Source organism: Mesorhizobium cantuariense, assembly GCF_042647205.1.
GTDB lineage: Bacteria > Pseudomonadota > Alphaproteobacteria > Rhizobiales > Rhizobiaceae > Mesorhizobium > Mesorhizobium cantuariense.
Genome location: NZ_JBHRVD010000001.1, coordinates 3,286,909 through 3,343,333, shown reverse-complemented (window position 1 = coordinate 3,343,333; position 56,425 = coordinate 3,286,909). Strand labels below are relative to the sequence as shown.

General features: G+C 62.4%; 50 protein-coding genes and 1 pseudogene (2 of these 51 running past the window's edge). 29 read left to right on the top strand and 22 right to left on the bottom strand.

The annotated features are described in order from the left end of the window. Both clpA and ACFOJ9_RS16050 read left to right on the top strand, forming a co-directional pair. Window positions 1-2,327, top strand: the 3' portion of a protein-coding gene (gene clpA, locus ACFOJ9_RS16055) for an ATP-dependent Clp protease ATP-binding subunit ClpA (RefSeq protein ID WP_378979786.1). The gene continues 142 nt to the left of window position 1, outside the view; the window shows 2,327 of its 2,469 coding nt (coding positions 143-2,469); its start codon lies beyond the left edge, outside the window; its stop codon occupies window positions 2,325-2,327. A gap of 61 nt (window positions 2,328-2,388) precedes the next feature. Continuing rightward, complete coding sequence (locus ACFOJ9_RS16050) at window positions 2,389-3,027, top strand: chloramphenicol phosphotransferase CPT family protein (RefSeq protein ID WP_378979784.1); 639 nt, start codon at window positions 2,389-2,391, stop codon at window positions 3,025-3,027. 42 nt (window positions 3,028-3,069) lie between these two features. Here ACFOJ9_RS16050 and ACFOJ9_RS16045 read toward each other — a convergent pair whose 3' ends face one another. The 5 genes from ACFOJ9_RS16045 to ACFOJ9_RS16025 form a co-directional block, all read right to left on the bottom strand. After that, window positions 3,070-4,212, bottom strand: coding sequence for a phosphatase PAP2 family protein (locus tag ACFOJ9_RS16045; protein WP_378979782.1), 1,143 nt, complete (start codon window positions 4,210-4,212; stop codon window positions 3,070-3,072). 142 nt (window positions 4,213-4,354) lie between these two features. Next, window positions 4,355-4,786, bottom strand: a complete 432-nt coding sequence (locus tag ACFOJ9_RS16040) for an HIT family protein (protein WP_378979780.1) — start codon at window positions 4,784-4,786, stop codon at window positions 4,355-4,357. A 99-nt stretch (window positions 4,787-4,885) separates the two neighbouring features. Next, window positions 4,886-6,100 carry a GNAT family N-acetyltransferase gene (locus ACFOJ9_RS16035; protein ID WP_378979779.1) on the bottom strand — a complete coding sequence of 405 codons (1,215 nt, stop codon included), beginning with the start codon at window positions 6,098-6,100 and terminating at the stop codon, window positions 4,886-4,888. Window positions 6,101-6,156: 56 nt separating this feature from the next. Continuing rightward, window positions 6,157-6,885 carry a glycerophosphodiester phosphodiesterase gene (locus ACFOJ9_RS16030; protein ID WP_378979777.1) on the bottom strand — a complete coding sequence of 243 codons (729 nt, stop codon included), beginning with the start codon at window positions 6,883-6,885 and terminating at the stop codon, window positions 6,157-6,159. 14 nt (window positions 6,886-6,899) lie between these two features. Further along, window positions 6,900-7,364, bottom strand: a complete 465-nt coding sequence (locus ACFOJ9_RS16025; protein ID WP_378979775.1) for a RidA family protein — start codon at window positions 7,362-7,364, stop codon at window positions 6,900-6,902. Between the two features lie 138 nt (window positions 7,365-7,502). On the opposite strand from ACFOJ9_RS16025, the gene ACFOJ9_RS16020 reads away from it, so the two are divergent. The 5 genes from ACFOJ9_RS16020 to tsf all read left to right on the top strand — a co-directional run bounded on the left by ACFOJ9_RS16020 (window position 7,503) and on the right by tsf (window position 12,106). Beyond that, complete coding sequence (locus ACFOJ9_RS16020; RefSeq protein WP_378979774.1) at window positions 7,503-8,330, top strand: cell envelope integrity EipB family protein; 828 nt, start codon at window positions 7,503-7,505, stop codon at window positions 8,328-8,330. A 118-nt stretch (window positions 8,331-8,448) separates the two neighbouring features. Then, the gene (locus ACFOJ9_RS16015; protein ID WP_378979772.1) at window positions 8,449-9,747 is read left to right on the top strand and encodes a hypothetical protein; all 1,299 of its coding nucleotides are present in this window, start codon (window positions 8,449-8,451) and stop codon (window positions 9,745-9,747) included. Between the two features lie 58 nt (window positions 9,748-9,805). Beyond that, window positions 9,806-10,084 (top strand): DUF4031 domain-containing protein, encoded by a 279-nt coding sequence (locus tag ACFOJ9_RS16010; RefSeq protein WP_378979770.1) that lies wholly within the window; start codon window positions 9,806-9,808, stop codon window positions 10,082-10,084. 203 nt (window positions 10,085-10,287) lie between these two features. After that, window positions 10,288-11,076 (top strand): 30S ribosomal protein S2, encoded by a 789-nt coding sequence (gene rpsB, locus ACFOJ9_RS16005; RefSeq protein WP_378979768.1) that lies wholly within the window; start codon window positions 10,288-10,290, stop codon window positions 11,074-11,076. A gap of 109 nt (window positions 11,077-11,185) precedes the next feature. Then, window positions 11,186-12,106 carry a translation elongation factor Ts gene (gene tsf / locus ACFOJ9_RS16000; protein ID WP_378979766.1) on the top strand — a complete coding sequence of 307 codons (921 nt, stop codon included), beginning with the start codon at window positions 11,186-11,188 and terminating at the stop codon, window positions 12,104-12,106. Between the two features lie 21 nt (window positions 12,107-12,127). On the opposite strand, the gene ACFOJ9_RS15995 is transcribed toward tsf, so the two are convergent. Further along, entirely contained in the window at window positions 12,128-13,054 is a 927-nt protein-coding gene (locus ACFOJ9_RS15995) for a LysR family transcriptional regulator (RefSeq protein WP_378979765.1), read from the bottom strand. Between the two features lie 116 nt (window positions 13,055-13,170). Between ACFOJ9_RS15995 and ACFOJ9_RS15990 the strand changes: the two genes are divergently transcribed. The 13 genes from ACFOJ9_RS15990 to lpxB all read left to right on the top strand — a co-directional run bounded on the left by ACFOJ9_RS15990 (window position 13,171) and on the right by lpxB (window position 26,287). After that, window positions 13,171-13,698 (top strand): nuclear transport factor 2 family protein, encoded by a 528-nt coding sequence (locus tag ACFOJ9_RS15990; RefSeq protein ID WP_378979763.1) that lies wholly within the window; start codon window positions 13,171-13,173, stop codon window positions 13,696-13,698. Between the two features lie 38 nt (window positions 13,699-13,736). Then, on the top strand, window positions 13,737-14,846 hold the full coding sequence (locus ACFOJ9_RS15985) for an aldo/keto reductase (protein ID WP_378979761.1): 1,110 nt from the start codon (window positions 13,737-13,739) through the stop codon (window positions 14,844-14,846). A 152-nt stretch (window positions 14,847-14,998) separates the two neighbouring features. Further along, complete coding sequence (gene pyrH, locus ACFOJ9_RS15980) at window positions 14,999-15,721, top strand: UMP kinase (protein WP_082525466.1); 723 nt, start codon at window positions 14,999-15,001, stop codon at window positions 15,719-15,721. Between the two features lie 102 nt (window positions 15,722-15,823). Then, complete coding sequence (gene frr, locus ACFOJ9_RS15975) at window positions 15,824-16,378, top strand: ribosome recycling factor (RefSeq protein WP_013531759.1); 555 nt, start codon at window positions 15,824-15,826, stop codon at window positions 16,376-16,378. Between the two features lie 34 nt (window positions 16,379-16,412). Further along, window positions 16,413-17,147, top strand: a complete 735-nt coding sequence (locus ACFOJ9_RS15970; protein ID WP_378979758.1) for an isoprenyl transferase — start codon at window positions 16,413-16,415, stop codon at window positions 17,145-17,147. Further along, complete coding sequence (locus ACFOJ9_RS15965) at window positions 17,144-17,959, top strand: phosphatidate cytidylyltransferase (protein ID WP_378979756.1); 816 nt, start codon at window positions 17,144-17,146, stop codon at window positions 17,957-17,959. The genes ACFOJ9_RS15970 and ACFOJ9_RS15965 overlap by 4 nt, the downstream gene beginning before the upstream one ends. Before the next feature lie 103 nt (window positions 17,960-18,062). After that, entirely contained in the window at window positions 18,063-19,205 is a 1,143-nt protein-coding gene (gene rseP, locus ACFOJ9_RS15960) for an RIP metalloprotease RseP (protein WP_378979754.1), read from the top strand. Between the two features lie 217 nt (window positions 19,206-19,422). Continuing rightward, window positions 19,423-21,795, top strand: coding sequence for an outer membrane protein assembly factor BamA (gene bamA / locus ACFOJ9_RS15955; protein ID WP_378979752.1), 2,373 nt, complete (start codon window positions 19,423-19,425; stop codon window positions 21,793-21,795). 75 nt (window positions 21,796-21,870) lie between these two features. Continuing rightward, window positions 21,871-22,929 carry a UDP-3-O-(3-hydroxymyristoyl)glucosamine N-acyltransferase gene (lpxD, locus tag ACFOJ9_RS15950; RefSeq protein WP_352871145.1) on the top strand — a complete coding sequence of 353 codons (1,059 nt, stop codon included), beginning with the start codon at window positions 21,871-21,873 and terminating at the stop codon, window positions 22,927-22,929. Then, entirely contained in the window at window positions 22,922-23,389 is a 468-nt protein-coding gene (fabZ, locus tag ACFOJ9_RS15945) for a 3-hydroxyacyl-ACP dehydratase FabZ (protein WP_027036657.1), read from the top strand. Before lpxD ends, fabZ begins: the two co-directional genes overlap by 8 nt. 13 nt (window positions 23,390-23,402) lie before the next feature. Continuing rightward, on the top strand, window positions 23,403-24,236 hold the full coding sequence (gene lpxA / locus ACFOJ9_RS15940; protein WP_378979750.1) for an acyl-ACP--UDP-N-acetylglucosamine O-acyltransferase: 834 nt from the start codon (window positions 23,403-23,405) through the stop codon (window positions 24,234-24,236). Beyond that, window positions 24,223-25,119 carry an LpxI family protein gene (locus ACFOJ9_RS15935; protein WP_378979748.1) on the top strand — a complete coding sequence of 299 codons (897 nt, stop codon included), beginning with the start codon at window positions 24,223-24,225 and terminating at the stop codon, window positions 25,117-25,119. The genes lpxA and ACFOJ9_RS15935 overlap by 14 nt, the downstream gene beginning before the upstream one ends. Next, a complete protein-coding gene (lpxB, locus tag ACFOJ9_RS15930; protein ID WP_378979746.1) occupies window positions 25,109-26,287 on the top strand; it encodes a lipid-A-disaccharide synthase in 1,179 nt (392 codons plus the stop codon). The genes ACFOJ9_RS15935 and lpxB overlap by 11 nt, the downstream gene beginning before the upstream one ends. 89 nt (window positions 26,288-26,376) lie before the next feature. On the opposite strand, the gene gltA is transcribed toward lpxB, so the two are convergent. Continuing rightward, window positions 26,377-27,705, bottom strand: a complete 1,329-nt coding sequence (gltA, locus tag ACFOJ9_RS15925) for a citrate synthase (RefSeq protein WP_378979745.1) — start codon at window positions 27,703-27,705, stop codon at window positions 26,377-26,379. A gap of 185 nt (window positions 27,706-27,890) precedes the next feature. Beyond that, complete coding sequence (gene gltX, locus ACFOJ9_RS15920) at window positions 27,891-29,315, bottom strand: glutamate--tRNA ligase (protein WP_378979744.1); 1,425 nt, start codon at window positions 29,313-29,315, stop codon at window positions 27,891-27,893. A 102-nt stretch (window positions 29,316-29,417) separates the two neighbouring features. On the opposite strand from gltX, the gene ACFOJ9_RS15915 reads away from it, so the two are divergent. Further along, window positions 29,418-31,883: a ComEC/Rec2 family competence protein gene (locus tag ACFOJ9_RS15915; RefSeq protein ID WP_378979742.1), complete on the top strand. Its 2,466-nt coding sequence runs from the start codon at window positions 29,418-29,420 to the stop codon at window positions 31,881-31,883. Here ACFOJ9_RS15915 and lexA read toward each other — a convergent pair. The 4 genes from lexA to ACFOJ9_RS15895 form a co-directional block, all read right to left on the bottom strand. Continuing rightward, the gene (gene lexA / locus ACFOJ9_RS15910; protein WP_378979740.1) at window positions 31,877-32,614 is read right to left on the bottom strand and encodes a transcriptional repressor LexA; all 738 of its coding nucleotides are present in this window, start codon (window positions 32,612-32,614) and stop codon (window positions 31,877-31,879) included. The two genes, ACFOJ9_RS15915 and lexA, sit on opposite strands and share 7 nt — an antisense overlap. Window positions 32,615-33,061: 447 nt before the next feature. Then, the gene (gene kynU / locus ACFOJ9_RS15905; protein ID WP_378979738.1) at window positions 33,062-34,309 is read right to left on the bottom strand and encodes a kynureninase; all 1,248 of its coding nucleotides are present in this window, start codon (window positions 34,307-34,309) and stop codon (window positions 33,062-33,064) included. A gap of 66 nt (window positions 34,310-34,375) precedes the next feature. Further along, the gene (gene kynA, locus ACFOJ9_RS15900) at window positions 34,376-35,212 is read right to left on the bottom strand and encodes a tryptophan 2,3-dioxygenase (protein WP_378979736.1); all 837 of its coding nucleotides are present in this window, start codon (window positions 35,210-35,212) and stop codon (window positions 34,376-34,378) included. Further along, complete coding sequence (locus ACFOJ9_RS15895; protein ID WP_378979734.1) at window positions 35,209-36,834, bottom strand: AMP-binding protein; 1,626 nt, start codon at window positions 36,832-36,834, stop codon at window positions 35,209-35,211. Before ACFOJ9_RS15895 ends, kynA begins: the two co-directional genes overlap by 4 nt. A gap of 308 nt (window positions 36,835-37,142) precedes the next feature. Here ACFOJ9_RS15895 and ACFOJ9_RS15890 point away from each other — a divergent pair, with 308 nt between their 5' ends. Next, on the top strand, window positions 37,143-37,973 hold the full coding sequence (locus tag ACFOJ9_RS15890; protein ID WP_378979732.1) for an alpha/beta hydrolase: 831 nt from the start codon (window positions 37,143-37,145) through the stop codon (window positions 37,971-37,973). Between the two features lie 49 nt (window positions 37,974-38,022). On the opposite strand, the gene ACFOJ9_RS15885 is transcribed toward ACFOJ9_RS15890, so the two are convergent. From ACFOJ9_RS15885 to ACFOJ9_RS15865, 5 genes are read right to left on the bottom strand one after another with little or no spacing between them, the layout of a single operon-like run. Continuing rightward, window positions 38,023-39,228 carry a molybdopterin molybdotransferase MoeA gene (locus ACFOJ9_RS15885; RefSeq protein ID WP_378979730.1) on the bottom strand — a complete coding sequence of 402 codons (1,206 nt, stop codon included), beginning with the start codon at window positions 39,226-39,228 and terminating at the stop codon, window positions 38,023-38,025. Next, window positions 39,228-39,725 carry a cyclic pyranopterin monophosphate synthase MoaC gene (gene moaC / locus ACFOJ9_RS15880; RefSeq protein WP_378979728.1) on the bottom strand — a complete coding sequence of 166 codons (498 nt, stop codon included), beginning with the start codon at window positions 39,723-39,725 and terminating at the stop codon, window positions 39,228-39,230. Before moaC ends, ACFOJ9_RS15885 begins: the two co-directional genes overlap by 1 nt. Window positions 39,726-39,727: 2 nt before the next feature. Continuing rightward, window positions 39,728-40,540, bottom strand: coding sequence for an indole-3-glycerol phosphate synthase TrpC (gene trpC / locus ACFOJ9_RS15875; RefSeq protein ID WP_378979726.1), 813 nt, complete (start codon window positions 40,538-40,540; stop codon window positions 39,728-39,730). 3 nt (window positions 40,541-40,543) lie between these two features. Then, a complete protein-coding gene (trpD, locus tag ACFOJ9_RS15870) occupies window positions 40,544-41,554 on the bottom strand; it encodes an anthranilate phosphoribosyltransferase (RefSeq protein ID WP_352627770.1) in 1,011 nt (336 codons plus the stop codon). Further along, the gene (locus ACFOJ9_RS15865; RefSeq protein ID WP_378979723.1) at window positions 41,551-43,443 is read right to left on the bottom strand and encodes a SurA N-terminal domain-containing protein; all 1,893 of its coding nucleotides are present in this window, start codon (window positions 43,441-43,443) and stop codon (window positions 41,551-41,553) included. Before ACFOJ9_RS15865 ends, trpD begins: the two co-directional genes overlap by 4 nt. 145 nt (window positions 43,444-43,588) lie before the next feature. On the opposite strand from ACFOJ9_RS15865, the gene tpiA reads away from it, so the two are divergent. The 5 genes from tpiA (at window position 43,589) to ACFOJ9_RS15840 (ending at window position 48,757) form a co-directional block, all read left to right on the top strand. Further along, entirely contained in the window at window positions 43,589-44,356 is a 768-nt protein-coding gene (tpiA, locus tag ACFOJ9_RS15860; RefSeq protein WP_378979721.1) for a triose-phosphate isomerase, read from the top strand. 184 nt (window positions 44,357-44,540) lie between these two features. Then, window positions 44,541-45,011 carry a preprotein translocase subunit SecG gene (secG, locus tag ACFOJ9_RS15855; RefSeq protein WP_378979719.1) on the top strand — a complete coding sequence of 157 codons (471 nt, stop codon included), beginning with the start codon at window positions 44,541-44,543 and terminating at the stop codon, window positions 45,009-45,011. Between the two features lie 211 nt (window positions 45,012-45,222). Then, window positions 45,223-46,347, top strand: a complete 1,125-nt coding sequence (locus ACFOJ9_RS15850) for a L,D-transpeptidase (protein WP_378979717.1) — start codon at window positions 45,223-45,225, stop codon at window positions 46,345-46,347. 208 nt (window positions 46,348-46,555) lie between these two features. Continuing rightward, window positions 46,556-48,193 carry a CTP synthase gene (locus ACFOJ9_RS15845; protein WP_013531733.1) on the top strand — a complete coding sequence of 546 codons (1,638 nt, stop codon included), beginning with the start codon at window positions 46,556-46,558 and terminating at the stop codon, window positions 48,191-48,193. An 18-nt stretch (window positions 48,194-48,211) separates the two neighbouring features. Then, window positions 48,212-48,757 carry a DUF1697 domain-containing protein gene (locus tag ACFOJ9_RS15840; protein ID WP_378979716.1) on the top strand — a complete coding sequence of 182 codons (546 nt, stop codon included), beginning with the start codon at window positions 48,212-48,214 and terminating at the stop codon, window positions 48,755-48,757. Between the two features lie 54 nt (window positions 48,758-48,811). Here ACFOJ9_RS15840 and ACFOJ9_RS15835 read toward each other — a convergent pair whose 3' ends face one another. Beyond that, a complete protein-coding gene (locus ACFOJ9_RS15835; protein ID WP_378979714.1) occupies window positions 48,812-50,269 on the bottom strand; it encodes an NCS1 family nucleobase:cation symporter-1 in 1,458 nt (485 codons plus the stop codon). A 297-nt stretch (window positions 50,270-50,566) separates the two neighbouring features. Here ACFOJ9_RS15835 and ACFOJ9_RS15830 point away from each other — a divergent pair, with 297 nt between their 5' ends. Further along, entirely contained in the window at window positions 50,567-50,869 is a 303-nt protein-coding gene (locus tag ACFOJ9_RS15830; RefSeq protein WP_378979712.1) for a DUF982 domain-containing protein, read from the top strand. A 228-nt stretch (window positions 50,870-51,097) separates the two neighbouring features. Here the strand turns inward: ACFOJ9_RS15830 and ACFOJ9_RS15825 are convergent, their stop codons facing one another. Genes ACFOJ9_RS15825 through ACFOJ9_RS15815 form a run of 3 tightly spaced genes read right to left on the bottom strand, consistent with a single transcriptional unit; the run spans window position 51,098 to window position 53,738 of the window. After that, window positions 51,098-51,949: a DUF1194 domain-containing protein gene (locus ACFOJ9_RS15825; RefSeq protein WP_378979710.1), complete on the bottom strand. Its 852-nt coding sequence runs from the start codon at window positions 51,947-51,949 to the stop codon at window positions 51,098-51,100. Window position 51,950: 1 nt separating this feature from the next. Beyond that, the gene (locus tag ACFOJ9_RS15820) at window positions 51,951-52,697 is read right to left on the bottom strand and encodes a hypothetical protein (protein ID WP_378979708.1); all 747 of its coding nucleotides are present in this window, start codon (window positions 52,695-52,697) and stop codon (window positions 51,951-51,953) included. 42 nt (window positions 52,698-52,739) lie between these two features. Further along, the gene (locus ACFOJ9_RS15815; RefSeq protein WP_378979707.1) at window positions 52,740-53,738 is read right to left on the bottom strand and encodes a DMT family transporter; all 999 of its coding nucleotides are present in this window, start codon (window positions 53,736-53,738) and stop codon (window positions 52,740-52,742) included. A 149-nt stretch (window positions 53,739-53,887) separates the two neighbouring features. On the opposite strand from ACFOJ9_RS15815, the gene ACFOJ9_RS15810 reads away from it, so the two are divergent. Beyond that, window positions 53,888-55,873, top strand: coding sequence for a BTAD domain-containing putative transcriptional regulator (locus ACFOJ9_RS15810; protein WP_378979705.1), 1,986 nt, complete (start codon window positions 53,888-53,890; stop codon window positions 55,871-55,873). Between the two features lie 525 nt (window positions 55,874-56,398). On the opposite strand, the pseudogene ACFOJ9_RS15805 reads toward ACFOJ9_RS15810, so the two are convergent. Continuing rightward, a pseudogene (locus ACFOJ9_RS15805) lies at window positions 56,399-56,425 on the bottom strand (SDR family NAD(P)-dependent oxidoreductase); its annotated part runs 388 nt beyond the window's last position; the annotation flags it as partial.

Here is a 56,425-nt window from a genome sequence, read left to right as displayed (position 1 = left end):
CCTGCAATGTCGATCTCGATGAGCTCAAGCACACGGTTCTCACCTATATCGACACCGAGCTCGACAACCTCGTCACCGGCTACGACGAGGACTCCAAGCCGACGGCCGGTTTCCAGCGCGTCATCCAGCGCGCGGTGATCCATGTGCAGTCGTCGGGCCGCGAGGAAGTGTCGGGCGCCAACGTGCTTGTCGCCATCTTCGCCGAGCGCGAGAGCCATGCCGCCTATTTCCTGCAGGAACAGCAGATGACCCGCTACGACGCGGTCAACTACATTTCGCACGGCATTGCCAAGCGTCCGGGCGCGTCGGAGACACGCTCGCCGCGCGGCGCCGATGATGAGCAGGGCGGCCAGAACGGCGCCGAGCCGCAAGAGGAAGGCGGCAAGAAGAAGCAGCAGCAGGATGCGCTGACCGCGTATTGCGTCAATCTCAACAACAAGGCCAAGGCCGGCAAGATCGACCCGCTGATCGGCCGCGAGTCCGAGATCAACCGCACCATCCAGGTGCTGTGCCGCCGCTCCAAGAACAATCCCCTTTATGTCGGCGACCCCGGCGTCGGCAAGACGGCGATCGCCGAGGGACTGGCCAAGCGCATCGTCGAGGGCGACGTTCCCGAAGTGCTGCACAACGCCACTATCTTCGCGCTCGACATGGGCACGCTGCTCGCCGGCACGCGCTATCGCGGCGATTTCGAGGAACGGCTGAAGCAGGTCGTCAAGGAGCTCGAGGACTATCCGGGTGCCGTGCTGTTCATCGACGAGATCCACACGGTGATCGGGGCAGGGGCCACATCGGGCGGCGCCATGGACGCGTCCAACCTGTTGAAGCCTGCCTTGTCGTCGGGTGCGATCCGCTGCATCGGCTCGACCACCTACAAGGAATTCCGCCAGTTCTTCGAGAAGGACCGTGCCCTGGTGCGGCGCTTCCAGAAGATCGACGTCAACGAGCCGACCATCGAGGACGCCATCGAGATCATGAAGGGCCTGAAGCCCTATTATGAGGAGTTCCACAAGGTGAAGTTCACCAATGAGGCGATCAAGGCCTCGGTGGAGCTGTCGGCACGCTACATCAACGACCGCAAGCTGCCGGACAAGGCGATCGACGTGATCGACGAGACCGGCGCCTCGCAGATGCTGGTGCCGGAAGCCAAGCGCAAGAAGACGATCGGCATCAAGGAGATCGAGGCGACGATCGCCACCATGGCCCGCATCCCGCCGAAGACGGTTTCGGCCGACGACGAGAAGGTGCTGCAGGGCCTCGATATCGAGCTGAAGCGCGTCGTCTATGGCCAGGATACCGCGATCAGTGCGCTGACTTCGGCGATCAAGCTGGCGCGTGCCGGCCTGCGCGAACCGGAGAAGCCGATCGGCTCGTACCTGTTCTCCGGCCCGACCGGTGTCGGCAAGACCGAAGTGGCTAAGCAATTGGCCGCCTCGCTCGGCGTCGAACTGATCCGCTTCGACATGTCGGAATATATGGAACGCCACACCGTGTCGCGGCTGATCGGTGCTCCTCCCGGCTATGTCGGCTTCGACCAGGGCGGTCTTTTGACCGACGGCGTCGACCAGCATCCGCACTGCGTGCTGTTGCTGGACGAGGTCGAGAAGGCGCATCCGGACCTGTTCAATATCCTGTTGCAGGTGATGGATCACGGCAAGCTGACGGACCACAACGGCAAGCAGATCGACTTCCGCAATGTGATCCTGATCATGACCACCAATGCGGGTGCGTCGGATGCGCAGCGCGCGGCGATCGGCTTCGGCTCGACCAAGCGCGAAGGCGACGATGTCGAGGCGATCAACCGGTTGTTCACGCCGGAATTCCGCAACCGTCTCGATGCGATCATCCCGTTCGGTTCGCTGCCGGTGCCGGTCATCCATCAGGTGGTGCAGAAGTTCGTCATGCAGCTGGAGGCGCAGCTTTCCGAGCGTGGCGTCACCTTCGACCTGTCGGCGGATGCGATCGCCTGGCTCGCCGACAAGGGCTACGATGAGCGCATGGGGGCGCGGCCGCTCGGCCGGGTCATCCAGGAGCACATCAAGAAGCCGTTGGCCGACGAGGTGCTGTTCGGCAAGCTCAAGAAGGGCGGCACCGTGCGTGTCACCGTCGAAAAGAAGGAAACCGGCGAGACCGGCCTGAAGCTCGAATCGCTCGCCGACGAGGCGCCGGTCAAGCCGAAGAAGGAAGAGCCGGAAGAAACCCCGAAGCCCAGAAAGGCCGTGGCGAAGAAGCCGGCGGCCAAGAAGCTGGCGGCGCAGAAGCCCGAAGCCAAGGGCAAGGACGGCGGCAAGCGCAGCCTCGTGCCGCAACTGCCTAGAAAGAACTGACCTTGACGAAAGTCGAAAAAGCCCCGGGAACGGGGCTTTTTTCATTGGAACGAGGGGAAGCATGGCCGGGCAGATCATCATCCTGAACGGTGCTCCGCGATCGGGAAAAACAAGCATCGCCAGGGCTATTCAGGAGAGTTTCGATGGCGTCTGGATCAATCTCGGCGTCGACGTTTACGAGCAGGCCACGCCGCAGCGCTATCGGCCTGGAATCGGATTACGGCCTGGCGGCGAGCGTCCGGACCTTGAGGGCCTGGTGCCCGGATTATATGCCGCTCTCTACGAATCGATCACCGCCCATAGCCGGCTGGGGCTGAGTGTCGTTGCGGATGTCGGCCATCATGATGCCTATTCGAAACCCCTCAACTGCCTCGTCGATTGCGCCCGCCGTCTCGCCGGCCTGCCGGTCTTGTTCGTGGGCGTTCGCTGTCCGATCGAGGTGATCCTGGAAAGGCGTGCTCGCAGCGCGGCGGAAAAAGGCTACGTGACTGGATCCCGCGACGATCCTGCGCCGCTGCCAGTCCGTCTGTGGCAGCACGCCGTGCACAATCCCGGCCTCTATGATCTGGAAGTCGACACCTCGCTTCTGAGCCCGGCGCAGTGCGCGGATGCGCTGCGCGAGCGGCTTCGGCAGGGGCCGCAACCGACAGCGTTTCAGAAACTATCCGATCCATCTCTCGCGGCTCGCGGGCCGCTTTGACCAGTACGGCGGGCGCAAGCGAACTCGTTCAGATTGTCGAGATTACGTCTGGAGGGGGCTGGTGGCCGCGGAAAAAGAGCGGTCGGATTCAGCGGCGGCGCGGTCTGGCGCGAAGCGGACCAGGAAACTTCCGCAGGCCTTCCAGATGACGGTCGCTATGAGCGCACCTGCATAGCCATCCAGGGCATAGTGCCAGCCAAGGACGACCGAGCCGACCATGATGATTGCGGCGAATGTCCACATCAGAACACCGGCCAGCCGAGAACGCCGTGTTGCATAGAGAGCGAACAGCACCGCCATCGCCACGTGCAGGGATGGGAAGGCAGATATGCCGACACCGCCGTTGGTCGCGCCGGTGTAGCCACCCCACAGCATGTCTTGCGTGCTGAGCGCCCAGATCGGATAGATGTGATCGGCGGCGGCGAGTGCTTGCATGAGAGGATGAAAGTCACCGCCGAGCCCCAGCCGCTCATAAAAACATGGCCCTGCCGACGACAGGCCCATCGCGAGGAAGAAGCCACCCAGTGTCCATATCAGCATGAAGCTCATCAGGAACTGATGACGCAGCCTCGTATCTTGGCGCGCGATGCAGACGGTGAAAACCATGGTGACAAGCACGATGAACCAGAAATTATAGGCGATGTTTAGCATTCTCAATGCAAGTGGCGACTGGACGATGAACCATAGCCATTCGTCGGGGGCTCGACCGAAGTGCAGGATCCGATCGGCGTGGGCCAGTGCCTTATCCCATGCAAATGGGGAAAGGATCGCGATGGCTCCCTTCAACACGCCGAAGGCGGATATGAAGGCAAGACTCGCGACCAGGCCGTTCAGGCTGTTGGCAATGCGTTCGGCGTCGCCAAAGAATTTACCCAATGATTTGAGGAAGGTGTGAAGCGGTTCGGTATCCCGCTTGACCAGCGCAAGGTGGAAAAGCGTCCCAAGTGCAAGGGCTGAGCCGCTGATCCAGAACGCGATGAAAAGGTACTGAGCATATTCCTTCAGCACGCCGAAATCCGGCATGTTTCCTGTGTGCCACCCGACCGCGCTTGCCAAAAGCAGGGCAGCGACAGCCATGCCGTGCAACAGCCGGTGCCGCCAGAAGGCAGCCGCCAGAGTGCCAAGAAGAACACGCCCGACTGCTGTCCCCGTCAGGGGGCTCGACGCCGCCGCCGAATTTTCCATGGTTTTGAAACCCCAAGAGTTCCCCGCGCTTTAGCGTTTACCGTGAGATGGTTCGATATTCCCTAACCAGACTATTAGAGTGCAAACTGTCGTGTCCGGCGCTGCACGCGACCGGTCCAGTACGTCGGCGGACTGTCGGGCTTCAACTTCCGAGCGCTGCCCGTATCTTTTCGGCGTTCTCGACCAGCACTTCCGGCTTCTCCATCCCGCCCGTGTGCGGCTTCAGCGGGATGCCGTCGAAGCGCGGGATGACATGCACGTGCAGATGATAGACGGTCTGCCCCGAGGCCGGTTCATTGAACTGCAGGATGGTGACGCCATCGGCGCCAAAGGCCTTTTTCACCGCCAGCGCCACTTTCTGAACCACTGTGAAAAGTGGATCGAAGGTTGACGGGTTTGCGTCGAGCAGGTTGCGCGACGGCGCCTTCGGCACCACGAGCGTATGGCCGGAGCCCTGCGGCATCACATCCATGAAGGCTATGACCGCTTCATCCTCGTAGACGCGGTGCGAAGGAATTTCGCCGCGCAGGATCTTTGCGAAAATGTTGTCGGTGTCATAGGCAGCCTCAGTCATGGCGAAAGCTCCGGATTGTGCCTTTCGTGTAGCGAAGCCGCGGAAAGTCGGCAAGACGATCGGGCGAAGTCGATCCTGCCCATCAGGGCCGCCCGGTTGCTACTCCTCAAGATCCTTGCGGAAAGGGGTGTGCTCTTCCAGATATTCGCTCATCCGCTCCACCTCGTGGCGCTCGCGCCTGAGATAGTCGGCGACGGCGTTGCGCAGGCCGGGGTGCGCAATGTAGTGCGCGGAATGCATGGTCACCGGCCGGTAGCCGCGCGCCAGCTTGTGCTCGCCCTGCGCGCCCGCCTCGACCACCTTCAGCTTGCGCTCGATGGCGAAGTCGATCGCCTGATGGTAGCAAACCTCGAAATGCAGGAAAGGATGATCCTCGATGCAGCCCCAGTTGCGGCCATAGAGTGCGTCGGAGCCGATGAAATTGATGGCGCCGGCAATATAGCGCCCGTTGCGACTGGCCATCACCAGCAGGATGTCATCGGCCATGCGTTCGCCGATCAGCGAAAAGAATTGGCGGTTGAGATAGGGCCGGCCCCATTTGCGGCTGCCGGTGTCCATGTAGAAGGCGAAGAAATCGTCCCAGGCCTTCTCGGTAAGATCCTTGCCGGTCAGTCGGTCGATCGAAATGCCTGGGGCAAGCGCTTCGCGCCTTTCCTTCTTCATCGCCTTGCGCTTGCGCGAGGCAAGGGTGGCGAGGAAGTCGTCATAGGTTGAAAAGCCTTCGTTGAAGAAATGGAATTGCTGGTCGGTGCGGTGCAGGAAACCCGCCGCCTCCAGCACCTCCACGTCGCTCTCCTGCGCGAAGGTGACATGCGCGGAAGAGACACCGAGTTTTTGCGTCACCGCTTTCAGACCTGCCGCGAGACCGGCCTTCACCGTGGCGCTGTCCTCACCCTTGGTGACCAGCAGGCGAGGCCCGGTGACCGGGGAGAACGGCACGGCACTTTGCAGTTTGGGGTAGTAGCGGCCACCGGCGCGCTCGAAGGCGTCCGACCAGCCATGATCGAACACATATTCGCCCTGGCTGTGCGATTTGAGATAGCAAGGAACCGCGCCGAGCAGTCTGCCTTGCGCGTTCTCCAACCTCAAATGATGGCCTTGCCAGCCGGTGCGCCGCACGGCGCAGCCGGACTCTTCTAGCGCGCTCAGGAAAGCGAATGAAACGAGTGGGTTGTAGCCGTTTTCTGCGTCGCCGCGCGTGGTCCCGCCAAAGCTGTTCCACTCATCGCAGGTGAAAGCGCCGATGCCAGCGGCGACGCGGATCGAATAGTCCGCATTTGCTGTCTGGCCATCGCCCTCGTCGCCTTGATCCATGAGGCTTATTTAAGCTCCGTCCGGCTTGGTACAAGTCACGTTTCAGACACTCGACTTCAGGCGACTTTGACCAGATCGGGTTCAAAGCCCTCGAAGGTCATCTGGTCGGCATATCTAAAGGTCAGGTCGACCGCGGGCTGGTCATGCACGGTCCAGGTGATGACAGGCATTTTCAGCTTTTCCCGCACGAAGCTGACGAACCGGTTCGGCAGGTCGCCGGCGGCATAGGAGGTGAAGGCGATGTCGTGCGCCAGCATGGAGAAATGCGCCTCGATCAGCTTGACGTCCCTGCCATAGGCGGTCAGTCCGCCCGGAATGCCTGGCGCATCCTTCGGGAAATCGCGGACCAGCCAGTGATCGAACGACATGATCGCGGCTTTGCCCTTGTAGCGCTTGAGCATCTTGCCGACGCTTGCCACCAAGCCTTCGTCATAGCCGGGCACGCCTTTCAGTTCGACGACCAATGGCACGCGGCCGTCGATCAGGTCGAGCGCTTCCTGCAGCGTCGGCACATGGTCCGCCGTGCCGCCGACCTTGAACGACGCCAGTTCCGCCGCGGTGCGCTGCCAGACGAAGCCGTCCCGGCCGGTCAGGCGCTTGAGATCGCCATCATGGAAGATGACGGGAACGCGGTCGGACGACAGATGCACGTCGCATTCGATCGCATAGCCGCGCTCGGCAGCCGCGGCAAAAGCGGAAAGCGTGTTTTCCCAGCGCGTCTTGTTCATGTCGTGGAAGCCGCGATGGGCGACGGGCCGGGCGGTCAGCCAGGATAGGTCGGTCATAATTGTCCCCTGGCTCATTCGACTTCGAAGATGGCTTCGATTTCCACTGCGGCATTAAGCGGCAGGCAGGCGGAGCCGACGGCGGAACGGGCATGCTTGCCGCGCTCGCCAAGGGCCGCGACCAGGAAATCGGAGGCGCCGTTGGCAACCAGATGCTGCTCGACGAACTCAGGCGTCGAGGCGACGAAAACGGTGATCTTCACCAAGCGGCGGATCTTCTCGAGGTCGCCGAGCGCTGCCTTGGCCTGCGCCAGGATGTTGATCGCGCAGTACTTTGCGGCGTCCTTGCCGCTTGCCGTGTCGACATCGCGGCCAAGCAGCCCGCTCGCCTGCAGCTTGCCGTCCTTGAGCGGCAATTGCCCGGCGGTGAACAGCAGATTGCCGGTCCTGCAATAGGGCACGTAGTTGGCGGCGGGCGCGGCGGCGACAGGAAGCGTCACGCCCAGATCGCTTAGCCGCTTTTCGATTGTTTCACTCATGGTATTTCCCTATTGCTTGGTGACGCCGCGCTGGCCGGGCCGAAATTGCTATTTTTGCCTCGCTTCCGCCATGACTTTTTTTAAGCTGGACCATCTTTCCCTGCGGCCTGCCATCAGTCGCGACGATCGGAGTACCTCATGCGCGCAACGCGCCTCGCATTCCATGCCGTCCTGCTGTCGGGGGTTTTGTCGATAGGCCCTGCGTTTGCCGCACCAGCGCTGCAAGCCCATCGTGCCGTCTACGACCTTACCCTGAAGAAGGCTTCCGATCAGTCCGGCATCACAGGCATATCCGGCCGCATGGTCTATGAGTTCAACGGCTCGGCCTGCGAAGGCTATACGGTGAAATTCCGCTTCGTCACCCAGATCGTCACTGCCGACAACACCAGGCTGACGGATCAGCAGACGACCACTTTCGAGGACGCCGAAGGCAAGACTTTTTCATTCGTGACGAAATCCTTCGTCGACCAGAACCTCGACAAGGAGGTCAAGGGCGTCGCCACGAAGCAGACCAAGGGCCTGAAGGTCGATATCGACAAGCCTGAAAAGAACAGCGTCGAGCTCGCTGCCACGCAATTTCCGACCCAGCATCTGGTCGAACTGATCGGCAAGGCCGAAAAGGGCGAGAACTTCTACGAAACCAACCTGTTCGACGGTTCCGAAGACGCCAACAAGGTGCTGACCACCACTGTCGTCGTCGGCAAGAAAACCGAGGCCGATAAGGCCGACCCGGAGGCTTCGGCGCTGGCGAAGCTCGCCACCGACAAATACTGGCCGGTCGACATCGCCTATTTCGACGGCACCGATAAGACAGGCGAAGAGGTGCCGGAATACCGCATCAGCTTCAAGCTGCACGAGAACGGCATCACCCGCGATCTCGTCATGGACTATGGCGACTTCTCGATGACCGGCAAGCTGGTCAACTTGTCGCTGTTCGACCAGACAAAACCCTGCCCGACGAAATAGTGCATCAGCGGGTAGGTTGATTGACCACGAGAAGCCGTGTTCGTGGCGAACGACTTGAACGTGCCGCAATCGCGTCTCAACCTCTGACCCCAGCGTCCAGGCGCAAGGGGGAAGCAGCTTGAGCAAGATCGATGTCTTCGTGGCGCCGCGGCCCAATCCTGTACTGATCAGGGCCATGACATCCGTCAACCGGATCGTCATGCTGCACGGCATTCCAGGGTTACGTGATCTGTTGCCGTTCAACCGCCTGGCCGGTTTGCGCGGCGTCGCCAATGTCCGTCACATCGACTTTCCCGACGCTGATCTCGAGCGGCTGAAGGCCAGTTGCGGGGCAGGGAAGGCGACCTTCATCACGCCCAACCATCCCGAGTTCTTCACCGACTGGATGATCGACAAGGAGATCGTGTCGCAGGTCAGCCCGCTTACGGCCTCATGGGCGACGAACGGTGTCGTCAACGGTCTTGGCCGGCTGATGCAGAAATTCTGGCTGGCCAACAATCTGATCGCCCAGATTCCCGGCAACAGCGGGGCAGCCAAGGAACACTCCGTTGCCTGGGCCTTGAAAGGTCACGGCGTGCTGCTGCATCCCGAAGGCGGCGTCGGCTGGCATGCCAACATCGTTGCACCATTGCTGCCGGGTGCCGTCGAGATGGGACTTGAGGCCCTCAAGCGCGGTCGAGCCACGGATCCGGATTTCAAGGTCTGGATCACGCCTGTCGTCTGGAAGCTTGCCTTCATCAGGAATGTTGAGGCCGCGCTGGCGAAGGAATGCGCCTATGTCGAGAAAAGCCTGAAAATAGAACGCCACGCGACCGACACGCTGCCGCAGCGCATCCACCATATCTATTCGACGCTGCTGGCCCGCGACGAAGCCACATGGGGCATGCCGTCCGACGACGGCGCGACATATGCCGAGCGCCAGCAGGCGTTGGTCACCGAGCTCGGCCGCCGGCTCGGCGAAAGCATCTCATCCGACGCTGCCATCACCGACACCACCGAGCTTCTGCGGCGGGCGCGTCGCTGGCAGCGCGAAAACACCGGCGATGCGGAAGGGCAAAAGCAGGTCCGCACGCTCGCCGACGCGGTCCAGAGGCTGCAACGCGTTGGGTCTTGGGCCTCGGCCAACCCGCGCATCACCCAGGAGGAGATCGCCGAACACCTGAAGCGTATCCGCAACGACTATTGCCGGGGCGGACTGCGTGACACGATGAACCGGTTCATTCCGCAACCGGCCGGGCCGCGTTGCGCCCACATCCGGGTGCCTGATCCACTCGGCCTGCATGAGCATACGGGCTCGATCGACGATGCGGTTGCCGAGTTGCACCGTCGCATGCAGGAAGCCATCACCAGCACCGTGACCGAGCTTGCAGCCAAAGGCAGCTTCATTTTCTATCCGAATCCATTCTATCGTCACTGACATCCGGACGGGCCATAGGCCGACTGTCGTGACGGATGGAAGGCAGACAGCAAGTTTCATGGCAGTCTATGTCGACGCAGCGATCTGGAACTGGGCCGGCCATCGCTGGTGCCATCTGTTGGCCGACGACACCGACGAGTTGCATCGCTTTGCCTTACAGCTCGGTATCAAGCGCTCATCCTATCAGGGGCCGCCCAAGACATCGGCGCCGCATTATGACATAACCGGCTTCGAGCGCGACCGAGCGGTGCGGCTCGGCGCCATCGAATGCAGCCGCGAGGAGATCGTCGCGATCTTCCGGCGGGTGCGGGTGCGGAACGGGAAGATAAAGCGCTGACGCCAAGGCGCGGATCGCCGCATACCGCACCACAGATCCCGCGGCGCTTGCGTTTGTCGCGCATCCCCTCTATATGCGCGCTCATTCCACACACGGACTTTGGTGTCTGCCCGGGAGAAATCCGGCTGAAACCTCCGGTGGCGTTCGAGGACAAAGTCCAAAAATGCCTGTGTCCGTGGAGGCTAACCGGAAAGGAACTTTGAATGGCACTGCCTGATTTCAGCATGCGCCAGCTTTTGGAAGCTGGCATTCACTTCGGCCACCAGACCCACCGCTGGAACCCGAAAATGGCGCCTTACATCTATGGCGCTCGCAACAACATCCACATTATCGACCTCAGCCAAACGGTGCCTTTGCTGCACCAGGCGCTGAAGCAGGTTTCCGACACGGTTGCCAAGGGCGGCCGCGTGCTGTTCGTCGGCACCAAGCGCCAGGCGTCCGACATCGTCGCCGATGCGGCACAGCGTTCGGCTCAGTACTATGTCAACTCGCGTTGGCTCGGCGGCATGCTGACCAACTGGAAGACGATCTCGAACTCGATCCAGCGCCTGCGCAAGCTCGACGAGATGCTGGCCGGCGAGGCGCAAGGGTTGACCAAGAAGGAGCGTCTCAACCTCGACCGCGAGCGCGAGAAGCTCGATAAGGCGCTGGGCGGCATCAAGGACATGGGCTCGACGCCCGACCTGATGTTCGTCATCGACACCAACAAGGAAGCGATCGCCATCCTCGAGGCCAAGCGTCTCGGCATCCCGGTCGTCGCCATCATCGATTCGAACTGCGATCCGGACAAGATCGACTTCCCGATCCCTGGCAATGACGACGCGGCCCGCGCCATCCAGCTCTATTGCGACCTGATCGCCAAGGCTGCGATCGATGGCATCGCCCGCCAGCAGGGCGCGCTCGGCGTCGACGTCGGCGCTTCGGTCGAAGCTCCGGTCGAGCCAGCGCTCGATCCGGCTCCGGCCCCGGCGTCGGAAGCCCCCGAAGCTTGATAATCGAAGGCCGGTTGCGGCCTTCATCTTTCTCATATTTTGGCACGCTAAACAGACGCACCATCGAATACCGATGGTGCGTCGGTGCATTTAAAACAAAGAGGCGACAATGAGCATTTCGGCTGCACAGGTCAAAGAACTCCGCGACTTGACCGGCGCGGGCATGATGGATTGCAAGGCGGCGTTGACCGAGACCAACGGCAACATGGAAGAGGCCGTCGACTGGCTGCGCAAGAAGGGGATTTCCAAGGCCGACAAGAAGGCAGGTCGCACCGCCGCTGAAGGTCTGATCGGCGTCGACAACGGGGTGCGCGAAGCTGCCGTCGTGGAAGTCAATTCCGAGACCGACTTCGTTGCCCGCAATGCCGCGTTTCAGGAAATCGTCGCCAAGGTTGCCAAGGTTGCCCTGGCCTATGGTACGACTGAGGCTGTAGCCGCCGCAAAGTATCCGGGTTCCGACAAGTCGGTTGCCGACACCATCAAGGACGCCGTCGGCACCATCGGCGAAAACATGAGCTTCCGTCGTTCCGCGAAGCTCACCGTTCCGCACGGCGCTGTCGCCACCTACGTCCACAACGCGGTGGCCGATGGTCTCGGCAAGCTCGGTGTTTTGGTTGCGATCGAGACGACCGGCAACGAGCATGCAGCCAATGCGTTTGCCCGTCAGGTTGCCATGCATGTCGCGGCCACCAGCCCGATGGCGCTGACCACCGAGGAATTGGATCCGGCGGCTATCGAGCGCGAGAAGGCGATCTTCTCCGACCAGGCGCGTCAGTCCGGCAAGCCGGAAGCGATCATTGAGAAGATGGTCGAGGGCCGCCTGCGTAAGTTCTACGAAGAGGTCGTGCTCCTGAAGCAGGCTTTCGTGCTCAATCCCGACATCACTGTCGAGAAGGCGCTGAAGGATGCCGAGAAGGAGATCGGGGCGCCGGCCAAGATCACCGCCTATCTGCGCTTCGCGCTGGGCGAGGGTATCGAGAAGGAAGAGACCGACTTCGCCGCGGAAGTCGCGGCTGCGGTCAAGAAATAGCCCCTTCCGGGGCTAACGAACTCAGGCAAATCGGCCGGGTGTCCGCAGGGACGCCCGGCCGATTTCTTGTGCGGTGTCGATGAAGGCCCTGAGCTTCGGTGCCATCGCAGCCCGGCGCGGAAAATAGAGGAATAGCCCCGGCTCCTCGATCGCCGTCTGCGGCAGCACCTGAACAAGGCGGCCGGCGGCAAGATCGGCGCGCGCCAGCGGCTCGAACATATAGGCGAGCCCGACGCCTGCAAGCGCAAGGTCGATTGCCGCGAGCGAATCCGTCACGACAACGCTGCCCCGCGTCTCCATGGCGATGTCCTTGCCATCCTCGATCAGATCCCAGCGATAGAGTGCGCCGGAGCGGACAAGCCGGTAGCCAATACAATTGTGGTTCGCCAGGTCGGCAACGCTGCCGGGACGGCCGCGCCTTCCGATATAGGCGGGCGAAGCGACGATGACGACGGAGAATGGCGGCGTCAGCCGGACCGCAACCATGTCCTGAGCGATCATCTCGCCAAGCCGGATGCCGGCATCGAAACCTTCGCCGACGATATCCACCAGACCCTGGTCAGCGAAGACCTCGACCGTAACCTCCGGATAGCGCTCGGCCATCGCCGCGACGACCGGCGTCACCGCCAAAGGTATCGCGACGTTAGAGGCGTTGATCCTGAGCAGGCCAGACGGCCTGCCTTTGACGCTGCGAATACGGTCTAGCCGCTCGGCGATATCCTGGAGGGCAGGGGCCGCCGTTTCCACCAGCGCCTTGCCGGCCTCGGTGAGCGAAACGCTGCGCGTCGTGCGTGCGAACAGGGGCTGGCCGATCCGCTCTTCGACAATGCGCACCGCATGGCTGACCGCCGAAGGGCTCATGCCGAGTTCGGCAGCCGCAAGCGCGAAGCCGCCGCGCCGGGCAACGGCGACCACGACAGGGAGATGGCTGAGCAGATCGCGATCCATTCATGAATGATATCGCATGGTCTTTGCGAACAATGCAATCTTATCGATGCCAAGGCAGCAGTCCACATTGTCGCCAACACATCGGCGATCGGCTGATGGCATCGAGGAGACGAGACATGAATGCGTTAAAGCACGTAACTTTCGCGGCAGGCATGGCGTTGGCGCCGATCGACGCCGGCGGGGCGGAACCATCCGACTGGCAGGCGCTCTCAGCCGAACACGCCGTCATCCGCATCGCCGATGCCATCGACCGTGCCGTCGACGCCCAGGACTGGAAGCTTGCACGCAGCTATTTCGCGGATCGGGTCACTGCCGACTTCAGCAGTCTCTCCGGACAGCCTGCGGCCAATATCGCCTCCGACGATCTGATCGGCGCCTGGGCGGCCAACCTCAAGGGCAGCAAGACAAGCCTGCATCTGCGCACCAATCACCAGGTCGTTCTCGACACGGACACGGCGACTGTCCTGTCGAACGGCTATGCCTGGAACCGGATGGAAGGCAATGGCGACCCGCTCTGGGAAGTCTGGGGCACCTATGGGCATCACTTGACGCGTTCCGCCGGTGGCTGGAAGGTCGATGGCTTCACGTTCCGCATGACGCATGAGCGCGGCAATCCCTGGGTCAAGACGACCCCGGGCCAGTGACGCATCGGGCATCCATCACCAAGCATTGGAAGACGATCATGACCATGACCTATTACACTCTTGGCAACAGCGGCCTCAGGGTCAGCCGGCTGGCCCTGGGCACGATGACTTTCGGCAAGGAATGGGGTTGGGGAGCGGACAGGGACACGGCGCGGGCGATTTTCGACGCCTATGTCGAGGCGGGCGGCAATTTCTTCGACACGGCAGACCTCTACACCGGCGGCACGGCCGAAGCCTGGCTTGGCGAATTCATTGCCGAGCGCGGGCTGCGCGACATGGCGGTAATCGCCAGCAAGTTCACCATGAACATGCAACCCGGCAATCCGAATGCTGGCGGCAACGGCCGCAAGAACATCATGCGGGCCGTCGATGCTTCGCTGAAGCGGTTGGGCACCGATTATATCGATCTCTATCTCATGCATGTCTGGGACAGGCTGACGCCGGCCGAAGAGGTCATGCGCACGCTGGACGACCTGGTGCGGATGGGCAAGGTGCGCCATGTCGGCCTGTCCGATGTGCCGGCCTGGTACGCGGGCCGGGCACAGGCGATCGCCGAGTTGCGCGGATATGAGCCGGTTTCGGCGCTGCAGCTCGAATACTCATTGGTCGAACGCGCGATCGAGAACGAATTCGTGCCATTCGGCACGCGCCACGGCGCCGGCATCATGGTCTGGAGCCCGCTGGCCAGCGGTTTGCTGAGCGGCAAATATCGACCGGTCCAGGCCGGAAACACCGGCCGGCTGGACGGGTTTCGCAACTCCACGCATCCGGGCTTCCAGAAGTTCACGGAGCGCAACTGGGCCGTCGTGGCCGAACTCGAGAAGGTCGCATCCGAGCTCGGCCGCAGCATGCCCCAGGTCGCTCTCAACTGGGCGGCGACGCAGTCGGGCATCGCCACCGTCATCCTCGGTGCGACGACGCTCAACCAAATGCAGGACAATCTTGGCGCGCTGGATTTCGAGATTCCCGCGGGGCTTCGCGACCGGCTGGAGGAGGTCAGCAGAACTCCAGCGCCGTTTCCCTATTCCTATTTCGGCTCGCATATACAGGGGCGCGTTGCCGGCGGCGCGACAACCGGCGACAAGCCCTCCGGCTACGCGTCGCCGGTGCTCATCGAAGGAGAGCCGGCCAGCGTGTCCACCAGTTGATCGATCGGGCAGGACACCCACGAATTTGCCGTTTGGGCGCCGCGTGACATCGCGGCGCCCTTCGTGTATCGGAACGCCATTGTTTCGAGGCAGCGCCTGCGCGAGGGTGGTAGCCACCCGGAACGCGCCACATGCAAAATGACGAGGCCCAGATGACGGTGAAGCCCCTCTACCGACGTGTCTTGCTGAAAGCGTCGGGCGAAGCATTGATGGGCGAACAGCATTTCGGCATCGACGTTTCAGTGGTGGATCGCATCGCTGCCGATATCGCCGAGGCTCGCGCACTGGGCATCGAGGTCGGCGTCGTCATCGGCGGCGGCAACATCTTTCGCGGCGTGGCCGTTGCCTCCAAGGGCGGCGACCGCGTCACCGGCGACCATATGGGCATGCTTGCCACGGTCATCAATTCGCTGGCGCTGCGCACATCTCTGAACAAGATCGGCGTCGACGCCGTGGTGCTTTCGGCGATCGCCATGCCCGAGCTTTGCGAGAGCTTTTCGCAGCGCCAAGCAACCGCCTACATGAACCAGGGCAAGGTGGTGATCTTTGCCGGCGGCACCGGCAATCCGTTCTTCACCACTGATTCGGCTGCCGCACTTCGCGCGGCTGAAATCGGCGCCGACGCGCTGTTCAAGGGCACTCAGGTCGACGGCGTCTACTCGGCGGACCCCAAGAAGGACCCGAATGCGACGCGTTTCGAGCGCATCAGCCATGGCGAAGTCATAAATCGCGGCCTTTCCATCATGGATACGGCAGCGATTGCACTTGCGCGCGAAAACAACATTCCGATAATCGTCTATTCGATCCACGAAAAAGGTGGTTTCGGCGATATTCTGAGGGGCGGCGGCCGCTGCACGGTCGTCGCGGACGATTGATCCGGGCCTGATCCCGAAAAAGGGGAAGCCGGTTTTCGAAAATCAGGCTCGAACACGGCCCCGAAGCAGTGAACCCGCGCTAGACGGGTCGAGGAGATAAAGATGAGTGGTGAGTACGACGACCTCAAGCGGCGCATGGATGGGGCAATCGCCGCGTTCAAGCATGACCTGGCTTCGCTACGGACCGGTCGCGCCTCCAGCAATCTGCTCGACGCGATCCAGGTGCAGGCCTATGGCACTACCATGCCGATCAATCAGGTGGCCAACGTTTCGGTGCCGGAGCCGCGCATGATCTCGGTATCGGTCTGGGACAAGTCGATGGTCGGCGCGGTCGACCGCGCCATCCGCGAATCCAATCTCGGTTTTAACCCGATCGTCGACGGCACCAACCTCAGGATTCCGCTGCCGGAACTCAACGAACAGCGCCGCAAGGAACTGGTCAAGATCTCGCATACCTACGCCGAAAACGCCCGTGTCGCCGCGCGCCATGTGCGCCGCGACGGCATGGACTTCCTTAAGAAGGCGGAAAAGGACGGCGACATCAGCGAGGACGATCAGCGCAAGCGCTCGGACCAGGTCCAGAAACTCACCGACGAAACGATCAGCACCATCGACCACCTGCTTTCCGATAAGGAAGCTGAAATCATGCAGGTTTAGGGTTTTGGCCAGCGGCTGACCCGAAAGCGAGAACATGGCAACGCCCGCGCATGTCGCGATCATCATGGACGGAAATGGACGCTGGGCCAAGGCGCGCGGCATGCCCCGTCTTGCTGGCCACCGTGCCGGTGTCGAGGCGCTGCGCAAGACGGTGCGCGCGGCACCCGGGCTCGGCATCTCCTATCTGACCGTCTACGCTTTCTCGTCGGAGAACTGGTCGCGGCCGAAGTCCGAGGTCAGTGACCTGATGGGCCTCCTGAAACTGTTCATCCGCCGTGATCTGGCCGATCTGCACCAGAGCGGCGTGCGGGTCAGAATCATCGGCGACAGGGCAGGGCTGCAGTCCGACATCAGGGGGCTGCTCGACGAGGCCGAATCGCTGACCGCCGCAAATGAAGCGCTGACGCTGGTGATCGCCTTCAACTATGGCGGACGCGACGAGATCGTGCGCACGGCCCGCAAGCTTGCCGCAGCCGTGGCGCGTGGCGAACTCGACAGCGAGGCGATATCAGCCGAAAGCTTTGCCGGCGCTCTCGACACGCAAGGCATTCCCGACCCGGAGCTGGTCATCCGCACCAGCGGCGAACTCCGGCTGTCGAACTTCCTTCTGTGGCAGGCCGCCTATAGCGAGCTCGTCTTCCTGCCTTGCTACTGGCCCGACTTCAGCCGCGAGCACCTTGCCGAGGCCCTGCGCGAATTTGCCAGCCGCGAACGCCGTTTCGGCGGACTTGGGCCCCAGGACGTCGCCTCGCGACCGGCTGCGGGATGAGCAATCTCCAGCTGCGTATCGTTTCGGCTGTCGTGCTTGCCATCATCACCCTTGGCTTGACCTGGCTCGGCGGTCTGCCGTTCCGGCTGCTGTGCGCCGTGATGGTGGCGGTGATCTTCTATGAATGGACCCGCATGTCGCGCCCAACCGGGGCGACGGGTCTGGGTTTCCTGCCGGAAGCGCTGCTGGTTGTCTTGATTGGCGCCCTGATTGGCGGCCTTGCCGCCTCCTGGCTGTTGCCGCTTGTCGTGGTCATGGTTGCCGCGACGGCGATTGCCGCTTCGGTTCGCAAGACCGGGCAATGGGATGCGAGCGGCCTTGCCTACGCCGCCGTTTCCGGCCTGTCGCTCGCCTTGCTGCGCGATGGCGACCGTTCAGGCCTCATTGCCATCCTGTTCCTGTTCGCGGTCGTCTGGGCCACCGATATCTTTGCCTATTTCGTTGGCCGTGCCGTTGGAGGCCCGAAACTCGCGCCGTCGATTTCGCCCGGCAAGACACGCAGCGGCGCGCTCGGCGGCGCCGTCGGCGGTGTCGTTGCGGGGCTGATCCTTGCCGCCGCTGCCGGTGTCGGCAATCTGGCATTGCTCGGCCTGGTGGCGCTCGTGCTTTCGATTGTCTCCCAGGCCGGCGACCTGTTCGAGTCCTGGGTCAAACGCCGCCACGGCCGCAAGGATTCGGGTGCGCTGATCCCGGGCCATGGCGGCGTCATGGATCGTGTTGACGGGCTTGTCGCGGCGGCTTTCGCCCTGTACGTCATCGGTTGGATGTCGGCGACCGCCGATCATCCGGCGCAGGGTCTGTTTCCCGTTTGAGTGGTGTCATTTCAGGTCCGATGCGCGGCGCGCCTTGGATTCGCCCGGATTGGTGTCACAGTCACGGCGCCATCTGCGCCGTGAAAGAATTTGAGGGTTTGTCTTGAACGAGATTCTTCACGCGCTTTTCAGCACAGAAGGCTTTGTCCTCGGCACGCTGGTGCCGTTCCTGTTTGTGCTGACCGTGGTCGTGTTCGTCCATGAGATGGGCCATTACCTTGTCGGGCGCTGGTGCGGCATCGGCGTCAAGGCCTTCTCGATCGGCTTCGGCCCGGAACTCCTCGGCTTCAACGACAGCCACGGCACGCGCTGGAAACTGTGCGCGATACCGCTTGGCGGCTATGTCAAATTCGTCGGCGACATGAACGCCACATCGAGCCAGCCCACGTCGGAAGAGATCGAAACGCTGACCGAGGAGGAGCGCAAGGTCGCCTTCCACACGCAGCCGATCTGGAAGCGCGCGGCGACGGTGGTGGCCGGACCGCTGTTCAATTTCCTGCTGACGATCGTCGTCTTTGCCGTGCTGTTCACCGCCTATGGCCGTTATGTCGCGGAGCCCATGGTGGCCGAGGTGACCGCCGACAGCCCGGCGGCGAAGGCCGGCATCCTGCCCGGCGACCGATTCGTCAGCGTCGACGGCAACAAGGTCGAAACCTTTGGCGACGTCCAGCGCCTGGTCTCGGGCCGCGCCGACGACATCATCACCTTCGTCATGCTGCGCGACGGCAAGGAGGTCACGGTGACCGCGGCGCCGCGGCTGATGGAGCAGGAAGACGCGCTCGGCAACAAGGTCAAGGTCGCCGTGATCGGTGTCGTCAACAACAAGGAACTCGGCCAGCCGCGGCTCATAACCTACACTCCGGTGGGAGCGGTTGCAGCGGCGGTCGAGGAAACCGGTCACGTCATCCAGCGCACCGGCCAGTTCCTGCAGCGCTTTGTTATTGGCCGCGAGGACAAATGTCAGCTGGGTGGCCCGGTGAAGATCGCCGACATGGCCGGCAAGGCGGCGAAACTGGGGTTCGAATGGCTCGTGCAGCTGGTCGCACTGCTGTCGGTTGGCATCGGGATTCTGAACCTTTTGCCGATTCCCCCCCTCGACGGCGGCCATCTCTTGTTCTACGGGGTGGAGGCCGTCATCCGCCGTCCAGTGTCGGAACGGATGATGGAAATGGCCTATCGGGCCGGGTTGCTTCTGGTGCTGTGCTTCATGGGGTTCGTTTTCTGGAACGATCTGTTTGGGTGCTGAAATCATGAAGAAATTTGGCTTCTGCATGGACGATGTTGAGACGCCGTTTACCATGCACGGGGATATGAGTGACGCGAAAGCCACGCCGCAGGGTTAAGTAAATACAAATTAACCAGAAGCCTTGCGTGTAGGGAAAATCCGGTTAATACGGTAGGAGAAATTACCGCACGTCCGGTTTTCTCGCCGTGGGGACTACGAGAAAAGGTTATTAAGCCCGATGAAGGCAGCATCCAAGTTTCTGAGCGCCGCGTCCGCGGTGACCCTGTCCGCGGCTCTTGTCGTGCCAGGCGCGCTCGCAGTGCAGTTCGTTGCCACATCGGCGGCCGAAGCCGCTGTCGTCAGCAGAGTCGAAGTGAGCGGCAACCAGCGTATCGACGCTGAGACCATCCGCAATTACATCACCATCAAGCCGGGCAAGGCCTTCTCCAGTTCCGATATCGACAGTGCGGTCAAGGCGCTGTTCGGCACGGGCCTGTTCTCGGATGTGCAGATCAATCAGGTCGGCTCGACGCTGGTGGTCAAGGTTGCCGAGTACCAGGTCGTCAACCAGGTGCTGTTCCAGAACAACAAGAAGCTCAAGGACAATGCGCTGGCGATGGCGGTGCAGCTGAAGCCGCGTGGAACGTTCTCGCAGGCGACGCTCGATGCCGATGTCGAATCGGTCAAGGCTGCCTACAAGCGGATTGGCCGCGACGATGTGACCGTGACCACGCAGGTCATGCAGCTCGGCGACAACCGCGTGAACGTGGTCTTCAACATTGCTGAAGGCGACCGCACGCAGATCGCGGCGATCAATTTCGTCGGCAACAGCGCCTATTCCAGCCGCCGCCTGTCGGATGTCATCAATACCAAGCGTTCGACCTGGCTTTCCTTCGTCCTGCGCGACGACGTCTATGACGACGACAAGCTGCGCGCCGACCAGGAGCTGCTGCGCCGCTTCTATTACAATCACGGCTATGCCGACTTCCAGGTTGTGTCCGCTGTCGGCGAACTCGACAGCGCGACGAACAAGTACACGGTCACCATCACCGTCCAGGAAGGCGACCGCTACACATTCGGTGACGTCAGCGTCGAAAGCACGATCCCGGAAGTCGACAGCAAGTCGCTGGAATCGGTGGTCGAGACCCGCAAGGGCGACGTCTACAACGCCAAGAACGTCGAGGATTCCATCATCGCGCTGACCGAGAAGGTGGCCGGTTCCGGCTATGCCTTCGCGCAGGTGACGCCGCGCGGCGACCGCAATTTCGAAAACCACACCATTTCGGTGGTCTACACGATCGACCAGGGCACCAAGGCCTATATCGAACGCATCGAGATTCGTGGCAACGACCGCACGCGTGACTATGTCATTCGCCGCGAGTTCGACGTCAGCGAGGGCGACGCCTTCAACCAGGTGCTCATCCAGCGCGCGAAGAAGCGTCTGGAAGCCCTCAATTACTTTGACAAAGTCGACATCTCGACCGTGCCGGGCTCGCAGCCCGACCAGGTCGTGCTGGTGGTCGACGTGGTCGAGAAGTCGACTGGTGAATTCTCCGTCGGCGCCGGTTATTCGACCGGTGGCGACACGGCCGGTCCGTCGGTCGAAGGATCGATCACCGAGCGCAACTTCCTCGGCCGCGGCCAGTTCATCAAGCTGTCGGCTGGCGGCGGCAAGAATTCGCGCGACTACAGCCTGTCCTTCACCGAGCCCTATTTCCTCGGACGGCGCATCGCCGCCGGCTTCGACATCTTCAAACAGACCCGCGAGTACGACAACTACAACAGCGATACCACGGGGGCGACGGTGCGCTTCGGTCTGCCGATCACCAACAGCATCACGACCCAGCTCGCATACAACATCTCGCAAGAGAAATATGAGCTCGAAGATGATTGCGTGACCGGTGGCGTTTATGATCCTGCAAAGTGCGATGTTTCCACCGCTATCCTTGATGGCATAGACCAAAGTCCGTGGATCAAGTCTTCGGTCAGCCTGGGGCTGGTCTACAACACCATCGACGACATGAAGAACCCGCATGAGGGTATCTACGCCAACACGACCGTGGAAGTGGCAGGTCTCGGTGGCGACGCCAAGTTCGTCAAGGTCACGGGACGCGGCAGCATCTACCAAACGTTGTCCGAGCAGTACGATCTGGTCGGGCTGCTTTCGGCTGGCGCCGGCCATGTCGAGGGCTACGGCGGCGACGGCGATCTGCGCGTGTTCGATCACTTCCAGAGCACCGATCGCATGATCCGCGGCTTCGCCTATGGCGGCATCGGCCCGGTCGACAGTGACGGCGCTGGCGATCATCTTGGTGGCACCACTTATTTCAATGCCTCGGCGGAAGCGCAGTTCCCGCTGCCCGTCGTTCCGGAGAGCTTCGGCCTGCGCGGCGCGGTGTTCGCCGACGCGGCGACGCTCTACGGCAGCAAGGTCAAGGCTAGTGACGTTGATCAATCGAGCACCGGCATGAAGCTGCGCGCTTCGGTTGGCGTGGGCCTGATGTGGGCCTCGCCGTTCGGTCCGATCCGTATCGACTATGCGATCCCGGTCAAGAAGGAAGCGAGCGACGACGTGCAGGAATTCAACTTCGGCATATCGACCCGCTTCTGATCGGCGGCCAACGATGCTCCCGGGTCTTTCAGGCCCGGGGGAAATGTTCCGACCTAGCTGGATATAGCTTCTGGAATGACCGATCCGGTGTTCTTCGCGCCATCACGCCGGTATACGGCGGGCGAAGTCGCGAATCTGACCGGCTCGGTGCTTGTCGATTCCGGCCACTCCGATATTTCGATCGAAGCGCTCGCGCCGGCCAGCGAGGGCGGCGAGAATGCGCTCGTCTTTGTCGACGGCAAACGTAATTCCGCGCTGATGCCGTCGCTGCGGGCGGCCGCGGTCCTGTGCCCGGCGGAATTTGCCGGCAAGGCGCCGGCCGGCGTTGCCGTTCTGGTTCATCCGCGTCCGCAACAGGCCTTCGCGTTTGTCGGGCGCCTGCTGTTTCCAAGGGCGGCGACGCCAGGGCCGATGACCAGCGAAACCGGTGTCTCGCCGCATGCTCATGTCGATGCGACCGCGCATGTCGAAGCCGGCGCGGTCATCGAGGCCGGCGCGGTCATCGGGCCGGGCGCTTCGATCGGCAGCGGCACCGTCATCGCGCCCAATGCCGTCATCGGACAATCCTGCCAGATCGGCCGCGACGGCTATGTCGGTCCGGGCGCCAGCATCCAGTATGCCTTGATCGGCAATCGCGTCATCATCCATGGCGGCGCCAGGATCGGCCAGGATGGTTTTGGCTTTGTCGGCGGGGCCAAGGGCCCCGAACGCGTGCCGCAGATCGGTCGTGTCGTCATTCAGGACGACGTCGAGATCGGCTCCAACACGACAGTCGATCGCGGTGCCATGTCCGATACGATCATCGGTCAGGGCACCAAGATCGACAATCTCGTGCAGATCGCCCATAACGTCCGCATCGGCCGCAATTGCATAATAGCCGGGCTTTCGGGTATTTCGGGTTCCGTGGTCGTGGGTGACAATGTCACCATGGGCGGCGGCGTTGGGCTTGCGGATCATCTGACCATAGGGACAGGGGCCAAGCTTGCCGCCAGAAGTGGATTTATGAGCAATGTCCCTGCAGGCGAGATTTGGGGCGGCTATCCGGCGCAGCCGATGGCGGAAGCGATGCGGGAGATAGCCATGCTGCGCAAGCTCGCCAGGACCCGCAAACAGGGCGAGGGAGGCAATGGCTGACATGATCGCGTCGACGACGCTGGAAGCGGTCGACATCATGGGGCTGATGAAGCTCCTGCCGCACCGCTATCCGTTCCTGATGATCGATCGCATCGTCGACATCGATGGCGACGAGTCCGCCGTCGGCATCAAGAACGTGACCATAAACGAGCCGCATTTTCAGGGCCATTTCCCTGAACAGCCGGTCATGCCGGGTGTGCTCATCGTCGAGGCGATGGCGCAGACGGCCGGCGCCATCTGCATCCGCAGCCTGGGCACCGAGAAGCCGTCGCTGGTCTATTTCCTGACCATCGACAACGCCAAATTCCGCAAACCAGTCGTTCCCGGTGACCAGTTGAAGATCTATGTCAAGAAAATCAAGAAACGCGGCAACCTGCTCAAATTCGCTTGTGAAGCCATGGTCGACGGCGCCAAGGCTGCCGAGGCCGAGATTTCAGCCATGATGGTCACCAGCGACTGACGATCGAATGCTTATGAAAATCAAGACATCCATCCATGCTTCGTCCGTTGTGGAGGAAGGCGCTCAAATCGGCCAAGGCGTGCGCATCGGGCCGTTTTGCCACGTCGGCGCCGACGTGGTGATCGGCGACGGCGTCGAGCTGGTCAGTCATGTCTCGGTGATGGGCGCGACGTCAATCGACGCCTCGACCAAGGTCTATCCGATGGCGACGTTGGGTGCGCCGCCGCAGAACACCAAGCACAAGGGCGGCCGCACCACCCTGGTCATCGGCAAGAACTGCACGATCCGCGAAGGCGTGACCATGCATCTCGGTACCGATTCTAGCCGCGGCGAGACGACGGTCGGCGACAATGGCAATTTCCTTGCCTACGCCCACATCGCCCATGATTGCGTCGTCGGCAACAACGCGACGTTCGCCAATGGCGCGACACTGGGCGGCCACTGCGAGGTCGGCAACAACGTCTATATCGGTGGCCTGACCGCTGTGCATCAGTTTGTCCGCATCGGCGACAACGCCTTTCTGGGCGGCTGCTCGGCGATCGTCGGTGACGTCATCCCCTATGCCATCGCGGTCGGCAATCGCGCCAGCCTGCGCGGCCTCAACATCATCGGCCTGAAGCGCTCCGGCCTGCCGAGGTCCGAAATCCTTGTGCTGCGCAAGGCTTACAGGATGATCTTCGATCGTTCCCGCACCGTTGGCGAGAACATCGAATTCGCCAAGGCGGAGTTCGCGTCGTCACCGACCGCCATGAAGATCATCGATTTCATCACCAGTCGCGGCAAGCGGCACTATGCTGTGCCGTCGCTCAAGGGCGGCGATGGCGACGATGTCGATGACGAAGACTGAGACAGCTGGTCTCGTTCTCGCACCAGGCGCCAGGGTAGGCGTCATCGCCGGCGGTGGTCATCTTCCGGTGGAAGTCGCCGAAGGTCTCGAGAGGCATCGACATCCACCTTTCATCATCATGGTCGAAGGCGAGGTCGACCGTGGATCCGAACTTTACAGATATGAGCATGAGAGCCTTGCTCTCGAACAGATCGGCGCGCTGGCTTCATTGCTGAAACGCCGGAAGATCACCCACCTTGTGCTGGCCGGTGAGATCAGACGCCGGCCGAAACTGACCGACATGCGGTTAAGCTTCGGCCTGCTTTCGCTGATACCCACACTGATGGTGGCGCTCGCCCGCGGCGACGACGGCTTGCTGAAGCTCCTGGCACGCGGTCTCGAGGCTCGCGGTGTCAAGGTCGTCGGCGCCCATCAGGTCGTGCCAGATCTTGTCGCTGTCGAGGGTGTGCTGACCAAGGCTGCGCCTCTCAAATCGGATCGACGTGACATCGAAGCCGCCTATGCGGCTGCGAAAGCCATCGGCGCGCTCGATATCGGTCAGGCGGCGATCGCTATTGGTGGTCGCGCCATCGCCCTGGAGGGCATCGAGGGGACTGATGGGCTGCTCCAGCGAACAAAGGAACTGCGCAGCCATGGCAGGCTTGCCGGCAGGACGCGTGGCGTCCTTGTCAAATGCGCGAAGCCGGGGCAGGAACTGCGAGCCGATCTGCCTTCGATAGGTCCGCAAACGGTCGAGGCAGCGCATTCTGCCGGGCTGGCCGGCATTGCCGTCGAAGCCGGCCGCTCACTGGTTCTGGAAGGTCCTGTCGTCATTGCGCGCGCCGATGCGCTTGGCCTGTTCCTGATCGGCCTGCCTGCCATGGAGCGTACGCATGGCCGGTGAAACCCCACTGAAGATCGCCATCGTCGCCGGTGAGGAATCCGGCGACCTGCTCGGCGCCGACATTATCGGGGCGTTGAAGCGTGCAACCGGTCGCGATATCAGGCTTGTCGGCATTGGTGGGCGTCATTTGCAGGCGCTTGGACTGGTCCCGCTATTCGACGGGGCTGAGATCGCGCTGATGGGGCTCAGCGCCATCCTGCGCGATCTGCCGCGTCTGATGCGGCGGATCAGCCAGACGGCAAGTGCTGTCGCGGCTGAAAAACCCGATTGTCTCATCACCATCGACAGCCCGGATTTTTCGCTGCGCGTGGCCAGGAAGGTCCGCGCCACGGATCCGGCCATACCGATCATCCACTATGTCTGCCCAAGTGTCTGGGCGTGGCGACCGGGCCGGGCGGTGGCAATGAAGCCCTATGTCGACCATATTCTCTGCATCCTGCCTTTCGAAGTGAAGGAACTGAGCCGCCTGGGCGGCCCGCCCGGCACTTATGTCGGACATCGCCTTGCGCATGATCCAGGCGTGCTGGGTGCTGCCAAGGCGCAAAGCCTGCCGCGCGACCTGTCGGGGGATCGCGTCAAGACACTGCTTGTCCTGCCCGGCTCGCGGCGCAGCGAGGTAAGCAGGCTTATCGGTCCGTTCGGCGAGACAGTGTCGATCCTGCGCGCGCGCGGACACCGCTTGCGCCTGCTTCTGCCGACGGTGCCGCATGTCGCCGATCTGGTCAGGACCTCGGTCGCGCGCTGGGATGAAAAACCAGAGATCATCCTCGATCCCGAGCGCAAATGGCAGACCTTCGGCAAGGCGGATGCGGCGCTGATTGCATCGGGAACGGTGTCGCTGGAATTGGCCCTGTCGGGCGTGCCGATGATCTCTTGCTACAGGCTTGATCCGGTCATGCGGATGGTCCAGGGGCTGGTCACGGTGTGGAGTGCTGCCTTGCCCAACCTGATCGCGGACCAGCCGCTCGTGCCGGAGCACTACAACCAATATGTGCGGCCGCGCTATCTGGCGCGACAGCTCGAGGCGCTGTTTTCAGACACTGCCTATCGCGCCTGGCAGAAGCAAGGCTTTGCCGAGATCACGCGGCGTATGGCGACCGACAAACCGTCCGGTGAGATCGCCGCGCAGGTGGCGATGCGGTATATCAAGAGAGCGCATAGGGAATAGCGAATAGCGAATAGGAAGAAGGCGGTTCTCACCGCCTCGGCCAATATAAACCTCCCTATTCGCTAATCGCTATTCCCTACTCGCTCTCATCAGCGCTTGGCGATCGGCACGTAGTCACGCTCCGGCGCGCCGGTATAGAGCTGGCGCGGGCGGCCGATCTTCTGGCGCGGATCCTCGATCATTTCTTTCCACTGCGCGATCCAGCCGACGGTGCGGGCGACCGCGAACAGCACGGTGAACATGGTGGTGGGGAAGCCCAGCGCCTTCAGCGTGATGCCGGAATAGAAGTCGACATTCGGGTAGAGCTTCTTTTCGATGAAATAGGGATCGGTCAGTGCGATCTTTTCCAGTTCCATGGCGATGTCGAGCAACGGATCGTCCTTGATGCCGAGCTCGCCCAGAACCTCATGCGCGGTCTTCTGCATGATCTTGGCGCGCGGATCGTAGTTCTTGTAGACGCGGTGGCCGAAGCCCATCAGCCGGAACGGGTCGTTCTTGTCCTTGGCGCGGGCGATGAACTCCGGGATGTGATCGACATGGCCTATCTCGCCCAGCATGTTGAGCGCCGCTTCATTGGCGCCGCCATGCGCCGGACCCCACAGGCAAGCGATGCCGGCGGCGATGCATGCGAACGGGTTGGCGCCCGAAGAGCCGGCGAGACGCACGGTCGAGGTCGAGGCGTTCTGCTCGTGATCGGCGTGGAGGATGAAGATGCGCTCCATGGCGCGCGCCAACACCGGGTTGATCTTGTATTCCTCGCACGGCACGGCAAAGCACATGTGCAGGAAGTTGGCGGCGAAGTTCAGCTCGTTCTTCGGGTAAATGAAGGGCTGGCCGATGTGGTACTTGTAGGCCATCGCCGCGATCGTCGGCATCTTGGCGATCAGCCGCATCGAGGCAACCATGCGCTGGTAGGGGTCGGAAATGTCGGTGGAGTCGTGGTAGAAGGCCGACAGCGCGCCGACCACGCCGCACATCACCGCCATCGGGTGCGCGTCGCGGCGAAAGCCGGTGAAGAAGCGCGACATCTGCTCGTGCACCATGGTGTGGCGTGTCACGCGGTAGTCGAAATCGTCCTTCTGCGCCTTGGTCGGCAGTTCGCCGTAGAGCAGGAGATAGCAGACCTCAAGGAAGTCGCCGTGTTCGGCCAGCTGGTCGATCGGATAGCCGCGGTGCAAGAGGATACCGGCGTCGCCATCGATGAAGGTGATTTCGGATTCGCAGCTTGCCGTCGAGGTGAAGCCGGGATCGTAGGTAAAGGCGCCGGTGGTGTTGTAGAGCGAGGCGATGTCGATGACATCAGGCCCGACCGAACCGCTTCGCACCTTGAATTCGTGGGTCTTACCGGCAAATTCAAGCGTTGCCGTGGCCTCCTGGGTCTTGCCGCCCAAATCCAGTTTTTTCGCAGCTTCGGTCATTGCAAACTCCTTCTTGTTTCCTCATGCCGGCAAAGGCAAAATTCTTGCAAAGCGACACGTCGAAATCACCGCAATGCGCGTATTCGCCACCGCATTTAAGGAGGTGCGTGCCAGATTGGGCCAAGGCCTAATGTTGCACTGCGAAACCCGCCTTTCAATGCCAATCTTCTTGGGCCAGTTTGCTCCTAATCGATTTGATCGGCTATGCGCGCCAGGCTTTCCTCGCGACCGAGCACGGCAAGCACATCGAACACGCCCGGCGAGGTGCTTTTGCCGGTCAAAGCGGCGCGCAAAGGCTGGGCCACGGCGCCGAGCTTGTGGCCACCGGCCACTGCAACCTCGCGGATCGCGGCCTCCGCTGCAGCGGCCGTCCAGTCACTTGTAAGCCCGTTCAAAGCTTCGTGAGCGCCGCGCAGGATCTTGCGGGCATCGTCATTGAGCAAAAGGGCCGCCTTGTCGTCGACCGGCAGCGGTCGCGTGGCAAACAGGAAGGCTGCGCCATCGACGAGTTCGACAAGCGTCTTGGCGCGCTCCTTCAGGCCCGGAAGGGCTGCCAGCAGCTGTGCCTTGTTGGCGTCGTTCAGGCGCGCTGCCATCGCCGGGCCACCCTCGAGATAGGGCAGAGTGGCGATGAAGACATCGAACAGCTCGGCATCGCTCATGCGGCGCATATGGACGCCGTTGATCGCCTCCAGCTTGGCGAAATCGAAGCGGGCCGCACCCTTGTTGACGTCGCCGATGTCGAACCAGGAGATCATGTCCTTGATCGACATGATCTCGTCGTCGCCATGGCTCCAGCCGAGGCGCGCCAGGTAGTTCAGCAACGCCTCTGGCAGGTAGCCCATGGCGCGATATGCCTCGACGCCAAGCGCGCCGTGCCGCTTCGACAGCTTGGCGCCGTCGGCGCCGTGGATCAGCGGGATATGCGACATGGACGGCACGTTCCAGCCCATGGCGTTGTAGATCACCGTCTGGCGGGCGGCGTTGGTGAGATGATCGTCGCCACGGATGATGTGGGTGACGCCCATGTCATGGTCGTCGACGACGACGGCATGCATGTAGGTCGGGTTGCCGTCCGAACGCAGGATGATGAAATCGTCGAGATCCTTGTTGGGAAAGCGCACCTCGCCCTGGACACGGTCGTGCACCACCGTCTCGCCCTCGGTCGGCGCCTTGATGCGGATGGCACCCTTGGCGCCTGCAGGCGCCTCTGAGGGGTCGCGGTCACGCCAGCGGCCGTCATAGCGGGGCGGCAGGCCCTTGGCTCTGGCCGCCTCGCGCATCGCCTCCAGCTCGGCCGGCGTGGCATAGCAATAATAGGCCTTGCCCATGCGCACGAGATCCTCGGCCACTTCGCGGTGGCGCGGCGCACGCTCGAACTGCGACACCGGCTCGCCGTCCCAGCTAAGGCCAAGCCAGGAAAGCCCCTCGAGGATGGCTGCGGTGGCAGCATCTGTCGAACGCTCCCTGTCGGTGTCCTCGATGCGCAGCAGCATCGTGCCGCCGGTATGCTTTGCATACAGCCAGTTGAACAGCGCCGTGCGCGCGCCGCCTATGTGCAGATAGCCGGTGGGCGAGGGGGCAAAACGGGTGACGACCTTGTCGGACATGGAACTCTCAAAAACCATCTGAAGCGGGGTGCGGTTGCGCGGACTTTCGCGCGCCCGGCGTTCATGTAGCATAGGGTGTCGAGGGCGCAAGGGGCAGACCCGATGGCTGAACGAGGCCGGGGTTCGGATCGGGGCGAGGACGCTGTCATTGGCGTCAGCGAGCGCTCCCTGTTTGCGACGCCGCTGCCGGCTTCATTGCTGCCGCCATCGCCCCTCGTGCCGGATTCGGGCAAGGCGCCGTTACACGCGGATGTCTCGGCCCCTGTTCCAGTTGCCGAAACCGGCAGGATCGCGCGCCTGCACCGGCAGATCGGCCTGGTATCGCTGCCTCGCCTGCGCCGCAGCGTGGCGGCGGCGGCGAGCCTGGAACTCGACCGCGGCGTGGCCTTCCTGCTGGTTCCTGTCTGCCTGGCGAGCGGAGCGATCGGCTATTTTTCGCTGACGGCAGAGCCCGACTTTGCGAAACCGGTCGCGTTCGTCGCCCTCGCGGCGCTCTGTGCGCTGGTCTCGCGTTCCTGGCCGAAAACCCATCTGTGCTTCATGGCCGCGCTTTTGTGCGCGCTCGGGCTGCTCGCCGCAAAGGTCGAGACGTGGCGCGCGGGCACGCAGATGCTGGGCTCGGAAATCTCGACGCAAGTCACCGGCCGCGTCGTCTCGCTCGACCGGATGGAGAGCGGTCGTATCCGGCTGACCATCGACGTGACGTCGACCGCTCGGCCGAAATTGCGCTATGCGCCGAAGCGGGTGCGGCTTTCGGCACGCAAGATCCCGGACGGCATGACCGCCGGCTCCCTCATCACCGGCTACGTCAAGCTGTTGCCGCCGACCGGGCCGGTGCGGCCGGACAGCTACGACTTCTCCTTCGACAGCTATTTCGCCGGCATCGGCGGCAGCGGGTTCTTTCTCGGCAATCCAAAACTTGCCGTCACCGATGACGACGACATGCCGCTGTCGGCCCACCTTTCCTCAAGGATAGAAAAAGCCCGTGAAGGCATTGCCGACCACATCAGGGGCAGCGTCGGCGGCGCCGAAGGCGAGATCGCCGCGGCGCTGATCGTCGGCGTGCGCGCCGGCATTCCCGATGAAATCAATGAAACGATGCGGCGTACCGGCATCTACCACATCATCTCCATTTCCGGACTGCACATGGCGCTGGTCGCCGGCACCATCATGGGGTTGCTGCGCGGTGCCTTCGCCTTGTTTCCGGACTTTTCCGCGCGTCGTCCGGTCAAGAAATATGCCGCCGCAGTGGCATTGTTCTCGATCGCCGCCTATCTCATCATCTCCGGCGTCGTCGTTGCCGCCGAGCGCAGCTTCATCATGCTGGCGGTGATGCTGATTGCCGTGCTGTTCGATCGGGCAGCACTCACCATGCGCAATCTGGCGATTTCGGCGATCGCCGTCATTATGGTGTCGCCGCACGAGGTGGTCGGCCCGAGTTTCCAGATGTCGTTCGCCGCGACCGCAGCACTTGTCGGTGCCTATGCCGGCTGGTCGGATCATCGCGCGGGGAAAACGAGACCGCCGCCGCCAAAGCGATCCTTGCCAAGTTTCCTGACACGAAAGTTCATGCTGGCGGCGGGCGGCCTTGCCGTGACCTCCATCATCGCCGGCAGCGCCACAGCGCTGTTTGCCATCTGGCATTTTCAGCGTGTGTCGCCGCTCAGCCTGTTCGCCAATCTGGCAGTCATGCCGATCGTGACAGTGGTCATGTTTCTAGGCGTTGCCAGCGCGCTGCTGATGCCGTTCGGATTGGACTGGCCAGCCCTCTACCTGATGGGCAAGGGCCTGACGGTGATGATCGCCATATCGGGTTGGATATCCGAGCGTTCGCCTGTCGATGGGGTTGGGCTGATTTCGCAGCAGTCTGTCCTGCTGGTGACCATTGCCCTGGTCATCGCGACGATGGCGACGACATGGCTGCGGCTCGCAGCCCTTCCCTTCGCGCTTGCCGGCCTGCTGACCGTCTCGGATACGCGCGCGCCGGATGTGCTGATCTCGGAGGACGCACGGCTGGTTGCGTTGCCGATTGGTGGCGGCGAACTCGCGGTCAGCCGGGCAAGGCCGAACGAATTCACCGTCGACAACTGGAAACGTGCGCTGACATCCGAAACCGTTGTCGTGCCGGAGGTGTTTGACAAGGGCGACGGACAATTCGAGATCGCGGATGCCACAGAACTGCCGCCGGGATCGCCGTTCTATTGCACTTCAGGCGTTTGTCTGGCCAAGCATCCGTCCGGTGCCATCATTGCTTATGTCGAAGACCGCAAGGACACTTGGAAAGCCTGCGGCTTCGCCGAGTTGATCGTTATCAATGACGCCACCGCCTATGACGCCTGTCACAACCCGCTGGTTCTCGTCATCACCAAGCGGCAACTGGCTCGCAAAGGCAGTGCGGCCGTCTTCTTCGATCGCCAATCGGCAACCACACCGGCGACGGCCAGCTTCGCGGTGGATAGGCCATATCGACCCTGGCACGCGCAGCGCAAATTCTCACGCGAGGCGAGGGGACTGCCGCCCTTCAAGAGGCCCGAGAAGCCAGTGGTCAGCCCGCAACTGCCTCAGTAGCGGCGGATCAGGCCGACGAGCTTGCCCTGCACCTTAACCCTGTCCGGTCCGAAAATACGCGTTTCATAGGCCGGGTTGGCGGCTTCAAGGGCAATCGAGGCACCCTTGCGGCGGAACCGCTTCAGCGTCGCTTCCTCTTCATCCACCAGCGCCACGATGATTTCGCCGGGGCTCGCCGTATCGGCGTTGCGGATGATGACGGTGTCGCCGTCGAAGATGCCGGCGTCGATCATCGAGTCGCCCTTGACCTCCAGGGCATAGTGCTCGCCGCCCATGATCATGTCCGGCGGCACCGAGATCGAATGTGTCTGATGCTGGATGGCATCGATCGGCACACCGGCGGCGATGCGGCCCATCACGGGGATCGACACGGCGGAGACCACGTCGTCGTCATTGCCGGCCGAAGGCATCCGCGAAGACGCCGGCTTGATCTGCCGGCCAAGGCCGCCTTGACCAAGACTGCCCTGGATGACGCTGGGAGAGAACTTTCTTGCCGCGTTGAGGCCGGGCGCAATCGAGTCCGGCAGCCGCAACACTTCCAGCGCGCGTGCCCGATTGGGCAGCCGGCGAATGAAGCCGCGTTCCTCCAGCGCCGTGATCAGCCGATGAATCCCGGATTTGGAGGCAAGGTCGAGCGCCTCCTTCATCTCGTCGAAGGATGGCGGAATGCCGCTTTCCTTCAGGCGTTCATGGATGAACATCAGCAGTTCGTGTTGCTTGCGCGTCAGCATAGCGGCCCCCAGGGTACCTGAAACCAGAATCAGAAAACAAACCCAGAACAAACACTATCTGTTCCAGTTGTGTTCTGCAACTGTTTAAAGTTTAATGAATTTATTAAGGGGGTCGAAATTATTCGGCGGTTGCCAGCGGGCCGCCATCACGATTGCGCGCCGCCATAATGCGCTTGCCGGCATTGAAATTATTATGGTTAATGGGCTGTGGCCCATCCTCGGCCCTAGGGTTGGCATCAGCCGCCGGTGGACCCGCGACCGGGGGCATTTTCAGCTTTCCGGGCGTTCGTTTACCGTGAACGAAACGAAGCCAAAATGCCAACCTTGGTTAGCTATTGCAGCCAGCGCGGCACCCGGCGGGGAACGCATTTGTGAGCTGGAAATTCGTCCCTCGGACATCCGACCAGGAGGTGAGGCCGGCGACAACGGATCGTCGAGACGGCTGCGTCAGGTAACGGCCTCCTTGACGGCGAAACGCTGATCCTGCCATGCACCCGTGCGCAGAATGTCTTCCAGCGCCTCAACCGCCAGCCACACATCCCTGTAGCCGACATAGAGCGGCGTAAAGCCGAAACGGATGGTCGACGGCGCGCGGAAGTCACCGATCACCCCGCGCTCGATCAGCGCCCGCATGATTTGATAGCCATGATCGTGAAGGAACGACACCTGGCTGCCGCGTTTGGTCGCGTCGCGAGTGCTTTCCAGCGTGAGACCATAGGCGCCGCACTTTGCTTCGACGAGTTGGATGAACAGTTCGGTCAGCGCGACGCTCTTTTTTCGCAAGGCCGCCATGTCGACGTCGTTCCAGATGGCAAGCGCACCTTTGAGCGCCCGCATCGACAGGACCGGCTGCGTGCCGCACAGAAAGCGGCGGATGCCGGTGCCGGCCACATACCCCCGTTCGAAGGCAAAGGGCCGCGCATGGCCCCACCAGCCGCTGAGTGGCTGGCTGATCTCGCCGTGGTGACGCTGCGCGGCATAGATGAAGGCAGGCGCACCCGGACCGCCGTTAAGATACTTGTAGGTGCAGCCGATGGCGAAATCGGCATCTGCTTGGTCGAGTTCGACCGGCAGAGCGCCGGCGGTGTGGCAGAGATCCCAGACGATCAGCGCTCCGGCCGCATGAGCCTTGCGCGTCAGCGCCGCCATGTCGCGCAGTTCACCCGATTTGTAGTTGACGTGGTTGACCAGCACCACCGCGACGCTTTCGTCGATCAGCTCTTCGATGGTTGGCGCGTCGACGCCCGCGAGGCGCAGCAGGACGCCGTCTCGGGTCGAGGCCACGCCTTCGGCGATGTACAGGTCAGTGGGAAAACTGTCACCCTCGGCGACGATGGCCAACCGGCCTGGCCGCATCTCCAGCGCAGCATGCAACACCTTGTAGATGTTGGTCGACGTCGTATCGCAGACGACGGTCTGGCCGGCCGCGGCTCCAATCAGGCGTCCGAGTTGATCGCCGAGTTCGATCGGCATCTCGAACCATCCGGCCGTATTCCAGGCCCGGATGAGATCCTGGGCCCATTCCTGGGTCGCCGCCTGCTGCAGCTCGCCGAAAACGGCATGCGACGCTGCCCCAAGTGAATTGCCGTCGAGATAGATCACCCCGTCCGGCAGAATGAAACGATCGCGCATGGCCCGCAGCGGATCCGTCGCATCCATCGCTTCGATTGCAGCGAGATCAGGAATTCCACTCATGGTCAGTCCTCGGTTGTTCGCGAAGGGTTTCCCGCCACAGCGCGTCCCTGTTTTCATTTGACGCTGTCAGAGCCGGGTGCGGACGGTCCACAGCTCCGGGAACAGCACGACCTCGAGCATCTTCTTCAGATACGAAGCACCCGACGTGCCGCCGGTGCCGCGTTTCAGGCCGATGATGCGCTCGACCGTGGTGACGTGGTTGAAGCGCCAGCGGCGGAAATAGTCCTCGAAGTCGACCAGCTTCTCAGCCAGTTCGTAGAACATCCAGTAGCGCTGCGGATCGCGGTAGATGGTCTGCCAGGCGACCAGGACCTCTTCATTCTCGGTTCGCGTCTCCCGCCAGTCCGTGCGCCTGGCATCGGCGCCGATGTCGAACCCATTGCGCGCCAAAAGCAGCAGTGCTTCGTCGTAGAGCGATGGCTCGGCCAGGATCGCCTCCAGCTTTCCGCTGAGCTCCGGCCGGTGCTTGTGCGGCCCAAGCATGGCCAGGTTGCGATTGCCGGCCATGAATTCGATGGCGCGATACTGCCAGGACTGGAACCCCGAGGATTGGCCGAGCGCGTCGCGGAACTCGGTGTATTCGCTGGGCGTCATCGTCCGCAGCACATCCCAGGCATTGTTCAGCTGCTCGAAGATGCGGGCGACGCGCGACAGCATCTTGAAGCTCGGCTCGAGACGGTCGGCGCGGATGGAGCGGATCGCGGCACCAATCTCGTGCAAAGCGAGCTTCATCCAGAGTTCGGAGGTCTGATGCTGGATGATGAACAACATCTCGTCATGCGCCGACGACAGCGGCGTCTGCGCCTCCAGCACTTTCTCCAGGTGCAGATAGTCGCTGTAGGACATGCGCTCGTTGAACGACATCTGTGCGCCTTCGGACGCCGGATCGTATGGTTCGCTCAATTGATTTTCTCCGTGCGCAGCCGGAAGCGCTGGATCTTGCCGGTCTGGGTCTTGGGCAAAGCAGCAATGAATTTCACCGATCGCGGGTATTTGTAAGGGGCGATCGTTGCCTTGACGTGGTCCTGCAGGCGCTTGGTGGTCAACGCGTCGGGCGCCACGCCCTGCATCAGCACGACATGCGCCTCGACGATCTGGCCGCGCTCGGCATCGTCCGCGCCGATCACCGCGCATTCGGCGACATCCGGATGCGACAGCAGTGCCGCCTCCACCTCGGGGCCGGCGATGTTGTAGCCGGCGCTGACGATCATGTCGTCGGAGCGAGCGGCGAAATGGAAGAAGCCGTCTTCGTCCTGCGTGAAGGTGTCGCCGGTGAGGTTCCAGCCGTCGCGAACGTAGTCCTTCTGCCTGTCATCGGCCATGTAGCGGCAGCCGGTCGGTCCGCGCACCGCCAGCCTGCCGGTCGCGCCGCGCGGCACTTCGCGCATCTCGTCATCGACAATGCGCGCCTCGTAGCCGCCCACCGGCTTGCCGGTCGACGCAGGCTTCATATCGCCAAAGCGGTTGGAGATGAAGATGTGCAGCATTTCGGTGGCGCCGATGCCGTCGAGGATCGGCTTGCCGGTCTTTTGCGTCCATTCTTCGAAAACCGGAGCGGGCAAGGTCTCGCCGGCCGAAACGGCGACGCGCAGCGATGACAGGTCCGCACCTTCATCCATGGCCTTCAGCATGGCGCGGTAGGCGGTCGGCGCGGTGAAGGAGATGGTTGCTTTGTAGGTCTCGATGATGTGGATCATGTTGGGCGGCGTCGCCTGTTCCAGCAGCGTCGCCGCCGCACCGAAGCGCAGCGGGAAGATGGCGAGCCCACCGAGGCCAAAGGTGAAGGCCAGCGGCGGCGAGCCGACGAAGATATCGTCCGGTGTCACCTGGAGGATTTCGCGGGCATACGCATCGGCGATGATCAGGAGGTCGCGGTGGAAATGCATCGTCGCCTTCGGCACGCCTGTCGTGCCCGAGGTGAAGCCGAGCAGGGCGACGTCGTCGCGGCCGGTGTTGACGGCGCTGAACGCCACCGGCTTGTCGAGCGCGACACGATCGAGTTCGGCATCATGGTTGGCCGTGCCGTCGAAGCCGATGACCTGTTTGAGGAACGCGCTGTCCTTGGCGCAGGCGGTCATCTCGTCCATCAATCGGGTGTCGCAGAGCGCGACGGTGATTTCCGCCTTGTCGACGATCTTGGCGAGCTCGCCGGCGCGCAGCATCGGCATGGTGTTGACGACCACGGCGCCGACCTTGGTGGCTGCCAGCCAGCAGGCGACCATTGCGGGGTTGTTGGCCGAGCGGATCAACACCCGGTTGCCCGGCTTCACGCCGTAGTTCTCGACCAGCGCGTGGGCCAGCCTGTTCGTCCAATCGGACAGTTCCTTGTAGGTGCGGCGGCGGCCATTGCCGATCAGTGCGGTGTGGTCGCCCAGGCCTTTTTCGACCAGCCGGTCGGTCAGTTCGACACCGGCGTTGAGGCGTTCGGGATAGTCAAAGCCGTCGAGCAGGAAATCCGGCCATTGCTCCGGCGGCGGCAGGTGATCGCGCGTGAACGTGTCGATATGCGCTGAAGGCCCAAGCATGTCGCCGCTATCCCTGTCTGCTGGATGGCCAGTGCGCGAGGCGCCTGACCAGTGATCTGAAGGTCCTGCTTTTTGAGGAGGCTTCGTGCCGCCAGTCGCGCCTTGCTCGACGCCACCCGAACGGGGTGACCATTTGCAGGCTTCGGGCAGCACAGCAGACCTCCCATCGTCGGCTGTTCGTCGGGGCAGGATCGCACCAGTCGAAATTTGTTTCAAGCCTAAAATGTTTTCGCTGTGGAGCATTGACGCATGGCATGGCAGTGGCCATTGCTAGCGATGAAAACGATGCCGTTTGGGGGAGGGTGCCGATGCTTGAGCGTCATGTTGCCGATTGGGATGGCGCCTATGCCAATGGCGCGAACATAGCCGGCAGCGACCGATGGCCGGCCGCGTGGGTGGAGCCTGCGCAAGCGTTTCGTGATACACTTTCGGCGGAGGGCCGGGCACGGCTCGACATCACCTATGGCGATGGGCGACGCAATCGGCTCGATCTCTTCCTCCCCAGCGCCACGCCCAAAGGGTTGGTGGTGTTCATCCATGGCGGCTACTGGAAGGCGTTCGACAAGAGTTTCTGGTCGCATCTCGCCAATGGTGCGGTCAGCAGCGGCTTTGCCGTGGCGATGCCCTCCTACACGCTGTGCCCGGACATACGCATCGCCGGCATCGTCCAGGAGATCGGCGTGGCGATCGGCAAGGCGGCGGCAATGGTCGACGGGCCGCTGATGCTGGCCGGACATTCGGCCGGCGGCCATCTTGCCAGCCGGATGGTGACGACAACCACGCCTCTGGCGGACGATGTGGCGCGGCGCGTACGCCATGTCGTTTCGATTTCGGGTGTCCACGATCTGCGTCCGATCATGCGCACCGAGATGAACGCGACTCTGGCCATCGACGAGGCCGAGGCGTTGGCGGAAAGCCCGGCACTGTTGCGCCCCATGGACGGTGCCCGTATCACTTGCTGGGCCGGTGGTGGCGAGCGCGCCGAGTTCCTGCGTCAGAACGCCTTGCTTGCCAACATCTGGACCGGCCTGGGTGCCGCAACCAGCACCGTGGTCGAGCCCGACCGGCATCATTTCAGCATTGTCGACGGCCTTGCCGATCCGGCGCATCCGCTGACCCGGACCTTGATCTCGGAATAGCGCCGATATCATTTTCCATTTTGTTATTAATGGTTTGTCTTGCGCTGCTTCAGCGCAGCATCAGCACGCTGCAAGCCTCGCCCGCAGCCGCTGCGGGGGCAAACGGCGCCCGCACGATCAGCCCGTTGGCGTCGGCCAGCATTCTCAGCATCGACGAATCCTGGATGCCGAACGGGGTTGCCACCAGCGCTCCGTCATCTTCCCGGACCACCGCTCGCACATAGTCCTGGCGCAGATCATTGGCCGGCATGGCGGCACCCAACCGCGCCGGACGTATGTCCTGGCGATGATTGCGGCCGCCGAGCCGCGCCAGCAGCGGCTTCAGGAACAGCTGCGAGCAGACCAGGCTTGCCACCGGATTGCCGGGCAGGCCGATGCACCTGATGTCGCCGAGGCGGCCGAACATCAGCGGCTTGCCGGGGCGCATGGCGATCTTCCAGAAGCCGAGTGTCATGCCTTCGCCGGTCAGCACGTCGTGGATCAGGTCGTGATCGCCGACCGAGGCACCACCAAGCGTGACGATGACATCCGCACCGACCGCGACCGCTTTTTGCACCAGTTCGGCGATGGCCTCCTTGCGATCGGCGGCAATGCCGAGATCGAGCGCGCGGGCGCCGACCGATTGTGCTGTCGCGGCGACGCCATAGGAATTGGATGAGATGATCTGGTCCGGCCCGAGATCGCTGCCTGGCGGCAACAATTCGTCGCCGGTGGCGATGATGGCGACCAGCGGCCGTTTCACCACGCTGACCCGGGGATGGTTGGCTGATGCCACCAGCGACAGCGCCGCCGGATCGAGCATGCGGCCTTTTCCCAGCAGCACGTCGCCTGTTGAAAAATCGAGGCCGATGCGACGGATGTTGCGCCACTGCGCTGTCGGTTCGGTCACTTCGATGTCGCCACCGCCGAGGTCGCGGACATTCTCCTGGATGACGATGGTGTCGGCGCCTTCGGGCAGCGGCGCGCCCGTGAAGATGCGCACGGCCTGTGCCTTGCCGACCGTGCCGTCAAAGCCACGCCCGGCCGGCGCCATGCCGATCACCGAAAGTCGCGACGGTGCGGACGCGACATCGGCGGCGCGGGTCGCGTAGCCATCCATGGCGGAAGCATTGAAAGGCGGTTGGGTGCGGAGTGCGACGACTGGTTCCGCCAGCACGCGGTCCACGGCCTCGAAGAGCGGAACACTTTCGCCGGCCAACGGCGCAGCGCCTTCCAGCAGGCGGTCGAGCGCCTCGGCGACCGGGACCAGCGCCATCAGGCGCTCGCCTTGTAGTCGCCGGCCTTATAGTCGCTTGACTTGCCGCCGGTCTTTTCGACCAGCCGGATGCCGGAGATGACCATGGCGCGATCCACCGCCTTGGCCATGTCGTAGATGGTCAGGCAGGCGACCGAGGCTGCCGTCAGCGCTTCCATCTCGACGCCCGTCTTGCCGGTGACCCGCGCCAATGCGGTGACCTTCAGGCCCGGCAAAGCGTGGTCCGGCTCGATGTCGACGGAAACCTTGGTCAGCAGCAGCGGATGGCAGAGCGGGATCAGTTCATGCGTCTTCTTCGCCGCCATGATACCGGCGATGCGCGCGGTGCCGAGCACATCGCCCTTCTTGGCGTCGCCGGCAAGGATCATTTTCAGCGTCTCGGGCTGCATTGCGACGAAGCCCTCGGCGATCGCCGTGCGCGTCGTCTCCGCCTTGTCGCCGACATCGACCATGTTGGCCTCGCCCTGCGCGCCGAGATGGGTGAGGCGGGCCGTCATCGTCAGATCGCCTCGGCTGGCGCCTTGCCCGTCAGAAGCAGGCGGGTCGCCGTGGTGACGTCCTCTTGCCGCATCAGGCTCTCGCCGACAAGGAAGGTGCCGATGTCGCTCTTTTGCAGCCTGAGGCAATCGTCATGCGAGAAGATGCCGCTCTCGCTGACCAGCAAGCGGTCGGCCGGCACCATCGTCGCCAGCCGCTTGGAGGTGTCGAGGCTGGTCTCGAACGTTCTCAGATTGCGGTTGTTGATGCCGATCAGCCGCGACGACAGTTTCAGTGCGCGCTGCGTCTCGGCTTCGTCATGCACTTCGACCAGCGCATCCATGCCGAGTTCGAACGCCGTCGATTCGAGGTCGCTGGCCAGGGCGTCGTCGACACTGGCCATGATGATCAGGATGGCATCCGCACCCCAGGCGCGGGCTTCGTAGACCTGATACGGATCGAACAGAAAATCCTTGCGCAGCGCGGGCAGGGCGACGGCGGCTCGCGCCTTGGTGAGAAACTCCGGCGCGCCCTGGAAGGACGGCGCGTCGGTCAGCACCGAAAGACAGGCAGCGCCACCCTTGGCATAGGCCTGCGCCAGCGCCGGTGGATCGAAATCGGCACGGATCAGGCCCTTGGAGGGGCTCGCCTTCTTGATCTCGGCGATAAGCGCGAAGGCGCCGGATTTGCGCTTTGCCTCGAGTGCGGCAAGAAAGCCGCGCGGTGTGTCGGCATCTTTTGCCCGCGCCTTGATTTCGGCGAGTGGCACACGTGCCTTTGCCGCCGCGATCTCGTCGCGCTTGTAGGCCTCGATCTTGCGAAGAATGTCAGACACGTTCTATCCGTTCGAAATCTCGACCAGCCGATCAAGCACCTGCAGGGCCCTGCCGCTGTCGATGGCTTGCGCCGCCGTCACGATGCCGTCGCCAAGCGTCGTCGCCTTGCCCGCCACCACCAGTCCGGCGCCGGCATTCATCAGCACGGTGTCGCGATAGGCGCCGGCAGCCCCACCCAGCATATCGCGCAAGGCCTTGGCGTTGTAGTCCGCGTCGCCGCCGCGCAATTCATCCTTGCTGTGGCGCGCCAGCCCAACCGCTTCAGGGGTCAGCGTGAAGCTGCGGATCTCGCCGCCGATCAGTTCGGCGACCTGGGTCTCGCCTGTGGTGGTGATCTCGTCATAGCCGTCGCCATGGGCAACCCAGGCATGTTCGGCGCCCAGCGCCTTCAGCGTCTCGGCCACCGGCAGGATCCATTCCGGCAGGAACACACCAACCATCTGCCGCTTGACGCCGGCCGGATTGGAGAGGGGGCCGAGCAGGTTGAAGATGGTGCGGGTGCCGAGCTCGACGCGGGTCGGGCCGACATGCTTCATCGCCGGATGATGCGCGGGCGCGAACATGAAGCCAACGCCGGCCTCATGGATGCAACGGCCGATGAACTCGGGCGAAATGTCGATCTTGACGCCGAGCGCAACCAGCACGTCGGCGGCTCCGGTCAGCGACGACAGACCGCGATTGCCGTGCTTGGCGACCGGCACACCGCTGCCGGCAATGACGAAGGCCGATGCCGTCGAAATGTTGACGCTGTGGGAATTGTCGCCGCCGGTGCCGACGATATCGATGGCGCCGTCCGGCGCGTCGACGCGCAGCATCTTGGCGCGCATGGTGGCGACGGCGCCGGAAATCTCGCTCACCGTCTCGCCGCGTACGCGCAGCGCCATCAGGAAGCCGCCGATCTGGCCGGGCGTTGCGTCACCCGACATGATGATGTCGAAAGCCTCGCGCGCTTCCTCAAAGGAAAGCGCGCTTCCGGTCGCGACCTTAGCGATATGGGTTTTCAGCGCGCTCATCTTGTCGAGGCTTGGGCAACGGCGGCCTGGTCGATGCGAACGTCGTACTGCGTCTGCAACTGCGCCACCAACTGGTCGAGCAGATCATCAGACATGCCGGAGGTGAAGGATTTCTGCGCATCGTCCGGCACCGAGCTGGCATCGGCCCCGGCGGGCTCGAACACTTCGGCGACCTTGTACAGGATCTGCCCGTCGCCCGTGGGCGAGGGGATCAAGCCTGTGCCGCCCTCGCCGACGCCGAACATCGCTGCGGCACCCTCCTTGCCGAAATCGACATCGTCGGCCTCGCGCTTGACGCCGCGCTTGGTCTGCTTCTCCAGCTTGAGTTCACCGGCAATGACGTCGAGCGTGGCGCCGGCCTTGAGCCGCTTTTCGAGCTCGTCAGCCTTGGCGGCGAGCCGCTTGGTTGTTTCCGCCGCCATCCAGTCGGCGACGACTTTCTGGCGAACCTCGTCCAACGTCCGGTCGCGAGCCGGCGTGACGGAAGCCACCTCATAGAAGACGAAGCCGTTGTCCGCCGTGGTCAAGGCGTCATTCTCCGTACCGGGCTCGGCATCGAAGACAGCCTTGATCAGCTCCGGCGATTGCGGCAGGTCCTTGACGATACTTGCGTCGGGCCGCAGACCGCTGCGGTCAATGGCGTCGATGGTGACGACCTTCAGCTTCAGCTTGGTGGCGGCGTCGGCCAGCGAACCGCCCGCGGCGCGGGTGTCTTCGTAATTGTCACGCACGTCCAGAAGGATGCGGCTTGCCTCGCCCAGCGCCAGGTCCTTGCGGATCTGGTCGGACACTTCTGCCAGCGGCTTCACCACCTCGGGCTTGATCTCGGTGACGCGCAGCAGCACCGGGCCGAAGGCGCCCTGCACGACCTGGCTGATTTCATTGGCATTGAGCGCGAAGGCCGCGTCGGCGACCGCCTTGTCGGCAACCTTGTCCTTGGACAGCGTGCCGAGCAGCGTATCGGCCGGGGTCTTGCCTTCCGCCGTGACGAGCTTGTCGAAAGTCGCGCCGGCCTTGAGCGAATCGAGCGCGGCCTTGGCCGCATCCGGCGTCTTGAACACAAGCTGCTCGATGGTGCGCAGTTCCGGCGTGGTGTAGCGCGCCTTGTTCTTGTTGTAGTCGTCGCTGACTTGGCTGTCGGTGACGGCGGTCGTATCCATGATGTCGACCGGTTCAAGGCGGACATAGGAGAATTTGCGGTATTCGGGCGCCGCGTATGTCTTCTTGTCGGCTTCGAAATAGGCCGAAAGCACGCTATCGGACGGCGCCTGGATCGGCTCGACCAGTGCCTTGGGCAGCGTCAAATAGTCGATGGTGCGGTCTTCGCCGCGATAGAGCGCAACCGCCTTGAAGAAAGTGTCCGGAGCTTTAAGTCCGTCCGATACCGCCTCGACGATCTGCTGGCGCACCGCCACCTGGGCACGGTTCTTCAGATAGTCCTCGGGCCGCATGCCAATCTGCTGCAGCATGTATTCGAATGTTCTGCGGTCGAACTGGCCGCCTGGGCCCTTGAATGCCGGGTCTTCGCGCGTCAATTCGGCCAGCCGGTCCTTGGAAAGCCCGAGGCCCAGCTTGCGTGCCTGTTCGTCGAGAACGGCACCCGAGACGAGCTGGGCCAGCACCTGGTTATCGACGCCGAGCGCCTTTGCCTGTTCGTGGCTGAGACGTTGGCCGAACTGCTGCGACATGACGGCGAGCTGGCGATCATAGGCGAGACGGTATTCGTTGATCGACACTTTGGTGCCGCCTGCGGTTATGACCGAATCATGGCCGGCGAGACCGCCCATGAGCCGTCCGGAAACGCCCCAGACCAAAAAGCTGAGCACCAGCAACACCAACAGCCCCTTCGCGACCCAGGTGCCTGCCGCGCTTCTCAATATACCAAGCATTTTTACTTCCGATTTATGCGCATTTTCGCATGCGCCGAGTCTGAAACAAGCGCAATAGCGCCCTTCCGGTCCACTGTCGATTGCTTTGTGGCCTGATTTTGGTAGTGAGGGCCAGAGCCCCGATATCGCCCGGAGAAGCAAACCCATGACACCAGGAATTCGCCCGCTCGTTGCCGGCAACTGGAAAATGAACGGCACCAGTGCCTCGCTCAACGAACTCAGGATGATCGGCAACGGTTTCATGAGTGGACTCGATGCGGAGACCGAAGCGCTGGTTTGCGTTCCCGCAACCCTGCTTGCCCACGCCGCGGAGATCCTGTCGCGCACGCCGGTGCATGCCGGCGGTGAGGATTGCCACACCAAGGAGAGCGGCGCCTACACCGGTTGCATCTCGGCGGAAATGCTCAAGGATGCCGGCGCCAGCCATGTCATCGTCGGCCATTCGGAATGCCGCGAGCAACGCGGCGAGGATGACGCGACGGTCCAGGCCAAGGCATCCGCCGCCTGGCGTGCCGGGCTTGTGGCCATCATTTGCATTGGCGAGACGCAGCAGCAGCGTGAAGCGGGCGCGACGCTCGACGTGCTGTCGCGGCAGGTCGACGGCTCGGTGCCGCCAAGCGCGACCCCGTCCAACACCATCATTGCTTATGAGCCGGTATGGGCGATCGGCACCGGCCTGACGCCGACCGCCGCCGATGTGGCCGAAGCACACGCACATATCCGCGAAAAGCTGTCGGAAAAGCTCGGCAGCGTCGCGGCGAAGGTGCGCATTCTCTATGGCGGCTCGGTCAAACCCTCCAACGCGGTCGAACTGCTCGGCGTCAGGAATGTCGACGGCGCGCTGGTCGGCGGCGCCAGCCTGAAAGCGGCCGATTTCCTCGCCATCGCCGAGGCTTATCGCAATATCGGTTGAAGACATTCGCCACGCCGGACAGGGCTTCCGGTGCCGGAAATCGTTGCAAAGGGCGGGTTGCTTCCCATATTCCGGCCACGGGCTGTCGGCCACGGGCTTGGAAATGCCGTCAAAGCATTGTATTGAGCCGCCTCCAATTCACCGGTCGTGTTCGCGGCCGGGCAAGGCCTTGCCAGGATAAACTATGGAAACCGTACTGATCGTCATCCATCTCATGGTCGTGCTCGCCCTTGTCGGCGTGGTGCTGCTGCAGCGCTCCGAAGGCGGTGGCCTCGGCATCGGTGGCGGATCCGGCTTCATGACCGCGCGCGGCGCGGCCAATGCGCTGACGCGTGCGACGGCAATCCTGGCGGCTGCCTTCTTCGCCACGTCACTGACACTGTCGATCGTTGCCCGCTACGGCGAGAAGCCGATCGACATCCTCGACCGCGTACCGGCGACATCGGATGGTGCCGGCAAGGGCGTGCTCAACCAATTGCCCGGCACGACTGCCCCGGCGCCCGCGGGCAGCACCACGCCGACGCCGCCGTCCGGCAATGACGCTGCGGCTCCGGCGACTGCCCCGGCCACGGCGCCGGCCAGTGGTTCGACGGCGCCGGCAACCAATGGCGCCGCTCCTGCCGCGCCGACGACCCCACAGGTCCCGAACCAGTAGTCTTCGGCGCCTGAGGCCGCGATCTGTGGTCGTTTGAACACAGTCGCGGCAAATGCAGCAAGATCACGAAGATTCGACTGGGTGAGGCGGGGCCTCGCGCTTGAGGCAGCCGCGCTTATTCGACTATAGATTGCGCGCGGCATTTCCGGCGCCCTTGGGGGGCGCTGGGCGACGCCGTGGGCAACAAGCATAGAACGATCGGATCTTCGCCATGCAGCTTCGCAGCTTCATTTTCCTGGGACTTTGCGCCGCACTCGGCATGAGTTCCCCAGCCTTCGCCGGCGTGCCGGCAAATATGGCCGCACCTTCAGTTGAGAAAACCGGCGCTATCAATGTCGCCGTCAAGAGTGATGCGTCGCAATTGAAGCTTCTCAAGAAGAAGAAAAACCCGACTCCGGACGACCTCGCCCAGATCAAGAAGATCGAGGCCAAGATCGTTGCCGACAAGGAAGCCGCCAAAGCCAAGGCGCTCGAAGCCAGGAAACTGGCGATGCGCGAGGCGGCCAAGGCCAAGGCCGACGCCGAACGGCAGGCGTTCCTGGCCAAGAAGGGCAAGAGCGCGCCGGCAACCGAGGTGGCCGACGCCAAGCCAGCCAAGAAGCTGGTTGCCAAGATCATCGAGCCAATCGAACCGATCGCGCCGATCCAGTCGGCCGAGCCGCTTCCAGCAGAGGCGATGAACGTCGCCTTGACCGGCAACAATGGCGAGCTGCGCAGCGAGGTCATCGGCCAGAAACAGCCGAGCAGCGGCGGTCTGTTCGCCGGTCTCTTCGGCGGGACCTCTTCCTCTTCGTCGATTTCATATCTCCCCGAGACACGGGCTCTCGACCAGGCTCTCGCCAAGAGGGAAGCCAAGAAGCAGTTCAAGGTGAAGCCGGAATTCGTGCCGCAGGACGTGGAATTCAGCGGTTACGCTGCCGGCACCATCGTTATCGACACCAGCGCGCGCCGCCTCTACCTCGTCGAATCGTCCTCCACCGCGCGCCGCTACGCCATCGCGGTCGGCCGCGACGGTCTGCAGTTCAAGGGCACGGTTGCGGTCGGCGACAAGCAGGAATGGCCGCGCTGGATCCCGACGCTGGACATGCAGAAGCGCGAGCCGAAGCATTACGGCCAGTACAAGGACGGCATGCCCGGCGGTGGCCAGAATCCGCTCGGCGCGCGCGCCATCTATCTCTATGACGGCAAGAAGGACACGCATCTGCGCATCCACGGCACCATCGCGCCGCAGTCGATCGGAACCAGCGCCTCGAATGGCTGCTTCCGTATGATCAACGAGCACGTCATGGACCTCTACAGCCGCGTCAGGGTGGGCACCAAGGTCGTCATCATCTGACGTTTCCATCATTCTGCCGAAAGGGCCGGCTCAGCCGGCCCTTTTGTTTTGCCTTGGGCCGAACCGATCCCGATCGAACGGCAGGGACTGTTCGACCTTATTCGAAAACCGGATCCCACCTCTCGGGATCATGGTCCAAGCGCCTTCTTGGGAAAAAAGCTTCGCGGCGGTTTTTTCTCTGGCGGAATCAATCCGGCCGCGTTAAGCGATGACTCCCATGGCGCGATATGTATTCATCACAGGCGGCGTGGTTTCCTCACTTGGAAAAGGCATAGCCGCAGCGGCCCTTGGGGCTCTCCTGCAGGCGCGAGGCTATCGCGCACGCATCAAAAAACTCGATCCTTACCTCAATGTCGATCCGGGCACGATGTCGCCGTACCAGCACGGCGAGGTTTTCGTCACCGATGATGGTGCCGAGACCGACCTCGATCTTGGCCACTACGAGCGCTTCACAGGCCGCTCCGCCAATCAGCAGGACAACATCACCACCGGCCGGATCTACAAGAACATCATCGAGCGCGAGCGGCGCGGCGATTATCTCGGCGCCACCGTGCAAGTCATTCCGCACGTCACCGACGAGATCAAGAATTTCGTCCTCAACGGCAATGACGACTATGATTTCGTGCTGTGCGAGATCGGCGGCACGGTCGGCGACATCGAGGCGATGCCGTTCCTGGAGGCTATACGCCAGCTCGGCAACGACCTGCCGCGCAACAACGCCGTCTACGTCCATCTGACGCTGATGCCCTACATCCCGACGGCGGGCGAGCTGAAGACCAAGCCGACCCAGCATTCGGTCAAAGAACTGCGTGGCATCGGTATCGCGCCAGACATCCTGCTGGTCCGCGCCGACCGCGCCATTCCCAAGGAAGAGCGCAGAAAACTGTCGCTGTTCTGCAACGTCCGTGAAAGTGCCGTGATCCAGGCGCTCGACGTGCCGCATATCTACGATGTGCCGATGGCCTACCACAAGGAAGGGCTCGATTCGGAAGTGCTGGCCGCCTTCGGCATCGATCCGGCGCCGAAGCCGCGCATGGAGCCCTGGCAGGCGGTGTCCAACCGCATCCACAATCCGGAAGGCGAGGTGACCATCGCCGTTGTCGGCAAATACACCGGCCTCAAGGACGCCTACAAATCGCTGATCGAGGCGCTCTCGCATGGCGGCCTGGCCAACCACGTCAAGGTCAAGCTCGACTGGATCGAATCGGAGATCTTCGAAAAGGAGGATCCGACGCCCTGGCTGGAAAAGGTGCATGGCATCCTGGTCCCAGGCGGCTTTGGCGAGCGCGGCTCGGAAGGCAAGATCCTGGCGGCGAAGTTCGCGCGTGAGCGCAAGGTGCCGTATTTCGGCATCTGCTTCGGCATGCAGATGGCCTGCATCGAGGCGGCGCGGTCGCTGGCCGGCGTCGAGCATGCGTCTTCGACCGAGTTTGGTCCGACCGAGGAACCGGTCGTCGGCCTGATGACCGAATGGCTGAAAGGCAACATGCTGGAGAAGCGTCGGGAAACCGGCGATCTCGGCGGCACGATGCGGCTCGGCGCCTATCAGGCCGAGCTCGCCAAGGGCTCCAAGATCGCCGAGATTTATGGCGACACACAGATTTCCGAGCGTCATCGCCACCGCTACGAGGTCAATGTCGACTACAAGGAACGGCTCGAGGATTGCGGCCTGGTGTTTGCCGGCATGTCGCCCGATGGCGTGCTGCCGGAAACGGTCGAATACCCAGACCATCCGTGGTTCATCGGCGTGCAGTATCACCCGGAACTGAAAAGCCGGCCGCTCGACCCGCATCCGCTGTTCGCCAGTTTCATCGAGGCGGCGGTGGAGCAGAGCCGGCTGGTGTAGCGACCAGGTTGGGCGGCAATGCAGACCTATGTCGCACTGCTTTACAGCATCATCCTGGGTGAGGGGCGACGGGTCGTCATGGCCGACCTCAAGGCCATGGCCGAAGACCTCGGGCTGAACAACCCGCGCACGCTGGTGGCGACAGGCAACCTGGTCTTCGAGGCGCCGGCAACTGATATCGCCGATCTGGAACAGCGGTTGGAAGCAGCCTTCGAAAAAACCTTCGGCCGCCATGTCGACATCATCGTGCGCGGTGCCGAGGACTGGCTGAAGCTTGCCGCCGGCAATCCGTTTCCAGATGAATCGAATGCGACCGCTGATCAGGTGGCGGTGCGCGTGATGCGCCGGCCGGTGCCGGACGAAGCCGTCACGGCGCTCGGCTCCTATGTCGGCAAGGACGAAAAGATGCACGCCGTCGATGGCGATATCTGGATTGTCTTCTCGCGCGCCGCACCCAGTTCACGACTTCTGACCGCAGCGAGCCACAAGCGTCTGGGGATCGGCACCTCGCGCAACTGGAACACGGTGCGCAGACTGGCGGAGATGGTGGACAGTAGGCAGTAGGCAGTAGGGAAGCAGTTCTCTACTCCCTAGCACCTACTGCCTACTGCCTCATTTTCAAGCCTTTGCCGTCTTCGCTCCGGCGCCAAGGGCGGCGGTGCGCAGCACGTAGTAGATGATGCCGGCAATCGCCACGCCGAAGAACCAGCCATAGACGCCCCACCAGGACGGCAGCCAGTTGGTGAAGTTCGGCAGGATCGACGAGAAGATGGCGCCGATGCCGGCGGCGATGAAGGCGTTGACGTGCCAGCCGCCCTGGAAGCGGAACTCGCCGTCTTCGCGATAAAGCGCCTCGACGTCGACCTCACCCTTCCGGATCAGGTAGTAGTCGACCATCATCACGCCGAAGATCGGCCCCATCGTTGCGCCGATGATGTTGACGAAGGAAGCGGCACTGCCTTCCCATGGCGCGAAGGGATAGAGCAGCAGGGCGATGACGGCCGCGATATAGCCGCCCTTCTTGAAGTCGATCTGCCTGGGAAAGACGTTGGAGAAGTCGAAGGCCGGCGAGACGAAGTTTGCCACCACATTGATGCCAAGGGTTGCAACCGCAAAGGTCAAGGCTGCGAGCGCTGCCAGGAACCAGCTGTCGAATTTCGCCGAGATCTGGTCGGGATGCAGCAGCACTTCGCCATAGACGTCAAAGGCGGCAATGGTGGTGACGCCGGCGACCAGCGAGAACAGGATCAGGTTGATCGGCAGGCCCCAGATGTTGCCCTTGCGCAGCGATGCCTTGTCCGGCGCGTAACGGGCGAAATCGCAGAAGTTGAGATAGAGCGCCGAGAAATAGGTGACCCAGATCGCTGCCACCGCAAACAGCGAGGTCCACGAGCCGGGCGTGCCGGGCACGCCTGCGTCCTTCGTCTTGTCCAGCAACACGTCCATCGGGATGTCGCTGGTGAAGGCAAATCTCCCGGATTTGACGCAGAGATAGATCGCCAGGATCAGCATCATCACCCACACCGCGGGGCCAGCCCAGTCCTGGAAGCGGCGCACCGTTTCCATGCCGTTCTGGATGATCAGCAGTTGCAGCCCCCAGATGACCACGAAGCAGATCACCTCCAGGCCGGTATGGCCGAGGAAATGCGTGTTGGCGTTGAAATCGGCGAACCATTGCGTGCGGATCAGCAGCGCCACGATCGCGCCCGAGGCCGCCGCCGTCTGCGCGCCATACCAGAAGCAGGCGACGATGGCGCGCACCAGCGCCGGGATGTTGGCGCCCCAGATGCCGAAAGAGGCGCGGGCAAGCACGGGGTAGGGCACGCCGGTCTTGACGCCGGCATAACCGACCATGTTCATCAGCACATAGATGATCAGCGAGCCGATACCGATGGCGATGATGAAGTTGACGAAGCCGCCGCAGAACAGAAACAGGCTAGCGGCCAGATAGTAGCCCCAGAGGCTGTGAACGTCCGACGTCCAGACGTTGAAGATCGAGAATGGTCCCCAGTTTCGAATTTTGGCTGGGGCCAGATCCTCGTTGTAGAGATCAGGTGAAGCACCCTGTATGGTCATTGCAATGTTCCCCTTTTGCAGCACGCGCCCTCACGCGTTGGCCGCGTGCAGGGTAAGCCTGACGCGGGGGAACCGACAAGCAACCTATTTGCCGGCTTTGGCCTTAAAGATATTCAATGAGAACTGCGATTATCGATGCGACACGATGGTGGGTCACGGTTGCACCTGTCGGTCGATGATTCGAAATTCGGTCTGCTGCGATCTCCTTAAAAAAATCCGATCTGAGTGGAACCAACTGGCGGATGGCGCGTTTGATGGGGTTCGATCGAGCGCATCGCGGTCGACCGGGAGGAAACGATGGACTACCTGCATTTCTTTTCGCCCGTGCGGATTTCGCGCGGGCAAGGCCATCCTGTCGAAGAAGTCGATAGCGTTGCCGAGGCCATGGTGTTCTTGCGGAAATGGCCGACGGGACGGCGCGGTCCAGTCTATCAGTGCGCGCTGAATTGCTGCTCGGCCGCCTTGTCGGGCCAGATGTCGGCCGAGGAAGCAAGGAAAGCGTTCACAGGCTTTGCCCGTATCACACGCCTTCTCGACGACGACATCGCGTTGCCGGTGGCCGGCGAAAACAAGGCGAGCGTATACGCGCTGCGGCGGTAGGCGCCCTATTGTCCTGGTGGTCTTGCGAGGTCTCGCGCCACAGCGGCGCGGGTGTTGTTTTGCGATGCGCCCAGAAATGATGGCCATCGAAAGTGCGGCCGGTCACACCTCCGCCTTCTCCACCAAAAATGCTCCCCGCAGCGTCGGCGATACGACCGCGGTGTTGCGAGCGCTTGCAGTCAGGAGGCCTCCGGGAAGTGCCTGGCAGCTTGATCTGCACAGTGCCCTTCACAGCGGACGGTCGTCGTTCATGCTTACTTCAGTCACCAGCTTGCGGCGAAGCGCCATGGTGTAGTCATCTGGCCCTTTCGGCGTCATGACGAAGGCTTGGGAACCGCCAATGACCGATTTGGCAAAATAGGATGCCAAAGGCTCGTCGGGATTCTCATCCTCCGTTGGGATGGCGATGGCATTGATCGTATATCCCTTGGCTATGGCGTTCGACCTGCTCGGCTGGACGGGAAGCCCGTCGTTGTTTTCGCCGTTGGAGGAGATATCGATGACTTTCTTGGCCGCCTTTCCTGGAAACTGGTCGAGCAGAAGACTGCCGACGTCGATAGCCGAGGAAATGGATGTTCCGCTTCGCCCTCTGCGGATGAAGCCGGTATCGCCCTTCCTGCTGATCACCGCCGCCGCCGCTCTGGCATCTTCCAGCCCGCAAATGCTTGTCCACGGCAGCACGATGCGTGCGTGTCCGGGGCTCGACCATTCAAAGTAGGCAACGCCGATGCAGCCAACGTAATTCCGGCTGATGGCGGCGATGATCTCTGGTGAGGTGAGTGCCGTGGCATGTCCCTCGCGTTGCAGGTCGGCGATCTTTGGATCAATTGACGACGAGAAATCGACCGCGAACACGATAGCGACGTCAACGTTCGCGGCATGGGCGGCCGAGAGACCCCAAAACATCGAAGCTGCAAGTGTCCCCGCCAGTTTCGAGAATGATCCAGCTCGCTTTGTCAGCCCTCTGGCTGATTGCTCCGTCGGCGTCAAAAGACTGCCCCAGCCTACCATCCGCACCCGCTCGCGAAAGGAGACCGCTCCAGACCGGGGACCGGCGTCGTGATCCACACTGCCGAACATATCATTCTCCATCTCGACATCCGGTCGTTTTCAAAACGACGATTTTCAACATGTGGAAATTTTGGCGGGGCGCCTTGGCACCCACCCCGAACAGCAGCAGATCGGCCTTGGTCCACAAAAGATAACAGCCGAGCAAGGTCAGTGGCATGGCGAGTGCCGCGAAGGACCGGCCCGACCAGACCTCCGGCAAAGCCCGGCCCAGGGCGACGGTCGTCGCCAGCATTGCCGGCAACCGGCTGGCGAGCACCGCACTGCGGAACGGATCGGGCCAAGCGGCCGGCCACATCGGAATCGGCATGCCGGGCCTGTGGAAGGTGCTGCCGAACTTTCCCAGCGCATGCAGCAGGCCGGACGTCGCCGCAAGCAACGGATCGCCGAGAAGCAACAGCGCAATGCCGAGCCCGATCGCACCCAGGCCCGACAGGAAGTCGCCCAGACGATTGAGAGTGGGATCGAGAGCATCCGGCCTTGCCCACGCCCGGTGATAGGCCTCGCCGCCCCAGAAGAAGACCAGAGTGGCCAAGGTCAGCGCAACAGTGCCGTGGCTGCCGGCGAAATAGTCGATCACCGCCGTGGTGACGCTGCTTCCCTCAAGCAAGCCGACCGGCGCGGTGGCAATCTGGATCGCAAGACCTACGATAAGGCCGAGCGCGTTGCCGCTGTTGTAATAGCCGCCCGGTCCCCTCATGCGGGCGCGAAGCGCCGATACCAAATTTGCGAGCGGAAGAAGGATTGTCCGCGCGTTCATCACAGCGCCCTCGCGACAAGTCCGGCCGCCATCGATAAGGCCTCACCCGCAAGGGTCATCACGTTTCTCCACCGGACCTGAATTGTTGGGGTGACGATCGCCCGCCCAATTTGCAGCCGCAGTTGCAAAGGCAGGGGCCGCGTCGAAGGGTTGAATCGAAGCGGTTCGCAAGGACGCGCCTGCCTGCGGCGTTCGGTTCGACATTGCAACGGACAGGATCGCACCCAGAATGATGCCGGCACCCAAGGCGCTCGCGGACGAGCTCCGCTCGCCGAGAAAGATCGCCGCGCCCAGCGCCCCAAAAACGCTTTCTGCACTGACGATCACGGCGGCGTGGCTGGCCGGCGTAAAGCGGAGGGCAACCGTCTGTATGCCGAAGGCAATCGCCGTGGAGAACACGCCGAGGATCGCCAGTTCCGGGCCGGCTGCGAATGCGGCAGCCAACGACAGATTGCCTTGCATTGCCCCGAGCGGCAGGGCGAAGGCTGCGGCGCCGAGGAACTGTGTCGCGGCCGCAGTGAACGGCCGCGCATATGCCTGCATGTGCCGGCCCAGCTCGACTGCCCAGAGCGCATAGCAGGCGGCCGACAGGATGGCGGTGAGATCGCCGCTGCTGAGCCCGGCGATCCCATCCGACAATAGCAGGGCTCCAACCACGGTCAGCCCGGCGGCGACTGTGAGACTCGCTGTCGGACGTTCGCCGACGAGCAACCAGGCGGCCAGGGGTGTCATTACCGTTGCCGTGCTCACCAGGAAGCTTGCATTCGTGACGGAGGCGCCGAGATAGCAAAGCTGCTGGAGCGTGATGGAGATGGCAAACAGTACGCACACCCTGGCCAAGCTGGAAAAATAGCCCAGCCCGATCGGTAGTCGCCTTTCCATCAAGACAAAGGGCAGCACCAGCAACCCACCGATCAGGCAGCGCAGACCTACCGCACTCAGTGCGTCGAGATGCACAAGCACCATCTTTTGCGAGACATTGCCGAAGCCCCACAAAGCAGCTGCAAATAGCAGCAGCAAATTGGCTCTTGTCCTGGACACGCGCCCCCTCGAACCAAGCCTTTCGTTGACTTGTCGCCTAATTTAGCAAAGCCTAAATGACCTGCCGTCATGGCGGCGCTTGAACGCGGGGGGCCGACAGTTGCGAAGCGTTAGTTTTGAGTTAGGATTTCGTCAGGCTGGGATAGCAAATGCAAAGTGAGGACAGCGGCGCTGCAAATAGAATCTCACTCTTCGGCGGTTTCCGGATTGAAAATGAAACGGCTGGTCCGCTTCGGCTGACCGGGAAGCGGGGGCCAGCAATCATTGCTTATCTGGCCCGGTGTCCGGGCATGACGGCGACACGGGAGAGGCTGGCTGACCTGCTGTGGGGCGACAGCGATGGCGAACATTCGCGCAACAGTCTTCGGCAGACCCTCAGTGTCCTGCGCCGGGATCTGGCGCGAGAGGGTGTGGATCTTTTCACATCCAGCGGGGAGTCGATCGCCCTGAGGCCAGAGGCGGTCCAAGTCGACGTAGACGAGTTCGAAGCGGGTCTCTCGGCCCGTTCCGCGCAGGAACTCGCGAAGGCTCTGGCGAACTACACCGGGCCATTCCTCGACGGGCTTTATCTGGGAAGCAATGCGTTCGATGACTGGGCCACATCGGAACGCGACAGGCTGCTCAGCCGCGCGCTTGAGTCCTTCGAAAAACTGGCTCGTCTCGTCGACCCTGATGCCGGGCTGGTCCTGGCCGATCGCGTTCTGGCCATGGAACCGACACGGGAAGAATCCTATCGGCTCAAGATGGAATTGCTCCTCGCATGTGGCCAACGCGACAGGGCAATTAGGACATACGAGGCTTGCAGAAGCATGCTGAAGAAGGAGTTCGGCGTCGAAGCCGGCCCTGAAACACGGGCGCTTTGGCAATCCCTGCTCCTTGCTGCCGACACCGCCTCAAATGCGCAGTCGGCAAGTGGTGTTCCGACCAGCCAGCGCCTCGGGCATCCGTCTATCAGCGTTGCCGACTTCATCAATCTGACCGGAAAGCAAGGCGACGATTTTTTCGCCAAGGGACTCGTCCAGGACATCACGACGGCCCTCTCCGAAGTGGCGGACTATGTCGTGCTCGCAGCGCTTCCGCCCATCGAAAAGAACGGCCCAGGCGAAGAAGCCAAAACGCCAGGGATACTCCGGGCGCGATATATGCTCAGCGGCAGCATCCAGAGATCCGGCACTGGGCTGAGGGTGAACGTCCAGCTCGTCGATGCAGCCGGCGGCCACCACGTCTGGGCCCAGAAGTTCGACGGCCACTCCGAGAACGCGCTCGAATTCCAGGACAGGATCGCACAGTCTGTTGTTCTTGCTGTGATCCTCGAACTTCAACTGACCAACTGGAAGGTTCGAGACAAAAGCCCGCCTGGCCCCCCTGAAGTGCGCAGGTTGGTGAACGAGGCTCTCATGAAGTATTTTGAGATGACCCGGGACTCGCTGTCGGTCGGGATAGAGCTTGCCGAGAAGGCCCTCTCGATAGGTCCCGACAACGCCCGTGCAAAGCGGACGCTCTCGATCGTGATTTCCATGGGCGTGGCGTTTGGCGCACTGCCTCGGGAGGAAGGGCAGATCGAGCGTGCGGTTGAGCTTGCGGAAGCCGCGGTGAGGGCGGTGCCGGACGATGAAATTGCCCGATGCATCCTGTCATTCGCTCTCGAAAGTTCCGGCCGTATCGATGAGGCGATCGCCGAATGCCAACATGCGATCAGCCTCAACCCAAGCTATCCGACGGGCCACGGCGACATTTCGATGCTCTTTGCGTTGCGCGGACAAGTCAGCGAAGCCGTGCGAGAGGCCAACGAGGCAATCCGGCTCGGAACGCATGACGTCATCGACTTCTGGCGTCACCACGGCTTGGCTGTGGCGCTGTTCGCCGGCGGAGACGACCGGCGGGCGCTCGAAGTCGCTCGCAAAGTGGTCAGGACAAAGCCGGGCTTCGTTCGTGGCGCCCTTTATTGGGCCGCGGCCGCTTCGGCAACCGGAAACAGCGATGAAGCGACACGGGCCATCCATCATTGCCTGTCACAGCTTCCCCATCTCAACCTGGGTAATGTCTGTCCCGGCTTTGTGCCACGCTATGTGAAGGATCATCATCACTCGAGATTCCTTGAAATGTTGTCGAGGGCTGGCCTTCCCAGTTCCTAGGCGCATCATTGGGGCATACTCCCTTCGTCATACGAAGCTGGAGGGTTCCGTCCGCTACCCAGTCATTGGAAGTCGATGATGCGTTGGCAATTCTGAACAGGTCGACCTATAGTCTACCCATGTGATTGAGGTAGTCGGTGCGCCACGCCGTCGCGCGGCCAGGTCGTCCGGCGATTTGCGGCGGATTTCTCCGAGAGCGAATTTTAGTTTGGTGAAGGTTGGCAATTCGTGCGCTACGTGTGCACTGACGCGTCGGAACCAGGAATCGGGGCGTGTCATGGAGTAAAGTCAAGTTCACACGACGCGACCAAACCCATCGAATTTGCGAAAAAGATGCAAGAATATCAATCTTTTAGAATAGCCATAGCCCCGATGATGGATGGGGCAGATAATTAAATAAAATCAATTAGCTAGAGGAATTCGTGTGCAAGAACTGCACACGAAAATTCTGCTTCTCTTCCATTTCGCTCGTGAATTGGTGCAATCGTTGGTAGCGATGTGGTCAGTCGCCCTGCGCTCGGCCTCCTAGCGCGCGCTGTCTATAATCGTGCC

What these genes read in the sequence shown, in the direction of transcription:
- ACFOJ9_RS15835 (WP_378979714.1), bottom strand. Translation starts at nt 50,269, where the DNA reads ATGACCATACAGGGTGCTTCACCTGATCTCTACAACGAGGATCTGGCC.
- lpxB (WP_378979746.1), top strand. Translation starts at nt 25,109, where the DNA reads ATGGCCGGTGAAACCCCACTGAAGATCGCCATCGTCGCCGGTGAGGAA.
- tsf (WP_378979766.1), top strand. Translation starts at nt 11,186, where the DNA reads ATGAGCATTTCGGCTGCACAGGTCAAAGAACTCCGCGACTTGACCGGC.
- ACFOJ9_RS15810 (WP_378979705.1), top strand. Translation starts at nt 53,888, where the DNA reads ATGCAAAGTGAGGACAGCGGCGCTGCAAATAGAATCTCACTCTTCGGC.
- gltA (WP_378979745.1), bottom strand. Translation starts at nt 27,705, where the DNA reads ATGACCGAAGCTGCGAAAAAACTGGATTTGGGCGGCAAGACCCAGGAG.
- secG (WP_378979719.1), top strand. Translation starts at nt 44,541, where the DNA reads ATGGAAACCGTACTGATCGTCATCCATCTCATGGTCGTGCTCGCCCTT.
- ACFOJ9_RS15890 (WP_378979732.1), top strand. Translation starts at nt 37,143, where the DNA reads ATGCTTGAGCGTCATGTTGCCGATTGGGATGGCGCCTATGCCAATGGC.
- lpxA (WP_378979750.1), top strand. Translation starts at nt 23,403, where the DNA reads ATGAAAATCAAGACATCCATCCATGCTTCGTCCGTTGTGGAGGAAGGC.
- gltX (WP_378979744.1), bottom strand. Translation starts at nt 29,315, where the DNA reads ATGTCCGACAAGGTCGTCACCCGTTTTGCCCCCTCGCCCACCGGCTAT.
- ACFOJ9_RS15895 (WP_378979734.1), bottom strand. Translation starts at nt 36,834, where the DNA reads ATGCTTGGGCCTTCAGCGCATATCGACACGTTCACGCGCGATCACCTG.
- pyrH (WP_082525466.1), top strand. Translation starts at nt 14,999, where the DNA reads ATGACGGTGAAGCCCCTCTACCGACGTGTCTTGCTGAAAGCGTCGGGC.
- kynU (WP_378979738.1), bottom strand. Translation starts at nt 34,309, where the DNA reads ATGAGTGGAATTCCTGATCTCGCTGCAATCGAAGCGATGGATGCGACG.
- ACFOJ9_RS15885 (WP_378979730.1), bottom strand. Translation starts at nt 39,228, where the DNA reads ATGGCGCTGGTCCCGGTCGCCGAGGCGCTCGACCGCCTGCTGGAAGGC.
- ACFOJ9_RS16025 (WP_378979775.1), bottom strand. Translation starts at nt 7,364, where the DNA reads ATGAGTGAAACAATCGAAAAGCGGCTAAGCGATCTGGGCGTGACGCTT.
- tpiA (WP_378979721.1), top strand. Translation starts at nt 43,589, where the DNA reads ATGACACCAGGAATTCGCCCGCTCGTTGCCGGCAACTGGAAAATGAAC.
- trpD (WP_352627770.1), bottom strand. Translation starts at nt 41,554, where the DNA reads ATGAGCGCGCTGAAAACCCATATCGCTAAGGTCGCGACCGGAAGCGCG.
- ACFOJ9_RS15990 (WP_378979763.1), top strand. Translation starts at nt 13,171, where the DNA reads ATGAATGCGTTAAAGCACGTAACTTTCGCGGCAGGCATGGCGTTGGCG.
- ACFOJ9_RS15965 (WP_378979756.1), top strand. Translation starts at nt 17,144, where the DNA reads ATGAGCAATCTCCAGCTGCGTATCGTTTCGGCTGTCGTGCTTGCCATC.
- ACFOJ9_RS16030 (WP_378979777.1), bottom strand. Translation starts at nt 6,885, where the DNA reads ATGACCGACCTATCCTGGCTGACCGCCCGGCCCGTCGCCCATCGCGGC.
- moaC (WP_378979728.1), bottom strand. Translation starts at nt 39,725, where the DNA reads ATGACGGCCCGCCTCACCCATCTCGGCGCGCAGGGCGAGGCCAACATG.
- ACFOJ9_RS15865 (WP_378979723.1), bottom strand. Translation starts at nt 43,443, where the DNA reads ATGCTTGGTATATTGAGAAGCGCGGCAGGCACCTGGGTCGCGAAGGGG.
- ACFOJ9_RS15820 (WP_378979708.1), bottom strand. Translation starts at nt 52,697, where the DNA reads ATGAACGCGCGGACAATCCTTCTTCCGCTCGCAAATTTGGTATCGGCG.
- ACFOJ9_RS15970 (WP_378979758.1), top strand. Translation starts at nt 16,413, where the DNA reads ATGGCAACGCCCGCGCATGTCGCGATCATCATGGACGGAAATGGACGC.
- ACFOJ9_RS15915 (WP_378979742.1), top strand. Translation starts at nt 29,418, where the DNA reads ATGGCTGAACGAGGCCGGGGTTCGGATCGGGGCGAGGACGCTGTCATT.
- ACFOJ9_RS15935 (WP_378979748.1), top strand. Translation starts at nt 24,223, where the DNA reads ATGACGAAGACTGAGACAGCTGGTCTCGTTCTCGCACCAGGCGCCAGG.
- ACFOJ9_RS15995 (WP_378979765.1), bottom strand. Translation starts at nt 13,054, where the DNA reads ATGGATCGCGATCTGCTCAGCCATCTCCCTGTCGTGGTCGCCGTTGCC.
- ACFOJ9_RS15830 (WP_378979712.1), top strand. Translation starts at nt 50,567, where the DNA reads ATGGACTACCTGCATTTCTTTTCGCCCGTGCGGATTTCGCGCGGGCAA.
- lexA (WP_378979740.1), bottom strand. Translation starts at nt 32,614, where the DNA reads ATGCTGACGCGCAAGCAACACGAACTGCTGATGTTCATCCATGAACGC.
- ACFOJ9_RS15840 (WP_378979716.1), top strand. Translation starts at nt 48,212, where the DNA reads ATGCAGACCTATGTCGCACTGCTTTACAGCATCATCCTGGGTGAGGGG.
- ACFOJ9_RS16040 (WP_378979780.1), bottom strand. Translation starts at nt 4,786, where the DNA reads ATGACTGAGGCTGCCTATGACACCGACAACATTTTCGCAAAGATCCTG.
- ACFOJ9_RS15850 (WP_378979717.1), top strand. Translation starts at nt 45,223, where the DNA reads ATGCAGCTTCGCAGCTTCATTTTCCTGGGACTTTGCGCCGCACTCGGC.
- bamA (WP_378979752.1), top strand. Translation starts at nt 19,423, where the DNA reads ATGAAGGCAGCATCCAAGTTTCTGAGCGCCGCGTCCGCGGTGACCCTG.
- ACFOJ9_RS16050 (WP_378979784.1), top strand. Translation starts at nt 2,389, where the DNA reads ATGGCCGGGCAGATCATCATCCTGAACGGTGCTCCGCGATCGGGAAAA.
- ACFOJ9_RS15825 (WP_378979710.1), bottom strand. Translation starts at nt 51,949, where the DNA reads ATGTTCGGCAGTGTGGATCACGACGCCGGTCCCCGGTCTGGAGCGGTC.
- ACFOJ9_RS16020 (WP_378979774.1), top strand. Translation starts at nt 7,503, where the DNA reads ATGCGCGCAACGCGCCTCGCATTCCATGCCGTCCTGCTGTCGGGGGTT.
- frr (WP_013531759.1), top strand. Translation starts at nt 15,824, where the DNA reads ATGAGTGGTGAGTACGACGACCTCAAGCGGCGCATGGATGGGGCAATC.
- ACFOJ9_RS16035 (WP_378979779.1), bottom strand. Translation starts at nt 6,100, where the DNA reads ATGGATCAAGGCGACGAGGGCGATGGCCAGACAGCAAATGCGGACTAT.
- ACFOJ9_RS16045 (WP_378979782.1), bottom strand. Translation starts at nt 4,212, where the DNA reads ATGGAAAATTCGGCGGCGGCGTCGAGCCCCCTGACGGGGACAGCAGTC.
- fabZ (WP_027036657.1), top strand. Translation starts at nt 22,922, where the DNA reads ATGGCTGACATGATCGCGTCGACGACGCTGGAAGCGGTCGACATCATG.
- ACFOJ9_RS15845 (WP_013531733.1), top strand. Translation starts at nt 46,556, where the DNA reads ATGACTCCCATGGCGCGATATGTATTCATCACAGGCGGCGTGGTTTCC.
- ACFOJ9_RS15985 (WP_378979761.1), top strand. Translation starts at nt 13,737, where the DNA reads ATGACCATGACCTATTACACTCTTGGCAACAGCGGCCTCAGGGTCAGC.
- ACFOJ9_RS16010 (WP_378979770.1), top strand. Translation starts at nt 9,806, where the DNA reads ATGGCAGTCTATGTCGACGCAGCGATCTGGAACTGGGCCGGCCATCGC.
- rpsB (WP_378979768.1), top strand. Translation starts at nt 10,288, where the DNA reads ATGGCACTGCCTGATTTCAGCATGCGCCAGCTTTTGGAAGCTGGCATT.
- lpxD (WP_352871145.1), top strand. Translation starts at nt 21,871, where the DNA reads ATGACCGATCCGGTGTTCTTCGCGCCATCACGCCGGTATACGGCGGGC.